Genomic DNA, 56284 nt, shown 5'->3' with positions numbered 1-56284 from the left:
GCGGGCATATCGAAATGCCAGCCAGCGCCAGTCGTGAAGAAGTTGAAGCCGCAGCCCGCGTCAATGAAAACGTACTGCGTTTTACCGAAGGCCTGACGATTCGCAAAGTGATCGTGGTACCGGGCAAATTGGTCAATATCGTCGCCAGCTAACTGGAACAGGCGCCTGCGTTTTGCGCAGGCGCCCAACAAGACCTTCAGGGCCGCGTGGTCGGCCCATCTGGTTTCAAGGGGAGCAACACATGATCAAACGCAATTTGCTGGTGATGGGGCTCGCGGTTCTGTTGAGCGCCTGCGGCTTTCAACTGCGCGGTACCGGCACCAACCAGCTGACGATCACCGAACTCGATGTCAGCGCGCGCAACGCCTATGGCGACACAGTACGTCAGCTGCGTCAGGTGCTGGAAAACAGCGGCGTGAAAATCACCGCCAACGCGCCATATAAACTGGTTCTGACCGACGAGAAGGATACCCAGCGCTCTGCCAGCTACACCGGCAACACGAGTACTGCCGAGTATCAGTTGAACAGCGTGGTGAAGTACGAAATTCAGGGCCCGAACCATCTGACGCTATTGAGTGACAAGGTTGAGGCCTACAAGGTCTATCTGCAGGACGGCAGCAACGTGGCCGGCAGCACCCAGGAAGGCGTCATGGTTCGCAAGGAATTGCGCCGCGACCTGATCCAGCAACTGGTTCTGCGCCTGGAACAACTGACCCCGGCCCAGCTGGAAATACTGCAACAGCAAGCCGAAGCGAAGGCCAAGGCTGAAGCCGATGCCATCGAAGCTGCACGCAAGGCTCAAGAGGAAACTCCTCAACAGTCGCCTCTCGAACTGCAAAACCAGTAAGGCATACGGGGCGCTCAAGCGCCCCGCTATCGTTATGGCCCTATGAAACTCGCCCCTGCCCAACTCGCCAAGCATCTGCAAGGCACCCTCTCGCCGGTCTACATCATCAGCGGCGATGACCCGCTGCTGTGCCAGGAAGCCGCAGACGCCATTCGCAGCACCGCTCGCCAGCAAGGTTTCGATGAACGCCAGGTGTTCAGCGCCGACGCCAGCTTTGACTGGGGCTCGTTGCTGCAAGCCGGAGCCAGCATGTCGCTGTTTGCGCAAAAGCGTCTGCTGGAGCTGCGCCTGCCTTCGGGCAAGCCTGGTGACAAGGGCGCTGCGGCACTGATCGAATATTGCTCGCGCCCTGCCGAAGACACCCTGCTGCTGATCAGCCTGCCCAAGCTCGATGGCAGCGCTCAAAAGACCAAGTGGGGCAAGGCGCTGGTTGAAGGCGCTCATACCCAGTTCGTGCAGATCTGGCCAGTGGACGCCAACCAGTTGCCGCAATGGATTCGCCAGCGCTTGTCGCAGGCCGGGCTGTCCGCCACCCATGACGCAGTGGAGCTGATATCCGCGCGGGTTGAAGGCAATCTTCTGGCTGCCGCGCAAGAAATCGAAAAGCTCAAGTTGATGGCTGAAGACGGGCAAATCACTGTCGAAACCGTGCAAGGCGCAGTGGCTGACAGTGCGCGTTTTGATGTGTTTGGCCTGGTGGATGCGGTACTTAACGGCGAGGCTGCCCATGCCCTGCGCATGCTCGAAGGCTTGCGTGGTGAAGGCGTGGAGCCTCCTGTGATCCTGTGGGCCCTGGCCCGCGAGCTGCGGGTACTGGCCAATATTGCCCTGCAATACAGCCAGGGCACGCCATTGGACAAGGCGTTCAGTCAGGCGCGACCACCGGTGTGGGACAAGCGCAAACCGCTGATGAGCAAAGCTTTGCAGCGTTATTCAGCGCAGCGCTGGGCACAATTGTTACTGGACGCGCAGCGTATTGATGCCCAGATCAAAGGCCAGGCAGCAGGCTCGGCCTGGAGCAGCCTGAGTCGACTCACTTTATTGATGTGTGGGCAACGGCTGAATTTGCCGGCGGAGTGATCCGCCAAGGCTAGGGCTTTACCGCTCAGCCCCGCCCACTGGACAACGCAAAAAATCTGGCCGATGATTTGCGCTTGTTCAACTCAAGCGAGAGCAAATGCCATGAGCAAGCGCCCGAACAAGGCCAAATCCATCGTTGCCCAACCCCTGTTCCGCAGCCGCCAGGAACGCCCCGCCAAAGGCAAAGGCAGCTACCGCCGCGAAGCCTTCCAGTCGAGAGACCGGGAGGCTTTTTACTTTCTGGCTGCCTGACGGCGGGGATGATAAGGTCTGCTTCTGTTTTGCATTACCTGGACCTGCGCATGCTCTCACGTCATACACGCCGTTGGCCGATGCGCCAACTGATCGCTGCTTCCAGCGTCATCCTTTTGGTCGCCTGCGCTGAGAAACCGACCGCAGCCGATGCTCAAACCTTGCCTGTGATACCTCCGGCACCTGCGGTAATCACCAGCGCGCCTGTACCAGGCAGCGACACCCCCCTTGTTCAGCCCGCGCAAAGCTTCAGCGAGTGGCAAGCCGGTTTCCGCGCCCAAGCACTCAAGGCCGGAATCAACCCGCAGGTATTCGATAACGCCTTTGCCGGCATTACACCGGACATGAGCGTGATCAAGGCTGATCGCAGCCAGCCGGAATTCAGCCGCCCGGTCTGGGAATACCTGGACGGCGCCCTATCGCCTTTGCGCGTGCGTAACGGTCAGCGTTTGCTGGAGCAAAACGCCGAGCTGCTGAGCCGCATCGAACAGCGTTATGGGGTAGATCGCCAGGCACTGGTTTCAGTCTGGGGCATGGAAAGCAATTTTGGCTCGTTCCAGGGCAACAAGTCAGTCATTCGCTCCCTGGCGACCCTGGCCTATGAAGGGCGCCGCCCGGAGTTTGCCCAAAGCCAATTGATCGCTGCACTGAAGATCATTCAGGAAGGCGATATAAGCCCCGACAAAATGCTCGGCTCGTGGGCGGGCGCAATGGGCCAGACCCAGTTTATCCCCACCACCTATGAAACCCACGCCGTGGATTTCGATGGTGATGGCCGTCGCGATATCTGGAACAGCTCCGCCGACGCCCTGGCCTCGACTGCGCACTATTTGCAAAGCTCGGGCTGGAAACAAGGCCAGCCGTGGGGCTATGAGGTTACATTGCCTGCCGGGTTCGATTACGCACTGGCAGATGGCGCCGTCAAAAAGAGTGTTGCCGAATGGCAGCAGTTGGGGGTCAAGGCACCCGCCAGCGCAGCCGGTTCAGAGCAGTTGAGTGCCACCCTGCTGCTGCCTGCGGGCTACCGTGGGCCGGCGTTCCTGGTGCTGGATAACTTCCGCGCCATCCTGCGTTACAACAACTCGTCGTCCTATGCACTGGCGGTGGGCTTGTTGTCTCAGCGCTTCGGCGGTGGCGGGACCATTTTGGCTGATTGGCCAAAGGATGACCGACCGCTGAGCCGCTCCGAGCGGGTCGAACTGCAAATGCTGCTGAGCCAGCGCAATTACGATGCGGGTAACGCAGACGGTATTATTGGCGCCAATACCCGCAAGGCTATTCGCAGCGCCCAGCAGGCCATGGGCTGGCCAGCAGATGGCTATCCGAGTCATAAGTTGCTGGAGAGTTTGCGTAGCCGGTGAGATCTCTACCGTCTGAAAGGCTGGAGCTGAATCCTGCATCAATCCGATCAGTCCCCTCTCCCTACGGGAGAGGGTTAGGGTGAGGGGCTTTTGACCTTGACTACATCCTGCTCAAGCACCAACAACTGCTGATCCGCATCCAGCCTGACCTGTGCCCCCATCGGCAATGTCAGGTTCGGGTCGCAATGCCCGCTGCGCCAACCGGCAAGTACCGGAATACCCAGCCCGCCCAGTTCCTGGGTGAGCAATTGCTCCAGCGCCGCACGCTCAACGCCGGCCACATCCCCCACCAGCACTGCGCGCAACCTGTCGAGCTTGCCCGCCAGACGCAAATGCGTGAGCAGGCGGTCGACCCGATACAGTGGCTCGTTGACGTCTTCGATAAACAGGATGATCTCTTCGCCATCCAGTTCAAACGCCGTGCCCATCACCGCGCAAATCATCGACAGGTTGCCACCCAGCAAACGGCCACTGGCACAGCCAGAAGCAATGGTCGTCAATGGATAAGCCAGCGGATGCTCCAGCGTTGGCGGCTGTTGCCCGCTAAGCATGTGCAGCAGCGAGGACTCGGTGGGTGCTTGCTTGTTGCCCAGGAGATCGGCGTTCAGCATCGGCCCGTGAAAGGTCACAAAGCCCGCGTAACGAGTGATCGCCAAATGCAACGCGGTAATATCGCTATAGCCGACAAACGGCTTGGGATGACCGCGTAGAAGCTCAAAATCGATACCATCAAGCAAACGCGGGCAGCCATAACCCCCACGCAGGCAGAAAATGGCATCGACGCTGTCATCGGCAAAAGCATCATGCAGGTCGCGCAAGCGCTCTGCATCCGAGCCGGCAAGATAACCCTCCCTTTGCCACACCCCCGGATATACACGCAGCTGGTAGCCGCGTGCATGCATCCATTGGGTCGCGAGGTTCAGATCAAGTTCGCCAGGGCCTGCCGGGGCGATCAGGGCGATCACCCCGCCAGCGGGCAACGCGGGCACCGCGCTGTGGGCCTTGAAGGACACTGGCGCGGTGAGCCGGTTAGTCATGGGGTCAGGCACTCACCAGCATGGATTTGACCAGCTTGGCTTGTTCATCAGCGTGGTACGAAGAACGTACCAGAGGACCGGATGCCACGTTTTTGAAGCCCATCTTGTAGCCTTCTTCGGCGAACCAGGCAAAAACGTCCGGGTGCACGAAACGCTGTACCGGCAAATGGTTGCGCGATGGCTGCAAGTACTGGCCCAAGGTCAGCATGTCGATGTCATGTTCGCGCATGCGCTTCATCACTTCGATCACTTCGTCGTCCGTTTCGCCAAGGCCCAGCATCAAGCCGGATTTGGTTGGAATGTGCGGCATCATCTGCTTGAAGCGTTGCAGCAGAGTCAGCGACCACTGGTAATCGGAGCCCGGACGCGCAGCCTTGTACAGACGCGGAACGGTTTCGAGGTTGTGGTTGAACACGTCAGGCGGCTCGGCTGCGGTGATTTCCAGCGCTACGTCCATGCGGCCACGGTAGTCCGGAACCAGGGTCTCGAGCAGTACGCCCGGCGATAGCTTGCGGATCTCGCGGATGCAGTCGGCAAAGTGCTGGGCACCGCCGTCACGCAGGTCATCGCGGTCTACCGAGGTGATCACCACATACTTCAAACGCAGGTCAGCAATGGCAATCGCCAGACTTTGCGGCTCATTGGTGTCCAGTGGCTTCGGTCGGCCGTGGCCCACGTCACAGAACGGGCAACGACGGGTGCAGATGTCGCCCATGATCATGAAGGTCGCGGTACCGCCCGAGAAGCACTCGCCAAGGTTCGGGCACGAAGCTTCTTCGCACACACTGTGCAGTTTGTGCTTGCGCAGCAGGGACTTGATGCGGTCGACCTCCGGAGATACCGGAATACGCACGCGAATCCAGTCAGGCTTCTTCGGCAGTTCGGTGGTCGGAATGATCTTTACCGGGATACGCGCAACCTTCTCGGCACCGCGCAACTTGACGCCGGTCTCAACCTTGGAACGGGCCTCGCTGGCGCGGGCTGCACGTTCTGAGATATCCAGCGTTGGGATCAGGGTTTGAACAGCGTCTTGCGCAGTAGTCATATCAATCGATTCCGCCCGTCAGGGTCGTCTGCTCAGCATAGTCGAGGTGTTTGACGAGCTGCGAGCGCAGCCGGGCACCTACCTCGGCAAATTCAATCGGCCCTGCATGGTCACGCAGCTGGGTCATCGCCAGCCCCGCATAGCCACAGGGGTTAATCCGTCGAAACGGTTCCAGGTCCATGTCCACATTCAGGGCCAGACCGTGGAAGGAGCAGCCATTGCGGATCCGCAGGCCCAATGAGGCGATTTTCGCGCCATCGACATACACCCCCGGCGCATCGGCCTTGGCTGCAGCGCTTACGCCATAGCTGGCGAGCAGGTCGATCAGGCACTGTTCCATCCGCGTGACCAGCTCACGCACGCCATAGCCCAGCCGGCGCACGTCGAGCATCAGGTAGGCAACCAATTGGCCTGGGCCGTGATAGGTCACCTGACCACCGCGATCCGACTTGACCACCGGGATATCCCCAGGCAGCAGCAGATGCTCGGCCTTGCCTGCCTGACCTTGGGTAAACACCGGCGGATGCTGCACCAGCCAGACTTCGTCTTGCGTGTCCGGAACCAGCTTGCGCTCATCGGTGAATCGCTGCATCGCCAACCAGGTGCGCTCGTAATCAAGCACACCCAGCTCACGAATACCCAAGACCTGTGACATCACAACACCATATGTACGAAGCCGGTGGCTCGCAATTCGCTGTTGATGTTGTAGAGCTGATCCTGATCGGTTGCCACGATATGCAGCTGGATCGTCGTGTACTTGCCGTTGGTGCTCTGGCGCTCGTCGACACGATCATCGTTGACCGTCGCGTGTTTCTTGACGATGTCGATGATCTTGTCCTTGTTGCCCACACCCGTGTCGCTGATCACCTTAACCGGGTAATCCACGTTGGGGAATTCGATCTTTGGCGCCTTTACTTCGGTATCGGTCATGGCGTATTGGCCTCGTAAGCCTTGAGCTACAGAGATAACCCCACGCCGTGTAAGCGCGGGGCCATGCAGGTGGGTGCTATTAGTTGAACAGACCGTAGAAGAATAGACGGATGCTGTCCCAAACGCGTCGGAAAATACCACCTTCCTCAACGGGCTCAAGGGCGATCAAGTCAGCACTGTGCACAACCTTGTCGTCGAGTTTGACCTCAACCTTGCCGATCACATCGCCTTTGGCGATAGGAGCCATCAGTTGCGGGTTCATGGTCATGCTTGCAGCCAGCTTTTTCAGTTGGCCTTTAGGCAGGGTCATGGTCAGGTCATCAGCCAGGCCAGCCTTGACCTGGTTGGTGGTGCCTTTCCAGACCGGGGCCTGAGCCAGCTCGGTGCCCTTCTGATAGAAGGTCTGAGTTTCGAAGAAACGGAAACCGTAGGTCAGCAGCTTCTGGGTCTCGGCAGCACGGGCCGCTTCGCTGTTGGTGCCGAACACTACGGCGATCAGGCGCATGCCATCACGTACAGCCGAAGACACCATGCAGTAGCCGGCTTCGTCGGTGTGACCCGTTTTCAGACCGTCAACGGTCTTGTCACGCCACAGCAACAGGTTGCGGTTAGGCTGCTTGATACCGTTCCAGAAGAACTCTTTCTGCGAGTAGATCGCGTAGTGAGTCGGGTCTTCGTGGATGATGGCGCGAGCCAGCAACGACATGTCGTGAGCCGAGGAGTAATGCTCTGGGTTCGGCAGACCGGTCGGGTTCATGAAGTGGCTGTTGGACATGCCCAGGTCGCCGGCAGTCTTGTTCATCATGTCGGCAAAAGCGTCTTCGCTGCCGGCAATGTGCTCGGACAGGGCGACGCTGGCGTCGTTACCCGACTGAATGATGATGCCGTGCAACAGGTCGCTGACCGACACCTGGGTGCCGACCTTGATGAACATCCGCGAACCACCGGTGCGCCATGCGTTTTCGCTGACGGTTACCGGATCGTTTTCGCCGATCTGGCCACGACGGATTTCCAGAGTCGCGATGTAAGCGGTCATCAGCTTGGTCAGGCTGGCTGGCGGCAGACGCTGGTCGCCGTTGTTCTCGACCAGCACGTTACCGCTGCTGGCATCCATCAGAACATAGGACTTGGCTGCAAGTTGTGGTGGCGACGGCATCATCTCGACTGCCCAGGCGGCAGGAGTGACGATCAGCGGTACTAGCAGGCACAGGCGTTTGGCAAAGGTGGTGATGTTCATCCGTCTCTCGAAGTTGTTAATGGAAACTTACCCTCGCGGGCAAAACTGTACAGGCAGTCTTTTGACTGACTGCCGCGTATTCAGTTGCAGTCCCGGCCCCTGGAAGGGCTTTTATTCTTGACCTCTGCAACTGCGTTTGGGCCCCGGTTCCCCGGGGACCAACGCTTTGATCGGTGTTACTGATCCGACGTCACAACGCTCGGCTGGCCCAGATTGGCCAGGCGCACGCTGTTTTGCGTTTGTGCCACCTCACCCGCCGAGGCTATTGGCCCCATGCGCACACGGTGCAAGGTTTGCTGATTGCGCACAATCGAGCTGATAAACACTGGGGTGCTGACCATGCCACTGAGTTTGGAGCGAAGCAACTCGGCAGCGTCCGGATTGGCAAATGCACCCACCTGAAGATAGGTGCCCTGGCCCTTGGCCATCGGGGTGACCGGGACCACATCGGCAGCATGCTGCTGCGCGGGCGGTGTCCATTGCTCAACCTTGCCGGTGGACACGGTCGGTGCAGTGTTCTGGGCCATTTTCGGCTCGTTGAGCATCAGCGGCGCAGGGCGACCACGCTGCGCCCACCAGGCTTGCGGGTCAATACCCTCAACCTTGACCCGGGCCGTACCGGTTTCGGCATAGCCGAGCTTTTTGGCAGCGGCGTAGGACAAGTCGATGATGCGGTCCGAATAAAAAGGACCACGGTCGTTGACGCGCAGGATCACGGCCTTGCCGTTATCGAGGTTGGTCACCTTGACGTAGCTGGGCAAAGGCAGGGTCTTGTGGGCCGCACTCATGCCGTACAGGTCATACACTTCGCCGTTGGCGGTGTTTTGACCATGAAACTTGGTGCCGTACCAGGACGCCGTGCCCGACGCCACATAGGTCTTGGACTCTTGCAGCGGGAAGTAGGTCTTGCCCAGCACCGAGTACGGCGCGGCCTTGTACGCGCCGGTGTGCAGGGTCGGCGTGGCATCAGGGATGCGCGACACGTCGACGTCCCACCACGGCGCGCCGTCCTTGTGCGCGCGGTTGATGTCCAGGCCCGGCTTGGAGGTGACGCCCGCCGACGTTTGTGGCGGCGTGCGGCTGCTCGAACAGCTCACCACCAGCAGCGCAATAGCGGCGCAGGCAGCGAGTTTCAAAGGTGTGCGGATCGCTAGAAACGGCATTACTTGTTGCCCCGTGCTTGAACCAGCAGGTCGGACAGTTGGTGCACTGCCATGGCGTACATCACGCTGCGGTTATAGCGTGTGATCGCATAAAAATTCTTCAGGCCCATCCAGTATTCAGGGCCGTCGGCGCCTTCAAGACGGAACGCCGTGACCGGCATATCGTCGCGCAGCGCATCATGACTCGACCAGCCCAGCGCTCGCAACTCCCCGACGGTCTTGACCGGCTCAATGCCCTGGGTCAGGCCTTCATCGGCGCGATCGCCGGTCACGTCGGCGCGAATCACCACCGGCTCACCGGCTACCCAGCCGTGACGTTTGAAGTAGCTGGCAACGCTGCCGATGGCATCGTCCGGATTGCTCCAGATATTGATATGGCCATCACCGTCAAAGTCCACGGCATAGGCGCGAAAGCTGCTGGGCATGAACTGCGGCAGCCCCATCGCCCCGGCATAGGAGCCCTTGAGGGTCAGCGGGTCGACCTGCTCTTCGCGGGTCAGCAACAGGAACTCACGCAGTTCCTTACGGAAAAACTCGGCGCGCGGCGGGTAATCGAACCCCAGAGTCGACAGCGCATCGATCACCCGATAATTGCCGGTGTTACGGCCATAAAAGGTCTCGACGCCGATAATCGACACAATGACCTGAGCCGGAACGCCATATTCCTGCTCGGCGCGGGCCAGTACGGCTTCGTGCTCACGCCAAAAATCGACACCGCGGGCGACGCGGGCGTCGGTCAAGAACATCGGACCGTATTCTTTCCACTGCTTGACCCGTTCGGCGGGGCGCGAAATGGCGTCGAGGATGCTCTGCTTGCGCTCGGCTTCGCGGAACACCCCCATCAGCTGCTCGCCGGCAAATCCGTAATCACGGGTCATTTCGCCTACGAACTCAGCCACCTGGGGCGAGCCTTCGTAGTCACCGGCCAGCGCACCCTGTGCGCTCCCGAACAGACCCAGCAGGCCCACCCACGACGCGTATCGAGCGGCCCAGCCACGCATTGCTTGCATTGAATAATTCACCTTAATCAAACTTGTGCGATCCACTTGCGATGTGTGTGAATCGACATCAAAACCCCAAACGCTGATAACAGCGTCACGAGCGAAGTGCCGCCGTAACTGATAAATGGCAATGGCACGCCCACCACCGGCAGAAGGCCACTGACCATACCGATGTTGACGAAAACATAAACAAAAAACGTCATGGTCAGGCTGCCTGCCAGCAATTTGCCGAACAGGGTCTGGGCCTGGGCAGTGATCACCAGGCCACGACCAATCAACAGCAGATAAATCAGCAGCAGCGCGCAAATGCCGACCAGGCCGAACTCTTCGCCCATCACCGCGATAATGAAGTCGGTATGGCTTTCAGGCAGGAAGTCCAGGTGCGACTGGGTGCCCAGCAGCCAGCCCTTGCCGAACACCCCGCCCGAGCCGATGGCGGCCTTGGACTGGATGATGTTCCAGCCAGTGCCCAGCGGGTCGCTTTCAGGGTCAAGGAAGGTCAGCACGCGCTGCTTCTGATAGTCATGCATCACGAAGATCCACATGGCCACCGCCACAGGCACCGTCGCTGCCAGCACGCTGAGGATCCAGCGCCAGCGCAGCCCGCCCATGAACAATACAAACGCACCACCCGCCAGTACCAGCAGGGCCGTGCCCAGGTCAGGCTGGCGCACAATCAGGGCAAAAGGCACCCCGATGAGCATCAGACTGACCGCCACATGCTTGAGTTGCGGCGGCAAGGTGCGCTTGGACAGGTACCAGGCGATGGTCGCCGGCATCAGGATTTTCATGAACTCGGAGGGCTGAAAGCGGATCACCCCCGGAATATTGATCCAGCGTGTGGCACCCATGGCGTTGTGACCCATGACATCCACCACCACCAGCAACATCACCCCGATCAGATAGCCGACCGGTACCCAGCGCGCCATAAATCGCGGCTCCAGCTGAGCGATGACAAACATTGATACCAGCCCGATGCCGAACGACGTTGCCTGTTTGCTCAGCAAGTCCCAGCTTTTGCCGCTGGCCGAATACAGCACGAACAGGCTGCCGGCGGCCAGGGTGAGCAACAGGATCAGTAGCGGGCCATCGATATGCAGACGCTGCAGCAGCGTGGCACGTCGACGCATCACGTCCTCACTGGAGAGGATGCGGTCAAAATTACTCATCATTGGCCGTAACCTCTGCCTTTACGGGGCCGCCGTACTCGGGTTTGAGTTTGCCGTCTTCACCCAGCAACCAGGCGTCCATGACCTTGCGCACCACTGGCGAGGCTACGCGGCTACCGGCTTCGCCGTTTTCAATCATCACCGAGACCGTAATCTGCGGGTTGTTGGCCGGGGCAAAACCGACAAACAGGGCGTGGTCGCGGTGGCGTTCCTGAACCTTGGAGCGGTCGTATTTCTCACCCTGCTTGATCGCAACCACCTGCGCCGTACCGCTTTTGCCGGCAATCAGGTATTGCGCGCCAACGCCCGCCACCCGCGCCGTGCCGCGGGCGCCATGCACCACTTGCTGCATGCCGTGGTTGACCTTGGCCCAGTTGGACGGATCACGCAGGACGATATCCGGCACCGGGTCCGGGTCCACCGGCGGCACGCCCTCGATGGTCTTGGCCAGGTGCGGACGGATCCACTTGCCTTTGCTGGCAATCAACGCGGTGGCCTGGGCCAGTTGCAGGGGTGTGGACTGCATATAACCCTGGCCGATACCCAGGATCAGTGTTTCGCCCGGGAACCAGGCCTGGCGCCGGGTGGCGCGTTTCCACTCGCGGGACGGCATCAGCCCGGCGGACTCTTCGAACATGTCCAGCGAGACCTTGCGGCCGATACCGAACTGGTTCATGTAGCTCGACAGGCGGTCAATGCCCAGCTTGTGGGCCAGGTCATAAAAATAGGTGTCGTTGGAACGCATAATTGCGGTATCCAGATCGACGTAGCCATCACCGGTGCGGTTCCAGTTACGGTATTTGTGATCGTAATTGGGCAACTGGTAATAGCCGGGGTCGTAAACCCGCGACGAGCCGGTGATCACGCCGCTGTCCAGGCCAGCAATCGCCACCGCGGGCTTGATCGTCGAACCCGGTGGATAAAGGCCGCGCAGGATGCGGTTGAACAATGGCCGATCAATCGAATCACGCAGTTCGGCATAGGCCTTGAAGCTGATACCGGTCACGAACAGGTTGGGGTCAAAGCTCGGCTGGCTGACCATGGCCAGCACTTCCCCCGTCATCGGGTTGAGTGCGACCACCGCGCCACGACGGCCTGCCAGGGCCTCTTCGGCCGCCTCTTGCAGTTTGATATCGAGGCTCAGGACGATGTCTTTGCCAGGAATCGGATCGGTACGCTTGAGCACTCGCAACACGCGGCCACGGGCATTGGTTTCGACTTCTTCGTAACCCACCTGACCGTGCAGCTCGGCTTCGTAGAAACGCTCGATGCCGGTCTTGCCGATGTGATGGGTGCCGCTGTAGTTGACCGGATCGAGGGTTTTAAGCTCTTTCTCGTTGATCCGCCCCATGTAACCCACCGAGTGGGCAAAATGCGCACCCTGCGGGTAATGGCGTACCAACTGCGCAACCACTTCAACGCCGGGCAGGCGGAACTGGTTCACGGCAATCCGGGCGATCTGTTCTTCGTTGAGCTCAAACAGAATGGGCACCGGCTCAAATGGCCGCCGCCCCTGCTTCATGCGCTTTTCGAACAGGGCGCGATCTTCAGGCGTGAGTTGCAGTACTTCAACAATAACGTCGAGCACTTGCTGCCAGTCGCCGGAGCGCTCGCGGGTCATGCTCAGGCTGAAGCTTGGACGGTTGTCCGCGATAACCACGCCATTACGGTCAAAAATCAGACCGCGGGTAGGCGGGATCGGCTGCACATGCACCCGGTTGTTTTCTGACAGGGTGGAGTGATAGTCGTACTGCACCACCTGCAGGTAATAAAGCCGCGCGAGCAGTACACAAATCAGGGCCACAACGACAATCGCACCGACCACGACTCGTCCGCGCACAAGGCGTGCGTCTTTCTCGTGGTCTTTAAGGCGGATCGGCTGAGTCATTCAGAGCGCTGACTATTTGTGATACGGGTGCCCGGACAGCACTGTCCAGGCGCGATACAACTGCTCACCGATCAGAATCCTCACCAACGGGTGCGGCAGCGTCAATGGCGACAGCGACCAGCGCTGGTCAGCGCGGGCGCAAACTTCCGGCGCCAGCCCTTCCGGGCCACCGACCATAAAGTTCACCGTGCGCGAATCCAGGCGCCAGCGGTCAAGCTCAACCGCCAGCTGCTCTGTACTCCACGGTTTGCCGTGCACTTCGAGGGTGACGATGCGCTCGCCCGGGCCGACCTTGGCCAGCATGGCTTCGCCTTCCTGACGGATAAAGCGGGCCACGTCAGCATTCTTGCCACGGGTGTTGAGCGGTATTTCCACCAGTTCGAGCGCCAGCTCGGATGGCAGACGCTTGGCATATTCATGCCAGCCTTCTTCCACCCACTTGGGCATACGCGAACCGACAGCGATCAAACGCAGGCGCACAGCGAACCCTTACTCTTGGTCTTTGTTGAGCTTCAGGAAGTGCTCATGGGTGTTTTCCGGGCTGTGGTGAGCAGCGCTGCCTGCACGGCTTTGTTCAGCACCGGCCCACAGACGCTCCAGGTCGTAGAACTGACGGGCACTGGCAGTCATCATGTGAACGATCACGTCGTCCATGTCCAGCAGGACCCAGTCGCTGTCGCCCTTGCCTTCTTCGCCCAGCGGCTTGACGCCCAGAGCCTTGACCGCTTCACGGATCTTGTCGAGCATCGCGCCGATCTGACGGTTCGAAGTACCGGTAGCGATGATCATGAAGTCAGTGATGCTGTGCTTGTCACGCACGTCGATGACCTGGATATCCTGGGCCTTGACGTCTTCAAGGGCTGCAACCGCAACCTTGACCAGCTCTTCACCTTTCAAAGGCTCGGCGCTGAAGGTTTTTTCTGGCAACGGGGCGCTTTTGAAGGTGCCTTTGCGCTTTACTTTGCTTACATCTTTGTCAGTCATATAAAACTCGTTTTGCTCGTATGTTCGGGTGTTTCAATACACGTCAATTGGCGCCTTGAAACACACCCTTTTTCAGTTCGACGCACGGTAAAGCCCGTGCGCATCGATGTAGGCCAGGACCGCGTCGGGCACCAGGTAACGTACCGACTTACCGCTGGCCAGCAGTTGACGGATCTGGGTGGCGGATACCGCGAGCGGCGTCTGCCAAACGAATGCAATCTGCCCGCTTGCCCCCTTCAGGGCCAGCGGGTCGCTTACCGAGCGCGCTGCCAGCAGGTTGCGCAAGGCATCCGGCGGTTCGCTGTCGGCATCCGGGCGCTGTAGCACCAGGATATGGCAATGCTGGAGCAACTCTTCCCAGCGATGCCATGTGGGCAGGCCGCAAAACGCGTCCCAACCCAACAGTAAAAACAACTGGTCATGCGCGGCCATCTCGGCCCGCATCAATTCCAGCGTATCGATCGTGTAGGACGGCTTGTCCCTTTGCAGCTCCCGGGCGTCCACTACCAGCGTAGCCACTCCTGCGACAGCGCACTCGACCATCGCCAGACGGTCGTGGGCTGACACCTGGGGGGTGTCACGGTGGGGCGGCCTGGCGTTGGGGGTCAGACGCAGCTCGTCGAGCCCCATCATTTCCGCCACTTCCAGCCCGCCACGCAGATGACCGATATGCACCGGATCGAAGGTTCCACCCAGTACGCCTATGCGCTGGGGTAACACGTCGATCACAGGGGCCGGCGCTGACGCTTTCAGCTTGACCAAGTCAAACCGGCTCCTGACCGCGCAACTGGCCATCACCGACCACAATGTACTTCTCGCAGGTCAGACCTTCGAGACCCACCGGGCCGCGGGCGTGCAGCTTATCAGTAGAAATGCCAATCTCCGCACCCAATCCGTATTCAAATCCATCGGCAAAGCAGGTGGGTGTGTTGAGCATCACGGAACTTGAGTCTACTTCGGCCATAAAACGCCGGGCATCGCCCTGGTGTTCGGTGACGATCGAGTCGGTGTGATGGGAGCCATAGTGATTGATATGCTCAATCGCCTGGTCCAGCCCGTCAACGATGCGAATCGACAAAATCGCGTCCAGATACTCGGTGTTCCAGTCTTCTTCGGTGGCGGCAACTACGTCGATCAACGCTTGGGTGCGTTCGCAACCGCGCAGTTCGACGCCTTTGGCGCGAAATTGTTCAGCCATTGCCGGCAAAAATGCTGCCGCCACTGCCTGATCCACCAGCAGGGTTTCCATCGCGCCGCAAATGCCATAACGGTAGGTCTTGGCGTTGAACGCAATGCGCTGCGCCTTGGCCAGATCGGCATGGGCACTGACATAGACATGGCAAATACCGTCCAGGTGCTTGATCACCGGCACCTTGGCGTCACGGCTGACCCGTTCGATCAGGCCCTTGCCGCCGCGAGGCACGATCACATCCACGTACTCGGGCATGGTGATCAGCGCGCCGACAGCGGCACGATCGGTCACTTCAACCACTTGCACCACGGCAGCCGGCAAACCGGCCTCGGCCAGGCCGCGCTGGATGCACACGGCAATGGCACGGTTGGAGTGAATCGCCTCGGAACCACCGCGCAGGATGGTTGCGTTGCCCGACTTCAGGCACAGGCTGGCAGCATCAATGGTCACGTTCGGACGCGACTCATAGATGATTCCGACTACACCCAGCGGCACACGCATCTTGCCTACCTGAATACCCGAGGGGCGGTAGCTCATGTCGCGAATCGCGCCGATGGGGTCTGGCAGGCTTGCCACCTGACGCAAACCGACAATCATGCTGTCGATGCGTGCAGGGGTCAGCCCCAGGCGCTCCAGCATGGCCGGCTCAAGGCCGTTGGCCCGGCCGGCGGCCAGGTCCAGTTCGTTGGCGGCAACCAGCTCCAGACGAGCGGCATCCAGTGCAGCGGCAGCACCGTGCAGGGCACGGTTTTTCTGCGCCGTACTGGCACGGCCGATCACGCGGGAGGCTTCGCGAGCAGCGCGACCCAGGCGGGTCATGTAGTCAAGAACGGACTCAGTCATGGTCTCAAGGGTCTTGGCAGGGAGGAAAGCGGCCGATTATAGCGGTCCAGCCGCCTTACGCACAGCGGTGGCAGGCGGATGGTCGAAATGGACTACAAATACACTGCGTTCAGCCCCGATTAAGCATGACTTGCTATGATTTGTCCCTTTTCAGCTATCCACTGACTGCCCTGCACATGCCCATGATGCTGCCTGATGCCTTTTTCGATCGTGATGCCCAGCTTGTTGCCTGCCAACTGCTGGGCAAAGTCATTCGCCATCGGGTCAACGGGCTGTGGCTGAGCGCGCGGATTATCGAGACTGAAGCCTACTACCTCACCGACAAGGGCAGCCACGCCTCGCTGGGCTACACCGACAAACGCAAGGCGCTGTTTCTTGATGGCGGACACATCTACATGTATTACGCCCGCGGCGGTGATTCGCTGAATTTCAGTGCCCACGGCCCCGGCAATGCAGTGCTGATCAAGTCGGCCTACCCCTGGCAGGACGAGTTGGCGGGCCCAGACAGCCTCGCGCAAATGCAACTCAACAACCCCGATACCCAGGGCAACCCCCGCCCGCAACACAAACTGTGCGCGGGGCAGACCCTGCTGTGCAAGGCGCTGGGCCTGAAAGTCCGTGAATGGGATGCAAAATGTTTCGATCCCGAACGCTTGCGGGTCGATGACGTCAGAGAACAGCCTTCGCGGATTATCCAGACCACCCGTCTGGGCATCCCCCACGGGCGCGACGAGCATTTGATGTATCGCTTTGTCGATGCTGACTACGCTAAATACAGTACCCGTAATCCACTGCGCCGCGGGCAGGTCGAGGGGCGCGATTATTTGATTGTGCAATGAAAGCACCCTCACCCCAGCCCTCTCCCGGAGGGAGAGGGAGCTTGATTTGTATTGCTGTACAACACTGCTTTTACCTTTAGCTCCTCCGGGCGGCGGAGCTTGAGGGGTGATGCTGCACAATACTGCTTTTGCCTTTTAGCCCCCTCTCCCTCCGGGAGAGGGTTGGGGTGAGGGGCTTTTGATTTTTACCGAACAAGGAAATTCAAACATGGGCCCGTGGCTCGATAGCATAACTGGCTGGCTCACAGCCAACCCGCAGTGGCTGGGCCTCGCGGTATTTATTGTGGCGTGTGTCGAATGCCTGGCAATTGCCGGGATCATCGTCCCCGGCACGGTGTTGCTGTTCGCCATTGCCGTCATGGCTGGCAGCGGCGCGCTGTCCCTGGGCCAAACACTACTGCTGGGGTTTCTTGGCGGGTTGCTCGGCGACATGGTGTCGTACGCCCTTGGCAGACGCTTCCACCAGAACATCCGCCGCTTGCCCTTCTTGCGCACCCACCCCGAATGGATGAACGGTGCCGAGAGCTATTTCCATCGTTACGGCATCGTTAGCCTGCTGGTCGGGCGCTTTATCGGCCCGTTGCGGCCCATGCTGCCTATGGTAGCCGGGATGTGCGACATGCCGATCCCGCGCTTTATCGGTGTCAGCCTGCTGGCCGGTGCTGGCTGGTCGGTGGCCTACCTGCTGCCGGGCTGGGCCACCGGCGCCGCTATTCGCCTGCCACTGCCCGAAGGCTTCTGGCTACAGGCCGGCATTGTCGCCGCAGGCCTCGCAGCCCTGCTGGGCTTGAGTATCAATGCCAGTATCCGTCGCCAACCCCGGGCCACGCTGCTGATCGGCACACTTAGCCTCGCCCTGCTGCTGGCCATTTTTATCGGTTATCCGCATATGAGCGCCTTCGACCAGGGCATCACCGCCCTGGTACAAGAGCATCGCGGCAGCGCCATGGACACCGCCGCCGTGCTGGTGACGCAAATCGGCAACTTCCGCACGCAGTTTTTGGCGGCGGCGCTGGTGTGCGTCATTCTGCTGTTTACCCGGCAATGGCGGGCCATGTGGTTCTTTGGCGGGGTTACGCTGGTCACTGCTCTGGCCAATACCGCAACCAAACACTTCTTTGCCCGGGTTCGCCCCGAAGTGCTGGTGGACCCGCTGACCAGCTACAGCATGCCCAGCGGCCACAGCTCGGGAGCATTTGCGTTCTTTGTCGCCCTGGCGATCCTCGCCGGGCGCAATCAGCCACAGCGCATGCGCATAACCTGGGTATTGCTGGGCTGCCTGCTGGCGATCACCGTGGCAATGTCGCGGGTGTACCTGGGCGCTCACTGGCCTACCGACATCACCGCAGGTGCCCTGCTCGCCATCACCGTCAACGCCTTCGCCCTGGCGTTGAGCCAGCGATTCATGCCCCTTGAGCCGGTCCCGCAGAAAATATGGTGGCTGATCTTGCCGTCAGTCACTGCGCTCTACGGGTTTTTCATGCTCGGGCACTTGTCCAGGGAACTGCTGCGCTACGCCTACTGATATCAGCTGAGGGCTTCGCCCTGGATCTCATCGAGCAGCGCTTGTATTCCGTCCAGACGCTGCTGCGGGTCATTGACCTGCAGCAGTTCGATCTTGTCTGCTTCGGCAAAGGGCAACAGGTACGCCAGTTGATTGGACAGTGACTGCTGCCCCGCCACCTCGGTACTCATGTTCAGGGCCGCCACCATCGGGTGCTCAGCCAGCACCTTGAGCAAGGCCAGCAGGTCCTGGTCTTCTTCCTGCAAGGGCTGTTCGGGGACATCATCCAGCCACTCAACTTGCGCCAGCAGTAGCTGATCACGCTGCAACTCAGTGCTCAGCACTTCAAAACGCCGCCCGCCTTCGACGCGAATGCCCAGCAGGCCGTTGTCCTGCTGCCGAAAATCGCGAATCAAGGCTTCACAGCCTACCCCGGCGATATCCTGCGGTGCGCTGCCGACCTCACGGCCATCGAGGATGCACACCACACCAAAGCCTGTGCCCTGTTTCATGCAACGGGCAATCATGTCCAGGTAGCGCGCCTCGAATATCTGCAAATCCAGCACGCACCCCGGAAACAGCACGGTATTCAGAGGAAATAGCGGCAACGTCATAGCTTCACCTTTACACCACGAGGGTCACGGCCAACGGCAAAAACACCGCCGTAGCCACACCCATCAGACTCATCGCCAACGCCGCAAAGGCGCCACACTCTTCACTTTCCTGCAGGGCCACCGAAGTGCCAACCGCGTGCGCCGTCATGCCCAGCGCCATACCCCGGGCCTCAGGGCTGTGAACCCCGAGCAGGCGCAACAGGCCCGGCCCGCAAATCGCACCAATCACCCCGGTGATCAGCACAAACACCGCTGCCAGCGCTGCCACACCACCGATCTGCTCGGCCACCAGCATGGCGATCGGCGAGGTGACGGATTTGGGCGCCAGGGTCATCAGCATCATGTGCTCGGCGCCGAACCACCAGGCCAGGCCCACCACCAGCGCGGTGGCAAACACCCCCCCAATCACCAGCGTAGTAAAAATGGGCCAGAACAACTGCCGGATACGCCGCAGGTTCAGGTACAGAGGCACCGCCAGCGCCACGGTCGCGGGGCCCAGCAAAATACTCAGGATATCGGTGCTTTTGCGGTATTCCGCGTAGCTCAAGCCGCAACTGAGCAACACACCGATCACCAGCATCATCGAAGCCAGTACCGGCTGCAGGAAAATCCAGCGGGTTTTTTCGTACGCAGCGAGCACCAGTTGATAGGCGCCAAGAGTGATACCGATGCCAAACAGCGGGTGGTGGATAACGGACTCCCAGGCGCCCTGCCATTGCATATTCATGGCCGCTCCTCGGTATGGCTGTGGTTCTTGAGCAGTCGCTGCATCAACACACCGATAACTGCCATCGAGATCAATAGCGACAGTACCAACGCCCCGACGATGGCCCAGAAGTCGGCGGCAATGTCGGCGGCATACACCATCACGCCCACCGCAGGCGGCACCAGCAACAACGGCAAATAGCGCAACAGCCCGCTGGCAGCCTGACTCAATGGCTCGCTGACTTGACCGCGCACCACCAAAAAGCCCAACAGCAGCAGCAGTCCGATAATGGGCCCGGGCAACACGGGGACGAACAAGTGATTGAGGGCTGTGCCGAGCAATTGAAACAGCACCAGCCAAGTCAAGCCGCGTAACAACATTTCACCTCTCCAGCGAATATTTTTGTGCCGCATTATAAGCACGTCCCGCCGACCAACGGCCCTGGCTTACACCTTGGCATGAATAACTGTTGATGTTTCATCCGAGCCTATAGACAGCCTGTATTGCTGCGGCATACTCGGTGGCTTAATTAACCGGATCCCGTTATGCGCCCACTTGCCCCCCTTGTTTTGACCCTGCTGCTGACGGCCTGTGGTGACGGTGAATCACTGTCACCGCCCGACGCACGCCTGCCCGATGGCGGGCGCTACCGCGGCGAAGTGGTTGACGGGTTGCTGCAGGGCCAGGGGCGTATCGACTACCCGAACGGTAATTGGTACGCAGGGGATTTCAAAAATGGCCAGTGGCACGGCCAGGGCGAGTGGCACGCCAGCAATGGCGATAGCTATCGTGGCGATTTCGCCCAAGGCCTGTACAGCGGCCATGGCCGCCTGATTACCCACGACAGCACCTACGAGGGCGGGTTCAAGCTGGGCAACCGCGAGGGCGAAGGCACGCTCAAGCAAGGTACCCTGAGCTATCGCGGCGACTTCAAGGATGACCAGTTCTCGGGCGAAGGCCATCTGGAGCTGGAAGACGGCAGCCAGTACCAGGGCCAGTTTGCCCACGGCAAACCCCAGGGGACCGGCAGGCGCAGCGACGCCAGCGGCAATGAGTTTGTCGGCGAATTCGTCAATGGCGAGCTGGAAGGCAACGGCGTGTTCAACAGCGCCGACGGCGACCAGTATGAGGGCGCGTTCAAGCACAACCAGCTCAACGGCAAGGGCCGCTATGAAAATGCCGACGGCGATGTGTGGATCGGCGACTTCAAGGACGGCGCATTGACCGGCAAGGGCGAGCTGATCGGTATCGACGGCAGCCACTATCGCGGCATGTTCAACGAATGGCGCTTCAACGGCCCTGGCCATTTGAGCATGCCTGACGGCAGCAACTTTGACGGCGAATTCGCCGCAGACACCTATCAGGGCCAGGGCACCCTGACCCTGAGCGACGGTACCGTCCAAAGCGGCTACTGGCTCAACGGCCAACGGGTGCGTGACGCCAAGGGCACACTCTTGCCCGACCCGCTGGAACTGGGCCTGCTCAACCAGGGCACGCTACTCAACAAGGCGCTGGCCAGCGTGCCCCCTTCCACCCCGGCCATCGAGCTGTACAGCCTGGTACTGGCAGGCGACGGCAAGCAAAGCGTCTTCAAGCGCGAAGCCGATTACGTCAGCAACATGCTCGCCAGCCGCTTTGGCAGTCACGGCCAGATCACCCTGGTGAACCACCGTGACCATCTGCTCGACCGGCCCATGGCAACTCGCGAAAACCTGCACCGCGCAGCCACCACCCTGGCCAAACGTACCGGCCCCGAAGACCTGGTTTTCATTTACCTGACCAGCCACGGCACCCAGGAGCACGAACTGGTACTCGACCAGCCACGCATGGAACTGGCCGACCTGCCCGCCGACGAACTGGCGGCAGCCCTGGCCCCGCTAAAAAATCGTGACAAGATCATCGTGATTTCATCCTGCTATTCAGGCGGTTTCATTCCTGCACTCAAGGACGAAAAAACCCTGATCATGACGGCATCCCAGGCTGATCGCGTGTCATTCGGCTGCTCTGAAGAGGCCGACTTCACTTACTTCGGCAATGCCTTGTTTGCCCAGGCGCTGAACCAGACCGACGACCTGCAAAAAGCCTTCAAACTGGCCAAACAGTATGTCGCCGAGCGCGAACAGGCTGATGGCTACGAGCCTTCCGAACCGCAAATATGGGCGCCAAAAGGCGTTCTGACCCACTGGCAACGCTTACGTCAGCAACAGGCAAAACAGGCTTTGCAGTAAGCAAATACCCCTGCAATGACTAAGCTGTTTGTATCAAGGGAGAAACACTATGCACTTGACGCCTTCACATATCCTGCTCGCCGGGGCCACTGGCCTTACGGGCGAACTGCTGCTCGACCGCCTGCTCAATGAGCCCACCATCACCCGCGTGCTTGCCCCTTCGCGCAAACCCCTGGCAGCGCATCCGCGCCTGGAAAACCCGGTAGGTGACCCGGTGGTGTTCCTGCCCCAGCTCAGTGGCCGGGTTGATGTGGCCTTTTGCTGCCTGGGCACCACGATCAAACAGGCCGGCTCCGAAGCCGCCTTCCGCGCCGTCGACCATGACATGGTGGTGGCTTTCGCCAAGCGCGCCCGGGAAATGGGCGCACGCCATCTGGTGGTGGTCAGCGCGATTGGCGCCGACCCCAAATCCTCGGTGTTTTATAACCGGGTCAAAGGCGAGATGGAGCAATCTTTACGCGCACAGAGCTGGCCGCAACTGACCATCGCACGCCCTTCGCTGCTGCTGGGTGATCGCGTCGAGCCCCGCCTGGCCGAACAGATCGCCGGGCCATTGTCCAAACTGATTCCGGGCAAGTACCACGGCATTGAAGCCTGCCAACTGGCCCGTGCGCTGTGGCGACTGGCGCTGGAAGAACAGGACGGGGTGCGGGTGATCGAGTCGGATGAACTGCGCAAGCTGGGTAAATAGTCACCCTGGCGGTGGATTACAGGCCGCCACTGGCCTGAAACCCTACGCCCAGCACCGTCAGCACTGACAGCGGCAACAGTACTGTGTCGAGCAATGCGCTGGCGGGCAGGTCAAGGCCCGGGTAACGCGGTGCATCGGCGCCAAAGCGATCCTTGGCACAGCACCCGCCCTCCAACGCATACAGGTCCAGGCGGGTACCCGAATAGACCACGGGCGCGCCGGGCTTGGCGGCATCCAGCGTGCGAACGCTGGCGCATCCACACACCAGAGCCGCTACTAGCAGTGCCAACAGCGCCTTACTCATCACCGCCAACATGATGCTCACCCCAGCGCGGCAGCATGTCCTGGGGGATGTTGAGCAGATTGAGAATGCGCGCTACCACAAAATCCACCAGATCATCGATGGTCTGCGGCTGGTGATAAAAGCCCGGCGATGCTGGCACGATCACCGCGCCCATATTGGACAGTTTGAGCATGTTTTCCAGGTGAATACTGGAATACGGTGCTTCACGCGGCACCAGAATCAACTGGCGGCGCTCCTTGAGCGTCACGTCGGCCGCCCGCTCAATCAGGTTGTTGCAAGCTCCGGTGGCAATCGCCGACAAGGTGCCGGTAGAACACGGCACCACTACCATTGCCGCAGGCGCTCCCGACCCTGAAGCGACTGGCGACATCCAGTCTTCCTTGCCGTACACGCGAATCTGCCCGGCAGCAGCGCCTGTGTATTCAGTCAGAAACGTCTGCATTGCCTGTGGCTTTGGCGGCAGGTTGACGTCCGTTTCGGTCGCCATGACCAATTGCGCCGCCTTGGAGATCAGGAAGTGCACTTCACGGTCTTCCCGCACCAGGCAATCGAGCAGACGCAGGGCGTAGGGCATGCCGGAAGCCCCGGTGACCGCCAGGGTTATGCGTTCAGGCCCACTCATTGCAGCGCTTCCGCCAGTTTGCCATGCAGGCCGCCAAAGCCGCCGTTGCTCATGATCACCACATGAGTACCGGGTTTCACCCGGGTTTTGACCTCGGCAATAATCGCATCCAGCGAATCGCATACGTTGGTCGGCACCGGGCTCGATGCAACTGTTGCAGCCAGGTCCCAGCCAAGATTGGCCGGTGCGTACCAGACCACATGATCGGCCTGCACCACGCTTTGCGGCAGGCCATCGCGGTGGGCACCGAGTTTCATGGAGTTGGAGCGCGGCTCAATCACCGCGATCAACGGCGCGTCACCGATATGCTTGCGCAGGCCATCGAGGGTGGTCGCGATCGCCGTCGGGTGGTGGGCAAAGTCGTCGTAGATGGTAATACCATGAACTTCGGCAACCTTTTCCATGCGCCGTTTCACGCTTTTGAACGCGCTCAGCCCGTCAATGGCCATGCTCGGCACTACGCCTACATGGCGGGCAGCCGCCAGGGTCGCCAGGGCATTGGCGACGTTGTGCTGGCCGGTCATATCCCACTCGACGGTGCCTTGCAGCACGCCTTCAAACAGCACTTCAAAACGCGAACCGTCGTCGCTGAGCAGCCTGGCTTGCCATTGGCCATCAACCCCCGTGGTCTGTACCGGCGTCCAGCAACCCATCTCGATCACACGCTGCAATGCAGGCTCGGTGGTCGGGTGGATCACCAGCCCTTCACTCGGGATGGTACGCACCAAGTGGTGGAATTGCCGCTCGATTGCAGGTAAATCCGGGAAGATGTCCGCATGATCGAACTCAAGATTATTGAGGATCGCCGTGCGCGGACGGTAGTGGACAAACTTGGAGCGTTTGTCGAAGAAGGCGCTGTCATATTCATCGGCTTCAACCACAAAGAACGGCGTGTCGCCCAAACGGGCCGACACGGCAAAATTTTGCGGGACGCCGCCAATCAGGAACCCCGGAGCCATGCCTGCGTGCTCCAGCACCCAGGCCAGCATGCTGCTGGTCGTGGTTTTGCCGTGGGTCCCGGCCACAGCCAGTACCCAGCGACCTTGCAGAACATGGTCGGCCAGCCATTGCGGGCCGGACACGTAAGGCAGGCCCTTGTTCAGGACATACTCCACCGCCGGGTTGCCACGCGACAGCGCATTGCCGATCACCACCAGATCGGGGGCCGGATCGAGCTGAGCCGGGTCATAGCCCTGAGTCAATTCAATACCTTGAGCTTGCAGCTGGGTGCTCATTGGCGGATAGACGTTGGCGTCGGAACCCGTAACGTGATGGCCCAGTTCTTTGGCCAGAACCGCCAGCGAACCCATGAAAGTGCCGCAAATACCAAGAATATGAATGTGCATAGTCGACCTCGTAAATCATCGGCGAAGGGTAGCGTAGGAGGGGGTTTTTCGCACCTGATGATTCTGCTCGCCTGCTAGAAGCCCTCACCCCAACCCTCTCCCTGAGGGAGAGGGAGCCGATCGGGGGATATTTCAGAATCCCGTCAGTCTGATAGGGCTAAATTGAATCCAGCATCAACTCGGTCAGCCCCCTCTCCCTCCGGGAGAGGGTTGGGGTGAGGGGCTTTTAAGCATTACCGCTCAATCCCGTGCTTGCGCAGCTTTCTATACAGGGTATTGCGGCTCACCCCCAGTTGCAGTGCCGTATGGGTCATATGCCAGCGGTGCAGTTCGAGCGCCAGCAACAAGGCCTGTTTTTCGGCATCCTCAAGCGGGTGTTCACAAGGTTCAGGGGCCTTGCACGGAGCCAGGCGAACAGTGGCCGGCAGATCGTCGAACTGGATCACGTCGTTTTCACAGAGTGCCGCCAGGGTGCGCAACACGTTGCGCAATTGGCGCACGTTGCCCGGCCACGGAAAATTCAGCAACGCCTCTCGCGCCCCGTGGCTGATCTGCAGTTGTTGTTCACCCGCCTCTTCAGCCAGCAGAAAGTCCAGCAACTGGGATTTGTCCGTACGCTCGCGCAGCGCCGGCAAAGCCACTTCCAGCCCGTTAAGGCGATAATACAAGTCCTCGCGAAAACTGCCATCGACCACCCGCTCCTGCAGATTGCGGTGGGTAGCACTAATAATGCGCACGTTCACTGCCATCGGCTCGCCACCAATGGGCACCACCAGACGATCCTCCAGCACCCTCAACAGACGGGTTTGCAGCGCCAGCGGCATATCGCCGATTTCATCCAGAAACAAGGTGCCACCGTCGGCCTGCTGCAACTTGCCCTGCATGCCCTCCTTGCGCGCTCCAGTAAAACTGCCGCCGCGATAACCGAACAACTCGCTCTCGATCAGGCTTTCTGGAATCGACGCGCAATTGAGCGCCACAAAGGGTTTGCTGCTGCGCAAGCTGGCCTGGTGCACGGCTTTGGCAAAGGCCTCTTTGCCCGAACCGGTCTCACCATTGATCAGCAGCGGTACATCACGTTCAAACACCCGCAACGCGCGGCGAAAATCAACCTGCAAGGCTTCATCGCCCAGACAAATGCCGCTCTGGCGCGGGCGCTGCGGCTCAACTTTTACAGTGATCGGTGCCGGCGAGTGTCGCGGCTGGCCGCGCAGGGCTGCAAACAGCCGACGCCCGTCGCGGGTATGCAGCGGCCAACTGGCAGTGGCCTGGGGGGTGGCCCGAGCGAACAGCTCATCAGGCGAACAATCGAAAACACTGTCGATCAATTGCCCAAGCAAACTGCCGCGCACATGGCCCAGCAGGTTCAAGGCGCTTTGATTGACGGCGCAAATCACTCCATCACCGTCAAACGCCAGCATGCCTTCACTGAACAACCCCACAGACTCTGCCTGCAGATGAAAACGCAGCAGCCACTGATTTTCGAAATGCCCGAGGAAGTAGCTATTTTCGATGATTTTGGCTGACAGATTGACCAGCGCCATCGTGTGAAACTGGCTCTGGCGCGAAGCTTCATGACGCGCCGAAGAGACATCGAGCACCGCCAGCAATTCGCCCTGCGGATCGAACACCGGGCTGGCCGAGCAGGTCAGCCCGGTGTGCCGACCGCGAAAGTGTTCATCCTGATGGATGGTCAATGCCTGGCGCTCGACCAGGCACGTGCCGATCCCGTTGGTGCCCTCCCGCGCTTCGCTCCAGTCTGCCCCCAGCCACAGCCCGGCCTGCTCGAACACCTTGCGTTCGGAGGGGGCAGTGACACAGTTGAGAATCACGCCGCGGGCATCGGTCAGCAGTACCGCGTGCCCGGCACCGGAGAGCTGCTGATGCAGGCTGTTCATTTCGTGACCGGCAATTTTCAGCACCTGCTGCAACCGCTCGCGGCCTTCGAGAATACGGCCCTGCTCTAGCACGGTAGGGGCGATGGTTTGCGCAGGATCGAGGTGATAGTCCTCCAGGCAGCGCTGCCAGGAACGGACGATAGACGGGTCGCACCCCTGAGGGCGGCCCTGGGTGACATCAATGACTTGCCGTGCGTGACGGCGTAGATCGGTACTGTGCATTTCTTATTGTTCTCCGCTCTGTCTCGGCGGTCCCGTGCTCGGCAGAGGCAAACGTCCCTCAGCGGCAACAAGGATCCAGTCCAAACCGAACACCCAGCATCCTCTTGCTCACCGACCATTGCAATCGCGAACTGACCCGCCGGTCATCGCTTGTACCAGCGATGGTACAAATTGTCACAGCCACTGTGTCACAGCGGTGACATCCGCCCTGTCCCAACGCCCCCCTTAAACCCGCAAAGCCACGGCCTGCAAGGCTTTCGCAAATCTGGCCCAGCCCTTGCTCCTGCTTGTAGCAGCGCCACTGCGCGTCCTCCCATAAGCACAATAAAGCCAGGAGACACCCACCATGCGTTACGCACAACCCGGTACTGAAGGCTCGATCGTCTCGTTCAAGAGCCGCTACGGTAACTACATCGGCGGCGAATTCGTGGCGCCCGTCAAAGGCCAGTACTTCACCAACACCTCGCCTGTAAACGGCAAAGCCATCGCCGAATTCCCGCGTTCGACCGCCGAAGACATCGACAAAGCCCTCGACGCCGCCCATGCCGCTGCCGATGCCTGGGGCGCCACCAGCGTGCAGGCTCGCTCGCTGGTACTGCTGAAAATCGCTGACCGTATCGAGCAGAACCTCGAACTGCTGGCCGTCTCCGAAACCTGGGACAACGGCAAAGCCGTGCGCGAAACCCTGAATGCCGACGTGCCCCTGGCCGCCGACCACTTCCGTTACTACGCCGGTTGCATCCGCGCCCAGGAAGGCAGTGCAGCTGAAATTGACGGCAATACCGTGGCCTATCATATCCACGAGCCGCTGGGCGTGGTCGGGCAGATCATCCCGTGGAACTTCCCGCTGCTGATGGCCGCCTGGAAACTTGCCCCGGCGCTGGCGGCCGGTAACTGCATCGTGCTCAAACCTGCCGAGCAAACTCCGCTGAGCATCACTGTGCTGATGGAACTGATCGGCGACCTTCTGCCACCGGGCGTCCTCAACGTGGTGCAAGGTTTCGGCAAGGAAGCAGGCGAGGCGCTGGCCACCAGCAAGCGCATTGCCAAAATCGCGTTCACCGGCTCCACGCCTGTGGGCTCGCACATCATGAAATGTGCAGCGGAAAACATCATCCCGTCCACCGTTGAACTGGGTGGCAAGTCGCCGAACATTTTCTTCGAAGACATCATGCAGGCTGAGCCGACCTTTATTGAAAAGGCCGCTGAAGGCCTCGTGCTGGCGTTCTTCAACCAGGGCGAAGTCTGTACCTGCCCAAGCCGTGCACTGATTCAAGAGTCGATCTACGACGAATTCATGAAAGTGGTTATGAGAAAGGTCGAATCGATCAAGCGCGGCGACCCGCTGGACACCGACACCATGGTCGGCGCCCAGGCCTCCGAACAGCAATTCGACAAGATCCTGTCCTACCTTGAAATTGCCAAGGCTGAGGGCGCCGAACTGCTGACCGGCGGTGCCGTGGCCAAGCTTGAAGGTGATCTGGCAACCGGCTACTACATCCAGCCGACCCTGCTCAAGGGCACCAACAAAATGCGCGTGTTCCAGGAAGAAATCTTTGGCCCGGTGGTCAGCATCACTACCTTCAAGGACGAAGCCGAAGCACTGGCGATTGCCAACGACACCGAGTTTGGTCTGGGTGCCGGGCTGTGGACGCGCGACATCAACCGTGCCTACCGCATGGGCCGGGCGATCAAGGCCGGTCGCGTCTGGACCAACTGCTATCACCTGTACCCGGCTCACGCCGCGTTCGGAGGTTACAAAAAATCCGGTGTTGGCCGTGAAACCCACAAGATGATGCTCGACCACTACCAGCAGACCAAAAACCTGTTGGTGAGCTACGACATCAACCCTCTGGGCTTCTTCTAAGCCGGCAACCCTGTGGGAGCGAGCCTGCTCGCGAAAGAATCGCGAGCAAGCCCGCTCCCACAAATAGGCATCAATAGCTCTACACCGGGCCCTGTGGCCCAGCTCTTGCTTTGCTCCCTGTCATATTTTCTCAAACTATAAAAGAACAGGTGAATTCCCATGCCTAGCGAACCTACTGCCGCTGCGGCGGCGTCCTCTGTCGACTTTGAAAAAGTCGGCTCCGAATATTTCCAACAACGCGAACTGAAAAAAGGCGCTGCCGGCTGGGTCCTGCTGGTAGGGCTGGGCGTGGCCTATGTGATCTCGGGTGACTACGCCGGCTGGAATTTCGGCCTGGCCCAGGGCGGCTGGGGCGGGATGTTTATCGCCACACTACTGATGGCCACCATGTACTTGTGCATGTGCTTTTCCCTGGCCGAACTGTCATCGATGATCCCCACTGCCGGCGGCGGCTACGGCTTTGCCCGCAGCGCTTTCGGGCCCTGGGGCGGATTCCTCACCGGCACCGCGATCCTGATCGAATACGCCATCGCACCCGCGGCTATTGCCTGTTTTATCGGCGCCTATTGCGAGTCGCTGTTCGGTATTGGCGGCTGGATGATCTACCTGGCGTTCTACATCATCTTTATCGGCATCCACATTTTCGGGGTCGGTGAAGCGCTCAAGCTGATGTTTATCATCACCGCAGTAGCAGCTATTGCACTGGGGGTATTTCTGGTCGCGATGGTGCCGCACTTCAGCGTCGCCAACCTGCTGGATATCCCGGTCACCGAAGCCAAGGGCGCCAGCACCTTCCTGCCCTTCGGTTATGTCGGCGTATGGGCCGCTATCCCTTACGCGATCTGGTTTTTCCTCGCCGTGGAGGGCGTGCCACTGGCCGCCGAAGAAACCAAGAACCCCAAGCGCGACCTGCCTCGCGGCCTGATCGGCGCCATGCTGGTACTGGCTACCTTTGCGCTGCTGATTCTGGTGATCGGCCCGGGCGGCGCCGGTGCGCACCACCTGATGGCATCGGGCAACCCGCTGGTTGAAGCGCTGAGCAAGGCTTATGGCGGCTCGACCTGGATGGGCGGTTTCGTGAACCTGGTGGGCTTGGCCGGCCTGATTGCCAGCTTCTTCTCGATCATTTACGCCTACTCGCGTCAGATCTTTGCCTTGTCCCGTGCGGGTTACCTGCCGCGCAAATTGTCCGAAACCAACAAGAGCAAGGCGCCGGTACTGGCCTTGATCATTCCTGGCATCATCGGTTTTGGCCTGTCACTGACCGGGCAAGGCGACTTGCTGATTCTGGTGGCGGTGTTTGGTGCGACGATTTCTTATGTGCTGATGATGGCCGCGCATATCACCCTGCGTATTCGTCGCCCTAAAATGGAGCGTCCGTATCGCACTCCGGGCGGGATTTTCACCTCGGGCACTGCTTTGGTGCTTGCCTGTGTTGCGGTGGTGGCCGGTTTCCTGGTTGACCCACGCGTGGTGATTGGCGCGGCGGTGATCTATGGAGTATTAATTGCCTACTTCGCTTTCTACAGTCGCCACCATTTGGTGGCCGGTACGCCGGAAGAGGAATTTGCGGCTATTCAACAGGCCGAAAAGGCCTTGCACTAACCGCTGAGAATCCGCCAGACGCCCTGCGTCTGGCGTCATGGAGCACGCAAATGGCAACTTTCTCTCATGCGGTTGGCACCCAGACCTACCGTTTCGATAGCCTTAAAGACGTGATGGCCAAGGCCAGCCCGGCGCGATCCGGGGATTTCCTGGCCGGTGTGGCGGCGCAAAACGACGGTGAACGGGTCGCTGCGCAAATGGCCCTGGCTGACATTCCGCTCGCTTATTTCCTGCAAGAAGTACTGATCCCTTACGAGACCGATGAAGTCACCCGGCTGATCATCGACAGCCATGACCTGCAAGCCTTCGCCACGGTCAGCCACCTGACCGTTGGCGGGTTTCGCGACTGGTTGCTCAGCGACGCCGCCGACGAGCACAGCCTGCGCGCCCTGGCGCCGGGCCTGACCCCGGAAATGGCTGCGGCCGTGTCGAAAATCATGCGCGTACAAGACCTGATTCTGGTTGCGCAAAAGATCCGTGTCGTCACCCGGTTTCGCGGCACCATGGGCCTGCGCGGCCGCCTGTCGACCCGGCTGCAACCCAACCACCCCACCGATGATCCAGCCGGGATTGCCGCCAGCATTCTCGACGGCCTGCTCTACGGTAACGGCGACGCCATGATCGGCATCAACCCGGCCACCGACAGCATTGCCTCGATCTGCGATTTGCTGAACATGCTCGACGCTATCATCCAGCGCTATGAAATCCCCACCCAATCCTGCGTGCTTACCCACGTCACTACCTCGATCGAGGCGATCAATCGCGGCGTTCCGCTGGATCTGGTATTTCAGTCCATAGCCGGTACCGAAGCGGCCAACGCCAGTTTCGGCATCAACCTGAATGTGCTGCAAGAAGGCTACGAAGCAGGTTTAAGCCTCAATCGCGGCACGTTGGGCAACAACTTGATGTATTTCGAGACAGGCCAGGGCAGCGCGCTATCAGCCAACGCCCATTTCGGCGTAGATCAACAAACCTGCGAGACGCGGGCCTACGCAGTTGCGCGACATTTCAAACCTTTCCTGGTCAATACCGTGGTCGGTTTTATCGGGCCCGAGTACCTGTACAACGGCAAGCAGATCATCCGCGCCGGTCTTGAAGACCACTTCTGCGGGAAACTGCTGGGCGTGCCCATGGGCTGTGACATCTGCTACACCAACCACGCCGAAGCCGATCAGGACGACATGGACACCCTGCTGACGCTGCTGGGCGTGGCCGGAATCAACTTCATCATGGGCATCCCGGGATCGGACGACATCATGCTCAACTACCAGACCACTTCCTTCCATGACGCGCTGTATGCACGCAAAACCCTGGGGCTCAAGCCTGCACCCGAGTTTGAACAGTGGTTGAGCAAGGTCGGCATTTTTACCCAGAACGATGGCCGCATCGAGTTCGGCCACCAGTTGCCTCCGGCATTTCGCCAGGCGCTGGCTCATCTGGGAGGACGCTAGCGATGGCCGACAACCTCAACCCGTGGCTGGACCTGCGCCGCCTGACCCCGGCACGTATTGCCCTGGGTCGCACCGGCACCAGCATGCCGACCCAGGCCCAGCTCGATTTTCAGTACGCCCATGCCCAGGCACGGGATGCGGTGCATTTGCCGTTTGATCATCCAGGCCTGAGCGCACAATTGACCGAGCGCGGCCGCGAAAGCCTGCTATTGCACAGTGCCGCGGCTGACCGCCACAGCTATCTGCAACGCCCGGACCTGGGGCGCAAGCTGAACGACGACTCCGCACAGCAGCTACGCGACTACGCCCTGGCCAATCCCGGTGGCATCGATGTTGCCGTGGTGGTCGCAGATGGCCTGTCGGCGCTGGCCGTTCATCGCCACACCCTGCCCTTTTTGGCGCGCATGGAAGAACACACCGCAACCGAAGGCTGGTCGCTGTCACCGGTGATTCTGGTGGAGCAAGGGCGAGTTGCCGTGGCCGACGAAATTGGCGAGCTGCTGGGCGCACGCATGGTAGTGATGCTGATCGGCGAACGTCCCGGGCTCAGCTCCCCCGACAGCCTGGGGTTGTACTTCACCTATGCGCCAAAAATCGGCCTGACTGATGCGTTTCGCAACTGCATCTCCAATGTGCGGCTTGAAGGCTTGAGCTACGGCATGGCCGCTCATCGGTTGGCGTACCTGATGCGCGAAGCCTGCCGTCGGCAATTATCGGGGGTGAATCTGAAGGATGAAGCCCAGGTGCAGACGCTGGATCTGGAGGCCCCCAGCGAAAACTTCCTGCTAAAGGGCGATTGAAACTCGCTCTGCCTAGCTGTGTTTGGCTGTGTAGTCGCTGCCGAGGCACGAAGGCTGCGAGCTGTTGAGGCCCTAGGCATTCAAGGCTCGCAGCCTTCGTGCCTCGGCAGCGACTACAGGGTTTTGACTACCAATACACGCTTCGCTACAAACTCAATCTGCAGAATTCGTCTCAATCCGTATAATCCGATTCTTCAAAAAAGTACGAAAAAACTACAATTGTTGTAGTTAACTACGCATCCCTACCCGCACAGACCTGCAGAGCCGGGTCATCAACACAGGTGCTTCAAATGGATTTCAACCCGATCGACATTATCCTGCACCTCGATGTGTACCTCGACATGCTGGTAAACAATTACGGGCCATGGATCTACGCCATCCTGTTTCTGGTGATTTTTTGCGAAACCGGTCTGGTAGTCATGCCGTTCTTGCCGGGTGATTCGCTGCTCTTTATCGCAGGCGCTGTAGCTGCCGGTGGCGGCATGGACCCGGTACTGTTGGCAGGCTTGCTGATGCTGGCTGCGATCATGGGCGACAGCACCAACTACGTGATCGGACGAACGGCAGGCGAACGCTTGTTCAGTAACCCGAACTCGAAAATTTTCCGCCGCGACTACCTGGAAAAAACCCACGATTTCTACGAGCGTCATGGCGGCAAGACCGTGACGATGGCGCGCTTCCTGCCGATCTTCCGCACCTTCGCCCCGTTTGTGGCCGGTGTGGCACGCATGTTCTACCCGCGCTTCTTCATGTTCAGCGTGTTTGGCACGATCTTGTGGGTTGGCGGCCTGGTAACCCTGGGCTACTTCTTCGGTAATGTGCCGTTTATCAAGTCCAATCTGTCGCTACTGGTCGTGGGCATCATCCTGCTATCGCTGGTGCCGATGATTATTGGCGTGATCCGCAGCCGCATGGGCCGCACCCCCGTCAAAGCCAAAGCCTGAACGGGGCGTACCACCATGTGGTCATTAAGTGAATGGCGGCGCCAGCGGATTCTGGCGCAACACCCGGTAGCGCACGACGTCTGGCACAACGTGCGCCAGCATCTGAGCATTCTCGACGGGCTGACTGACGAGCAGGACAAATGGTTGCGCGAGAGAAGCGTTTTGTTCCTGCAAGACAAGCACCTGACGCCCATGCCCGGGGTTGAACTCACTGAAGAGGGCCGGCTGTTGCTGGCCGCTCAGGCGCAACTGCCGCTGCTCAACCTGGGCGATCTGGACTGGTATCAGGGCTTTCACGAAATCGTGCTCTACCCCGACGATTTCATCAGCCCCCAGCGCCATCGCGACTCCAGCGGAGTCGAACACGAGTGGGAAGGACATCACAGCGGCGAAGCCTGGCAACACGGCCCCGTTGTACTGGCCTGGCCGGGGGTACTGAGCAGCGGTGGCTGGGAAGGCTACAACCTGGTGATCCACGAACTGGCGCACAAGCTCGACATGCTCAATGGCGCCGCCAATGGCATGCCGCCATTACACAGCGGCATGCATGTGAGTGACTGGACCCAGGCCATGCAGCAGGCGTACGACCACCTCAACCACTACCTTGATCACCACAACCCCGATCACGCGCCTATCGACCCCTATGCGGCCGAAAACCCAGCGGAGTTCTTTGCGGTGACCAGCGAGTACTTTTTCAGCGCGCCAGACCTGTTGAGCCATGCCTACCCGCTGGTCTATCAACAATTGAGCCTGTTTTACCGTCAGGACACGCTGGCACGCCTCAAGCAGCTGCAAACAGAACACCCCGAATACCGCGCACAGCACTGATCGCCCAAGGGTGACGTCCTTATAGGAATACGCCTATAATCGCCGCCACTTTTTGGCCAATTCGGCCAACCAAACTGGCCTACTAACGGGGGCACCGCCCAATGAGCTACAGCAAGATTCCGGCAGGCAAAGACCTGCCGAATGACATCTACGTCGCTATCGAGATTCCGGCTAACCACGCGCCGATCAAATATGAAATCGACAAAGACAGCGATTGCCTGTTCGTTGACCGCTTCATGGCCACCCCGATGTTCTACCCGGCCAACTACGGTTTTATCCCTAACACTCTGGCAGACGACGGTGATCCGCTGGACGTGCTGGTAGTTACCCCATACCCGGTAGCTCCAGGTTCGGTTATCCGTGCTCGCCCGGTTGGCATCCTGCACATGACTGACGACGGCGGCGGCGATGCCAAAGTGGTTGCAGTGCCTCACGACAAGCTGTCCCAGCTGTACGTTGACGTGAAAGAGTACACCGACCTGCCACCCCTGCTGATCCAGCAGATCCAGCACTTCTTCGAGAACTACAAAGATCTCGAAAAAGGCAAATGGGTGAAGATTGAAGGTTGGGGCGATGCTGAAGCCGCTCGCGCCGAAATCACCAAATCGGTTGCTGCCTACAAAGGCTAAGCAACCCGTTAAAAAAACCTCGGCTCGCCGGGGTTTTTTTATGCCTGCATAAACGCAATAAAACAGCCTGTTTACGGCGCGCAAAATGCCCAGTCAATGACAGTAGGAAATATCACTGCAAGCCTAGGAATTTTCTGGTTTTACAGTTTTTTTTTGAACGCTTAGTTTATTTAAACAGGCTTGGCTTGCCCGTAGACTCTGTGTTCATGAATACATCCGGTGATCGCCTGAAAGCCCTCCTGCGGGAGTGCCATTTAACTGCTTCGGACTTCGCAGCCAATCGCCGCGTTACGCCGCAGCACGTCAACAACTGGTTCAAACGAGGCATCCCGATGGCTCGCCTGGACGAAATCGCCGAACTGCTGTGTGTTAACAGCCGCTGGTTGCGCACCGGCGAAGGAGTCAAACACCCGGGCCTGACCAGCAGCAACGACGAAACCTCGCCTGCGCAGACGGGACAGCAAACACCGGCTAGCACCTGCGACATTGAGGCGCCCTTCTACAACGAAAGCTTGCACCCCGACGGGTCAGGCAAAACCCATGTGATGAAAATCCCTGACTGCACCGTGCGGCTCAGTTGCTCGACCTTGCAGGGCTTGGGCGTCAGCCCCGACCAGGTCATTTGCGCGCCCATGATCGGCAACAGCATGGCCCATAGAATTCAGGATGGCTCCACCGTCGCCATCGACCGCAGCCTGACCCAAATCGTCGATGGTGAAATCTACGCGCTCGAACAGGACGGCATGCTGCGTATCAAATACCTCTACCGCCTGCCCAATAACGGCCTGCGCATGCGCAGCCACAACTGCCAGGAGTATCCGGACGAAGTCTTTGACGCAGTAGAAATCCACGCGCAACAGATACGGATTTTGGGCTGGATATTCTGGTGGTCCACGCTTAGTCAGCGACGTCCGACAGTACCCTACCAACTGTACGAATAACCTTGGGTCTGGGAAAAGCACTCAAACCCCAGTATGATTCGCCGCACTTGTGCACTCCCCTCGCGGCAAGCGAGCCGGAATGCAGGGCCAGGCCGCAAAAAGCTGCTACGCCCCACACCCAGCCATAGCGCGCTGGTTGTCACGATTGAAGGCGAGTACGGCTTACCAAAAATAAGCCAGACCCGCCCCCGAGAAGCCGGCCACAAGCCGGCTTTTTAATGCCTGAAATAATCCTCGTTCACTCGACACTCCTCGATAGCGACGCCATCACCCGCCAGTTCGCGCTCGATCTGTTCGATGCTGGGCAAACTGGTCTGCAACTCTGCTGGCAGTGACTCTACCAGCTGGTACTCGGCCACGCCGATGCACTTGTTTGCCAACGAAGGCAAATCCTGCGCCCAGCTCCAGCAAGAAATCGGTGACATGCCTGACCAGAGCAATTTCTATCTCTCGTTCATGCGCATCAGCGCCGAGGCCAAGAAAGTCGAAACGGTAGGGGTCTTTCAACGATTCACGGGCCAGGTCGGACTGAGGTTTAGGCAAAAAGCTTTCAAAATTGCTCACGGCCTTGCCGCTGCGCTCCAGTAAACGACCCTCGATCTGCATGACCAGTGTATTTCGTGACCAGTTATGCTCGATGGCCTTGGCGGCATACCAGCGGCGGGTTTCGGGGCCGGGGAGTTTGTCCAGCAACGCCAATTGGTGATACCAGGGCAATTGTGCAAGCACCTCTTGCACAATTGCCGTGTCGGGCCATGCCTGGGCAAAGGCACGCATGTATTTGAGGTTGCGTGGCGAGAAACCTTTCATGTGCGGGAAGGCTGTACGCAGATCCAGGGCCAGACGTTCAATCACTTTCGTGCCCCAACCTTGCTGTGTCTGGCGGGTCAAAATATCGTGACCGATTTGCCAGTACAGCAGCACCAGCTCGCGGTTCACCGCCAGCGTGGCGCGCTGCTGGGCGCCATGAATACGGCCTTTAAGGTCGCTCAACCAGTCACTGTAGCCCTCGGGCTGCGCACTCAAACCAACAGGAATTTCACTCATGGCTTTTTCTCTCGTGACCACGCCATCGTGCTTGAAACATCTGCAGGGCACAGATGCAATCGCTGGCAGGGTGCACAACATAAGCCTTCAAACTCGGCGGTTTTGTACGAGGCTTCGCTTTCACTCCAGTGAAGCTTCCGAGAATATTTGATTCGGCCTGTAACGTGATCTGGCGTTGACACCAGGTGCAGGAGGGAGCGGGGCGGCGCCGATCAGGCCTGGCACTTAACTCATTGAAAAACACCTTTATGTGAATACATCGGCGCCCTGTCGATTTGCCCCAAAACCCGTCGTCTGCTAGTGTCAGCCGGTTTTAACGCCTACCGAGAATGCCGCCATGGCCCGCAAAAAAGCTTCCCTGGATTTCGAACAGTCACTCGCTGACCTGCAAACACTGGTCGAGCGTCTGGAAAATGGCGAGCTGTCGCTGGAAGACTCTCTGACTGCCTTTGAGCAAGGCATCCGCCTGACCCGTGATTGCCAGGGCGCACTGGCCCAGGCAGAACAAAAAGTGCAGATCCTGCTTGAGCGCGATGGTGAACTGGCACAAGAGCCTTTTGATGCGGAACAGTCAGAATGATTGATGCTTATCAGATCAGCAGCCAGGCCCGTGTCAACGCGGCGCTTGAACTTCTGTTTGTCGCTCCGGCACCCGAGCTGGCCCGTCTTTATGAGGCCATGCGCTACAGCGTCATGAATGGCGGCAAACGGGTTCGCCCGCTGCTGGCCTATGCCGCCTGCGAAGCCCTCGGCAGTAAACCTGAACAAGCCAATGGCGCCGCATGTGCCGTGGAACTGATCCACGCCTATTCGCTGGTGCATGACGACTTGCCGGCCATGGACGATGACGATCTGCGTCGCGGCCAGCCAACCACCCATAAAGCGTTCGACGAAGCTTGCGCCATCCTGGCGGGCGACGGCCTGCAAAGCCTGGCATTCAGCGCATTGCTCGACCCACGCCTGAGCAACCTGGATGCCGACACGCGCTTGCGCATGGTCACGGCCCTGGCCTTGGCCGCAGGCCCGGCGGGCATGGTTGGCGGGCAAGCGATCGACCTGGGTTCAGTGGGGCTCAAGCTCGACCAGGCGGCGCTGGAATTTATGCACCGGCACAAGACCGGGGCCCTGATCGAAGCCAGCGTGCAGTTGGGCGCCCTGGCCAGCGGTAACGCAACCGCTGAAAACCTGCAGGCATTGAATGTCTACGCACGGGCCATTGGCCTGGCATTTCAGGTGCAGGACGACATCCTCGATGTTGAAAGCGATACCGCGACCCTGGGCAAACGCCAGGGTGCCGACATTGCGCGAGACAAACCGACCTACCCGGCCCTGATGGGTCTGGAGCAGGCCAAAGGCTATGCACTGGAGCTGCGCGACCAGGCGCTCAACGCCCTGCGACATTTTGATGCAGCTGCCGAGCCGCTACGTGAACTGGCACGTTATATCGTGGAACGCCGCCACTAAACGCCCACTCGGTAATGTTTTCTGACAGCTCTAATGCCAAGGTCTTACTAACGAGTGCCAGACTGCGTGGGCAGCTTACGTTCCATAAGGTAAACTGCCGCCTCTTCTTATACCTATAACGATTCGCCTGATGCCAACGACGTTTCAAGAGATTCCCCGCAACCGTCCGACTACGCCCCTGCTTGACCGGGCGGGCACGCCTGCGGGTCTGCGCCGCCTGGCCGAAGCCGAGCTGGAAACCCTGGCCGATGAGTTGCGCCTGGAATTGCTCTATACCGTCGGCCAGACGGGCGGGCATTTTGGTGCCGGCCTGGGTGTCATTGAGCTGACCATCGCGTTGCACTACGTGTTCGACACCCCGGACGACCGGCTAGTGTGGGACGTGGGCCATCAGGCGTATCCGCACAAAATCCTCACCGGGCGCCGCGAGCAGATGGCATCGTTGCGCCAGAAAGACGGCATTGCCGCTTTCCCGCGTCGCTCCGAGAGCGAATACGACACCTTTGGCGTCGGCCACTCCAGCACCTCGATCAGCGCAGCGCTGGGCATGGCCATAGCCGCCCGCCTGCAAAAAAGCGAGCGCAAGGCGATTGCCGTTATCGGTGATGGAGCCCTGACTGCCGGCATGGCCTTCGAGGCGTTGAACCACGCGCCCGAAGTGGATGCCAACATGTTGGTCATCCTCAACGACAACGACATGTCGATCTCGCGCAATGTCGGGGGTTTGTCCAACTACCTGGCCAAGATCCTCTCTAGCCGTACTTACGCCAGCATGCGCGAAGGCAGCAAAAAGGTGCTCTCTCGTCTGCCTGGCGCGTGGGAAATTGCTCGTCGTACTGAAGAGTATGCCAAAGGCATGCTGGTCCCCGGCACCCTGTTTGAAGAGCTGGGCTGGAACTACATCGGCCCGATCGATGGCCATGATCTGCCGACCCTGATCGCGACGCTGCGCAACATGCGCGACCTCAAGGGGCCGCAGTTCCTGCATATCGTCACCAAAAAAGGCAAGGGCTTCGCCCCGGCCGAAGCGGACCCGATCGGCTATCACGCCATCACCAAGCTTGAGCCGCTGAATGCGCCGAAAGCTCCGCCAAAAGCACCGGGCGGGCCCAAGTACTCCGCCGTGTTTGGCGAGTGGCTGTGCGACATGGCCGCTGCCGATGAGCGCCTGGTGGGCATCACCCCGGCCATGAAAGAAGGCTCGGACCTGATTGCATTCAGCGAGCGTTATCCAAAGCGCTATTTTGACGTGGCAATTGCCGAGCAACATGCGGTGACCTTTGCTGCAGGCATGGCCTGCGAAGGCGCCAAACCTGTTGTGGCGATTTACTCGACATTCCTGCAGCGCGGTTACGACCAACTGGTGCATGACGTCGCGGTGCAGAACCTGGACGTGCTGTTTGCCATCGACCGTGCAGGCCTGGTGGGCGAAGACGGCCCGACCCATGCTGGCAGTTACGACCTGTCGTACCTGCGTTGCATTCCGGGCATGGTCATTATGACCCCGAGCGACGAGAACGAACTGCGCAAAATGCTCACCACCGGCCACCTCTACAACGGCCCGGCGGCAGTGCGTTACCCGCGTGGCACAGGGCCGAATGCGCCGATCGAGAAGAATCTCGAGCCGCTGGAAATCGGCAAAGGCGTGATTCGTCGTCAGGGCTCCAAAGTTGCTATGCTGGTGTTTGGCGTGCAACTGGCAGAAGCCCTGCAAGTGGCAGAAAAAATCGACGCTACCGTGGTCGACATGCGCTTCGTCAAGCCGATGGATGAAGAACTGGTTCGCGAAATGGCTGCCAGCCATGAACTGCTGGTGACCATCGAAGAAAACGCCATCATGGGCGGCGCAGGCGCAGGCGTCAGCGAGTTCCTGGCCCGTGAAAACGTGCTCAAGTCGGTGCTGCATCTGGGCTTGCCGGACGTATATGTCGAGCACGCCAAGCCAAGCCAGATGTTGGCCGAGTGCGGCCTGGATGCGGTAGGCATCGAAGCCTCGGTGCGTCAGCGCATGGCGTTGCTGGGGCTCTGAGCCACCCATCAGTTGTAGTCGCTGACGAAGCTGCGAAGGGGATCGGGGCGACCTTTGGATAACGGGTTGCCACGCAACCCTTCGCAGCCTTCGGCAGCGACTACAGGTTCAACTTGAGATCTCATGAAGTATCTGCAACTGGCCGTTGTCCTCGGCCTGATCCCCGCCAGCCCTGTACTCGCCGACTCGCCGCAGCGCGAAAACGCGCTCAAACTCCCGCAAACCCTGATCACCGGCAATCGCCAGGTCGAGGCACGCTCGGACAGCACAAGCGCCAACAGCGTGTTCACCCGTGACGATATTGACCGCCTGCAACCCACCAGCCTCAGCGACCTTCTAAGCCGGGTACCGGGTGTGCAAGTGGCCCGTAGTGGCGGGCGCGGTGGCCTGCCGGGGATCTATATCCGCGGCACCAAATCGGCGCAAAGTCTGGTACTGGTCGACGGCCAGCGTATGGCCAATGCCACCTCTGCCGACAGCAACCTGCAGTACCTTAATATCGATCAGATCGAACGCGTAGAAGTACTGCGCGGCTCGCGCTCGGTGATCTACGGCAGCGATGCGATTGGTGGCGTAATACAGATTTTCACCCGGCGCGGAGCCGATCAGGCTCCGCAGCTTCGTCTGCATAGTTCAGTGGGCAGTTATGGCAGCTCGCAAAACAGCCTGGGCATTTCCGGTGCTGACGGTCAAACACGCTACAACCTCAGTGGCAGCCTTGAGGAAACTGCCGGGATCAACCGTACCCACGAGTCCTTCCCCAGTGACAATGACCACGATGCCTATCGCAACAAGTCACTGAGCCTGAACCTGAGCCACTCTCTGAACGAGGCGTTCGAAGTTGGCCTGACGGCGATGAAAAACATCGGCAAAACCGAACTCGACAATTCGTTCGGACGCTGGGACCCGGACACCTTTACCGTCAGTGGCCAGCAGCTTTACAGCGATTTCGATATCAGCAGCGTCGCCAGCTTTATCGACGCACAGCTGAACGAGCACTGGAACTCGCGGCTGGAGTTTGGCCACAGTGAGAACCGTGAAAAAACCCGCGACAAGCTCAGCACTGACATCTACAGCTTCAACACCTATCGCGACTCGCTGAACTGGCAAAACAACCTGACACTGGACGATCAAAACAGCCTGATCCTCGGCGCTGATACCTATGAAGACCGTGTACGCAGCAGCACCGTTTTCGAGGAAGACAGCCGCTGGAATCGCGCCGCGTTTATCCAGCACCGATTCCACGGAGAGTACTTCTCGACCGAGCTGGGCCTGCGTCACGATCAGAATCAGCAATTCGGCAGCCACAACACCTGGAGCACCAGCCTGACTGTGCCGCTGAACGCCGACAACGACGTTTTGCTGTCTTACAGTGAAGGGTTTCGCGCACCGACGTTCAATGACTTGTACTACCCGCAGTTCGGCAACCCCGATCTCAAACCGGAATATTCAAAAAGCTACGAGCTGCAATGGCGCAGTCAGCTAAGTGAAACCAGTCGCCTCGAAACTTCGCTGTACCGCACCGATATTCGCGACGCAATTGTGGCCGATGCCGACTTTATCCAGCAGAACATCGGCGCAGCGCGGATCACCGGTTTCGAAAGCGCGTTGCAGCAAGAATGGTTCGGCTGGCAGAGCAGCCTGGGTATCGCGATTATCGACCCGCGCGATCGTGATACCGGCCATACCCTGAGCCGTCGCACACGCCGTACCTTGAGCCTGGATCTGGATCGGCAATTCGACCGGCTGGGTATCGGCGCCAGTTGGCAAGCGGTGAGCAGCAGTTTCAATGATGAAGACAACAAACAACCCATAGGCGGTTACGGCCTGCTGGGGCTGCGTGGCAACTGGCAGGCCAGCCCCGAAGTGCGCCTGGATGTGAAGGTCGACAACCTGCTGGACAAAAGTTTCACCCGCGCGCTGTACAGCTATGACGGCAACTACTATGGCTACCGCGAAGAGCGACGCTCGCTACAACTGGCTGTCACCTGGACCCCCGAGTTATAACACCTGTAGTCGCTGCCGCAGGCTGCGAGCCCTAGGGTTAACAGCTCGCAGCCTGCGGCAGCGACTACAGCGCCTTGATCAACTGCTCACACAATCTGGCGGTCGCTTCCAGCATCTGTCCGCTAGGGCGCTCCAGGCCCTTGTCGGCCAACAGCAGCAAACGTCCGTGCTTGACCGCATCCACCTGTGGCCAGGCTTTCCAGGCATCCAGCTGCGCCTGGGTACTGGCAATGATGACTTCGGGGTTGCGCTGCAACACGGACTCGATGCTGACTTGCGGCGCCGGCAGCTTGAGGTCGTCAAACACATTGCTTGCCCCGCACACTGCCAGTGCATCACTGATGATTTGCCCGCCGCCGATGGTGTACAGCGGCTGATCCCACACCTGATAAAACACCCGTACAGGCACGTCACGCCGGTACCGTTCGCGCAGTTGCGACAGACGCTGGCGCAGTTGCGTTGCCAGCTCCTTTCCGCGCTGCGGGCGCTCCAGGGCGACGGCCAGGGCTTCAACCTGATCGGCCAGCTGATCGAGGCTTGCCGGTTCGGCTGTGTAGGTGGGGATATTCAAACGGCGCAGTTGTTCACGCTGAGCAACGCCCACACTGGCGGGCCAAAGCAACAGCAGGTCGGGTTGCAGGCTGAGCAGGCGCTCCATGTCCAGTTGCCCGTAACGGCCCACTGAAGGCACGCCGGCAAGTTCAGGCAAGGGTTCGCCAGCATCCAGACGTCCCACCAGCAAATCGGCGGCACCCAGTTCAACAACCATTTCAGACAGGGATGGAGAAAGGCTCACCACCCGGCTGGCGGCCAGGCCTGGAAGGCTGACGCTCAGCAGCAGAGCCGCCAGCCAGAAGCGCATCAGCCGACCTGGCGGGGGATACGGTAGAGGTAGAACAGCACCAGCGTTGACAGCACCAGCAGTAATAGCGGCACGCCTTCAAGCCCGACAAACACCGCCAGAGTAGCGATCCAGGTGGGCAGGCCCGCGGCCAGTAAAGCCCGTTGACGCGCTCGTGCTAGCGCATCCCAGGCCGCTGGTTCTTGCGCGGTGTCCAGGGCCTTTTGCAGGTTGATCAGGCCATGTTTGTAAGGCCCGAACGTACGCAGGGTGACGAACATCGAGGCCACCCCCGCGATAAACAACGGCATCGCCAGTTCAGGCAGCAACGGCTCGGACTTGCCGAAAAGCCATATGACCAGCACCAGCGGCAGCAAGGTCAGCAGCAACTGCTGCCACCAGCTGAAACTCAGGCGCCGGCGGCGCTGGCCGCGGGTCACGCCGGGTCAGCCTCGTTTTGGTGCTGGTTGCCCATCATGTGCCCGAGCTTGTTGGCTTTGGTCGCCAGGTACAGTTTGTTGTGCGGGTTGTGCCCGGTGTGCAGCGGCACACGCTCGGCGACGGTGATGCCCATGTCGGTCAAGGCTTTGACCTTGCGCGGGTTGTTGGTCATCAGGCGCAGCGAATGCACACCCACATGCTCAAGCATCGGCAGGCAAATGGCGTAATCGCGCTGGTCTGCGGCAAAGCCCAGACGCTCGTTGGCTTCGACGGTATCGGCGCCGCCATCCTGCAGCTCGTAAGCGCGGATTTTGTTCAGCAAACCAATGCCACGGCCTTCCTGACGCAAATACAACAAGACGCCACGGCCTTCACGGGCAATGGCCTGCAAGGCGGCTTCAAGCTGTGAGCCGCAATCGCAACGCTGGCTGAACAGGGCATCGCCGGTCAGGCATTCGGAGTGCACCCGGCCCAGAACTGGCGCGCCATCCGCCACATCGCCCAAACTGAGCAAAACGTGTTCACGACCCGTGGCCTTCTCAAGGAAGCCATGCATGGTGAATTCGGCAAAGGGGGTGGGTAATTTGCAAGCGGCAACGAAAACGACGGGCACCGTGTGCTCCTGATCAGTTTGAGTACTGGAAATTCGCAGAGGCGACATTGTAACAGGAGGTTCCTACAGACGCTTAGGCTGAATTACCGAGGATAAATATCTAAAAGTTTGATACTTACTGCCATGGTGCCGCTCTGTGTAGTCGCTGCCGAAGGCTGCGATGAGGGCCGCAGGACCTCCTCTCGAGACAAAAAGCACGTCCCCTCCGGGCTCGATCGCAGCCTTCGGCAGCGACTACAAAGACCCGGCGAAATGCTGATAACCGCGAATTGCCGGGGTAATGTCCCGGCCTTCGTCATCCAGCAACGTTACGCCCTGCCCCTCAACCACGCGACCAATCACATGGATCGGCCAGCCATCAGCCAGCAATGTCGGCAGCTCAAGTGCAGGCAACGTGAACGCCAAAACATAGTCATCACCGCCGCTCAACGCAGCCTGTTGTGCACCCGCATCACCGAGGAACTCCTCCAGCGCCAGCGACACTGGCACACGGTCCAGCTCAATCACCAGCCCGGCCTGCGACGCCACCGCGATATGCCCGCAATCAGCCAGCAAGCCATCGGAGATATCCAATGCCGAGGTGGCCTTGCCACGCAAGGCCTGACCCAGTGCCAACTGCGGTTGCGGCGACCAGTAATGGGCCAGCAACGGTTCGCTGATCATGGGTTGCGCACTGCGTTGGCCCAATACCAGCGGTAACGCCCCGGCCGCATTGCCCAGCTCGCCGCCCACACACAGCAGGTCGCCGGGGCGCGCTCCGCTGCGGGTCAGGGCACGGCCCGTGGGCACTCGCCCAAATACAGTCAGGGTCAAGCACAATGGCCCGCGCGTGGTGTCACCACCAATCAGGCGCAGACCACAGCTCTGGGCCATCAGGTTCAAACCACGGGCATAGGCTTGCAGCCAGTCGGCATCGAATGTCGGCAGGGTCAAGGCAAGGGTAAATGCGAGAGGTGTTGCGCCCATGGCCGCCAGATCGCTGGCCGCCACCGCCAGCGAACGCTGACCGAGCAGGAAAGGGTCGCAAGGATCTGCGAAATGCACCCCGGCTACCAGGGTGTCGGTGGAAATCGCCAGCTGTTCCCCGAAGGGAACATCCAGCAGAGCGCAGTCGTCGCCAATACCCAGGGCAACACCCTCGCCGGCCTGCGCACAGGGCGCGGCAGCGAAGAAGTTGCGGATCAGCTCAAACTCGCCCATGGCCGACAGCGCGGTTTAGCGCTTGTAAGCCTTCACTTCAGCTTCGCGCAGACGCGGAGCCAGTTTATCGAGCACACCGTTGACGAACTTGTGGCCGTCGGTGGAACCGAAAACCTTGGCCAACTCGATACCTTCGTTGATCACCACGCGGTAAGGCACGTCGACACGCTTGATCAGCTCCCAGGTGGACAGGCGCAGAACAGACAGCTCAACCGGGTCGAGTTCTTCGATGGTGATGTCCAGGCACGGAACCAGGGCAGCATCGATCTCGCCTTTGTGCGCAGGTACGCCGTGCAGGATTTCACGGAAGTAGGCAGCGTCAACGTCGGTGAAGTCGTTATCGACGCGGAACTGCGCTTCGATTTCGTTCAGCGATTGCTTGGCCATGTGCCATTGGTACAGGGCCTGAGTCGCCAGTTGACGCGCTTCACGGCGCTTGGCGCTCTTGGATGGCTTGCCAGCGTCCGCAGGTTTTGGATCGCGCGGGTTGAAACGATCGCTTTCGTCGGAAATCACTTGGCCTCCAACTGTGCCAACAGGCTGACCATTTCAAGGGCGGACAGGGCAGCTTCAGCGCCTTTATTGCCGGCTTTGGTGCCGGAACGCTCGATGGCTTGCTCGATCGAATCAACAGTCAGTACACCGAAGGCAACCGGTACGCCGAACTGCATGGACACCTGGGCCAGGCCCTTGGTGCACTCGCCGGCAACGTATTCGAAGTGCGGAGTACCGCCACGAATCACAGCGCCCAGGGCGATGATGGCGGCGAATTCGTTGCGCTGGGCAACTTTTTGCGCAACCAGCGGGATTTCGAACGCGCCAGGGGCACGGATGATGGTGATGTCGCTTTCGTTCACACCGTGGCGAACCAGGGCATCAACGGCACCACTCACCAGGCTTTCGACGACAAAGCTGTTGAAACGGCCAACTACGAGTGCGTAGCGACCTTTGGGGGCGATGAAGGTACCTTCGATGGTCTTCAGGGTCATTCGGTATGTCTCGTATTAAAGAGCCAGAGCGCATTTGCATGCACTCTTTAGGATATTGGGCCACGAATTCGGACTGGACACGACCGGTCTTTATTCGGAGGGCACGTATTCTACAACTTCCAGATCGAAACCGGATATGGCATTGAACTTCATTGGTGAACTCATCAGGCGCATTTTACGCACGCCCAGGTCACGCAGGATCTGCGAACCGGCACCGACGATGCTGTAGGTGGTCGGTTTTTTCACCGGCGCGTGATCCGCAGTTTCGCGGATATTGGCCAGCAACACATCGCCGTCCAGCGGATGGCCCAACAGCAGTACCACACCGCTGCCCGCCTCTGCCACCGCGCTCATGGCGGCGCGCAGGCTCCAGCGGCCGGGCTGCTTGACCATCAGCAGATCGCGCAGCGGGTCCATGTTGTGCACTCGCACCAGGGTCGGTTCTTCGGCGCAGATTTTGCCCAGGGTCAGTGCCATATGCACATCGCCTTCGACTGAATCACGATAGGTCACCAAATTGAATTGGCCCAGTTCGCTGTCCAGTGGCTGCTCGGCAATCCGCTGAACGGTACGTTCGTGGATCATCCGGTAGTGGATCAGGTCGGCGATGGTGCCGATCTTGATGCCGTGCTCGGCGGCGAAGGTTTCCAGTTCAGGGCGACGGGCCATGGTGCCGTCATCGTTCATCACTTCGCAGATCACGCCGCTTGGCTCGAACCCGGCCATGCGCGCCAGGTCGCAGGCAGCTTCAGTGTGGCCGGCGCGGGCCAGGGTGCCGCCCGCCTGTGCCATCAACGGGAAGATATGGCCCGGGCTGACGATGTCTTCGGCCTTGGCATCCCTGGCAGCGGCCGCTTGCACGGTGCGGGCACGGTCGGCCGCAGAGATGCCGGTGGTGACGCCGGTGGCCGCTTCGATTGAAACGGTGAACTTGGTGCCAAAGCCGGAGCCATTGCGCGGCGCCATCAAGGGCAGCTTGAGCAGTTCACAGCGCTCGCGGCTCATCGGCATGCAGATCAGGCCACGGGCAAAACGCGCCATAAAGTTGATGTGCTCGGCCTTGCAGCACTCGGCGGCCATGATCAGGTCGCCTTCGTTCTCGCGGTCTTCGTCATCCATAAGGATGACCATCTTGCCTTGGCGGATGTCTTCAACCAGTTCTTCGATGCTGTTGAGCGCCACGCGGCACCCCCTTACGTCAGGATTTGAGAAAGCCGTTGGCGGCCAGAAAACTTTCGCTGATGCCACCCGAGGTCGGCTCGGCGGCTTTGTCGCCCAGCAGCAGACGTTCCAGGTAACGCGCCAGCAAATCGACTTCAAGGTTGACCCGGCGACCCGGACGATAGTCGCCCATGATGGTTTCGCTCAGGGTGTGCGGAATGATGGTCAGCGAGAACTCGGCGCCATTGACCGCGTTCACGGTCAGGCTGGTGCCATCGACGGTGATCGAGCCTTTATGGGCGATGTACTTGGCCAGCTCTTTGGGGGCACGGATGCGGAACTCGATGGCACGGGCGTTCTCTTCGCGGGAGATCACTTCACCCACGCCATCAACGTGACCGCTGACCAGATGACCACCCAGGCGCGTGGTCGGGGTCAGGGCCTTTTCCAGGTTGACCCGGCTGCCGCTCTTGAGGTCGTTGAACGCGGTGCAATCGAGGGTCTCGCGGCTGACGTCAGCGGCAAAGCCGTTGCCCGGCAGTTCTACGGCGGTCAGGCACACGCCATTGATCGCGATGCTGTCGCCGAGTTTGACGTCGCTCAGATCGAGCTTGCCGGTGTCGATGGAAACGCGCACATCACCGCCCTTGGGGGTCAATGCACGGATGCTGCCGATGGATTCAATGATGCCGGTAAACATGTCGTTCCCCTTGAGAACAAAGCCTGTTTGAAACGAAGGCTGAGAATTATACGCTCGCTGATGGCACAGGTATGGCTGTGACTCGCCAGTCATCGCCCACCGCGCGCATTTCCGTGATCTTGAGCAAAGGTGCCTCGCTCATGTGGGTCAACGGCAGCTCCAGCAGGGGCCGCGCCGTAGAGCCCAAAAACTTGGCGGCGACAAAAATCTGGTATTCGTCGACCAGGCCCTGCTCGGCAAAAGCCCCCGCCAGACGCGGCCCGGCTTCTACCAGTACTTCGTTGACGCCACGGGCGGCCAGCGCCTGCAGCAGCTTGCGCAGGTCGACCTGGCCGTTGGCGCCGTGGATCACCAGGCACTCAGGCCCGGTACGGTATTGCTCGGCAGGCGGCACACAGGTGGCAACCAGCGCTGGCCCGGCCTTGAAAAACGGTGCATCCAGCGGCACCCGCAGGCGCCCGTCGATCAGCACCCGCAATGGCGGGCGGCTGAGCGCCAGCGCGGTCAGCTCGGGGCTCAGCCCTAGCTCGGGGCCGCGTACGGTCAGGCGGGCGCCATCGGCCAGCACTGTATCCGCCCCCGTCAGTACGACGCTGGCTTGTGCCCGCAAGCGCTGCACTGCAGAGCGCGCTTCAGGCCCGGTGATCCACTGGCTTTCGCCGTTGGCCATCGCGGTGCGGCCATCAAGGCTCATGGCCATTTTGACCCGCACAAACGGCAGACCGTGCTCCATGCGCTTGAGAAAGCCCGGGTTCAACGCCCGGGCATCCGCCTCGAGCACACCGCTGCGTACTTCAATACCGGCATCGGCCAGACGTTTGAGGCCGCGCCCGGCGACTTCCGGGTTGGGGTCCTGCATGGCCGCAACCACCCGCGCCACACCCGCAGTGATCAGCCCTTCGGCGCACGGCGGGGTATGCCCGTGATGGCTGCACGGCTCAAGGGTGACGTAGGCCGTGGCGCCGCGCGCCAGCTCGCCCGCCGCCCGCAGGGCGTGGACTTCGGCATGGGGCTCGCCAGTGCGCACATGCCAGCCTTCGCCGACGATCTGGCCGTCACGCACAATCACGCAACCGACCCGCGGGTTGGGGTGGGTGGTGTACAAGCCGTTGCGCGCCAGCTCGATGGCGCGCGCCATGTAATGGATATCTAGAATCGATTGCTCAGTGGACTGGGTCATTCTTTGGAAGGCTCACGGGCAAGTCGGTCGATCTCTTCGCGGAACTCGTTCAGGTCCTGGAAGCGTCGATAGACCGAGGCAAAGCGGATATAGGCCACTTCGTCGAGCTTTTGCAGCTCGCCCATGACCAGTTCACCAACCACCAGCGATTTGACTTCGCGTTCGCCAGTGGCGCGCAGCTTGTGCTTGATCCGGGCCAGCGCGGCTTCAAGGCGCTCGACACTCACCGGGCGCTTTTCCAGCGCACGCTGCATGCCGGCGCGCAGTTTTTCTTCGTCAAAGGGCTGACGACTGCCGTCTTGCTTGATCAGGCGGGGTAGTACCAACTCGGCTGTTTCAAAGGTGGTGAAACGCTCACCACAGGCCAGGCATTCGCGCCGGCGACGCACCTGATCGCCCTCGGCGACCAGACGCGAGTCGATGACTTTAGTGTCGTTGGCACCGCAGAAGGGACAGTGCATGGTGGCAGCCAACAAAAATGGGGAGCGCCATGTTAGCGCATCCCACTGGCAAGACAAGCCATAGGCTTTACGGTATACAGACGGGCTACTATGTTTTACACAAACTGATACACCGACTGACCTGCCGCTGGAGCCGTGTATGCCGCTACGAACGCTTGTTTTGCTGTGCCTTGCCAGTTTGCTGGTGGCTTGTAGCAGTGAACCGCCAAAATCGGCACAGCCTCAAGTGCTGACGCAGCCAAAAACCGACGCCCCGGCCGACCTGGGCCCGCTGCCGTCTCATCAGCGCGAGTTGAGCGGCGTATTGTCTGGCGTACCGGCAGGCGCCGAGGTCGAGCTGGCCATGCTGATCGTCGACGATCGCGGGCGCCCCCAAGGGCTGATGGCCAGCAGCAAGATACTCGGCAACAACCAGTCGCTGCCTTTCAAGCTGCGCTTCAACCCGCAAGCCTTCCCGACCGGCATGCGCGTCGAGCTGCGCGGCCGTGCCAGCCAGTCCGGACAATTGATCCTGCATCTGCCTTCGCGGATCATCAACCAGCCCACCACACAGGCGCTGGGTACACTGGCCTTCGTCAAAGCACCATGAACACACCGTTCGGCCTGCAGCAGTCGTTGAGCGAGTTATTGGGTGATGCGCGGCTGATGGCGACCGATTTGCCCGGTACCGCGCTCAAGCTCTGGTTGATCGATGCCCACAACATGGATCGTGCCTTCACCCCCGACGAAACCCGGCGCATTCTCTACGAGCCGCCCTACTGGGCGTTTTGCTGGGCCAGCGGGCTGGCGTTGGCGCGCTTTCTGGCCGAGCAGCCGCACTGGGTCAAGGGCAAGCGCGTGCTGGACTTTGGTGCAGGCTCCGGCGTTGCCGCGATTGCCGCCGCCAAAGCCGGGGCACTGGAAGTCGTGGCTTGCGACCTTGACCCGCTGGCCCTGGCAGCCTGCCGGGCCAATGCGCAGCTAAACGATGTGCAGTTGGGCTACTCCAGCGATTTCTTTAGCGAAGCCGACCGGTTTGATCTGATCCTGGTGGCCGATGTGCTGTACGACCGCGAAAACCTGCCGCTGCTTGATGTGTTTCCAACCCGCGGCCAGCAGACACTGGTGGCTGACTCACGCGTGCGCGACTTCAAACACCCGCAGTATCGGCAACTGGCCATGCTCAAGGCCCTGACCCTGCCCGACCTGGCCGAGCCCCACGAATTTCGCAACGTCAGCCTGTATCACGCGCGGCGCGAGCCAACCGCTTTCAGCCGTCCGGCACAGCCTTTATAGTTGCCCTCATTTACCTGCTTCGAGACACATAATGAATCAGCCTACGCCCTCTTTCAGCTTCGACGTAACCTCCGCTGACTTCGACAAACTGGTTGTCCAGGCGTCTTTCGATCAACCTGTACTGGTGGATTTCTGGGCCGAGTGGTGCGCACCGTGCAAGGTGATGCTGCCGATCCTGGAGCAAATTGCCGAGGACTATCAGGGCGAACTGCTGCTGGCCAAGGTCAACTGCGACGTTGAGCAGGACATTGTTGGCCGCATCGGCATCCAGACCTTGCCGACCGTGGTGCTGTTCAAAGACGGCAAAGTTGTCGACGGTTTCCAGGAAGCCCAGCCTGAGTCGGCCATTCGCGCCATGCTTGCGCCTCACGTAGTCATGCCCGAAGCAGCGGTTGAAGACCCACTGGTACAAGCCCAGGCGCTGTTTGCCGAGAGCCGCTTTGCCGATGCCGAAGCTCTGCTCAAGAACATCCTGACCGAAGACAACAGCAACGCCAAAGCGCTGATCCTGTATGGCCGCTGCCTGGCTGAACGCGGTGAGCTGGCTGAAGCGCAAGCGGTACTCGATGCGGTCAAAAGCGACGAGCACAAAGCCGAACTGGCAGGGGCCAAGGCGCAACTGACGTTCTTGCGTCAGGCAGCTGACCTGCCGGATGTAGCCGACTTGAAAACCCGCGTGGCGCAAAATCCGCAGGACGATGAAGCCGCCTATCAGCTAGCCATTCAACAGTTGGCGCGCCAGCAATATGAAGGAGCGCTGGACGGGCTGCTGAAGCTGTTCACCCGTAACCGCAGCTACAACGAAGGCATCACCCACAAGACCCTGCTGCAAGTGTTCGACCTGCTGGGCAATGATCACCCGCTGGTCACCACCTACCGCCGCAAGCTGTTTGCTGCGTTGTACTAAACACCGATACATATCTGTAGCAGCTGCAACTGTGGGAGCGAGCCTGCTCGCGAAGGTCGTTCGCGAGCAGGCTCGCTCCCACAATAAGGCTTGACCTGCAACAGAGTATCTACAAGGTTTTTGTTACACCCCATCAACCCAGCTGTAAATCGGCGAATCAGCCCCGCTGACCACCTTGACCTCGGCACAATGACGCAGGCGCACCAACAGGCGCTTGCCCGCGCCTGTGCTACCGGTCAGTGCCTCAAGCTGCCCGAGCAATTCAGGCCCGGTCATCTGCCCGGCCTTGCGTAGCAAGTCCTTGGTGGCTTCCCACACGGCATCATCCTGATTCGCGGGCTTGGCAGGCGGCTGGCTGATCGGCGCTTCACTGACCTGCAGTTGCGCACCCAACTTTATCCAGTCGCTCTCATCCAGCTCCACCGTCAAATCCACCGGCCAGTCGCCTATTGTTCCGCGAATGCGCACCATCGTTGTGCTCCTTAAATTTCATCTCGCCATGCTCCCATGCGTCTTGCGTAACGCCAAGCACACGGGCAAACTCTCGCAACTGTTGTTATAAGATCACATAACAATATTTTCACATTCCTGCTGGAGCTCTCCCATGCGCCGCTTGCTTCTTGCTTTGCCGTTTGCCTTGTTGCCGCTGGCGATGGCTCACGCCGCCGACGATCACGATCATGAACACGACAGCCTGCCACCCCACGAACATGGCGTTGGCAGCTTGAACGTCGCACTGGACGGTCAGACGCTGGAACTTGACCTCGATGGTCCGTCAATGAATCTGGTGGGTTTTGAACACGTGGCCACCACTGACGCCGACAAGGCAAAAGTCGATTCAGCCCGTCAGCAACTGGAAAACCCGCTGGTGCTGTTCAGCATTCCCAAGGCCGCCGGTTGCACAGCCGACGCGCAGGAACTGAAAAGCCCGCTGTTCGATCCGGCACCTGAAGAGGGCGCTACCAAGGGCGAGCACCACCATAGCGATATCGAAGCCCACTACGCGTTTACCTGCAGCAGCCCGCAAGCCTTGAAGGCACTGGACCTGACCCAGTTTTTCAAGACTTTCCCCGGCACACACAAATTCAAGGTACAACTGATCGGCCCAAGTGGTCAGCAGGCAGTAGACGTGACAGCCAAGGCACCGACGCTGAAGTTTTAAACACCTGCCTCCCCCTGTGGGAGCGGGCTGCCCGCGATGACATCACCTCGGTGTGCCTGACAGACCGCAGCGTCTGAATCGCGAGCAAGCCCGCTCCCACAGAAAGTCTTCCCCCACTCCCAGGCGATTTCTACCCCCCATGACCCAAGCACTTATCGAACTGAACGACCTGAGCTTCAGTTGGCCGGGCCATCCCGTGCTGCTGGATATTCCGGCGTTTCGCCTGGAGCCGGGTGAAACCCTGTTTCTCAAAGGCCCCAGTGGCAGTGGCAAAACTACTTTGCTGGGCCTGCTGGGCGGCGTGCAAAAAGCCAACAGCGGCACCATCCGCTTGCTGGGCCAGGAGCTGAGTGAGCTGGGTTCAGGCGCCCGCGACCGCTTTCGGGTTGACCACACGGGCTACATTTTTCAGCAGTTCAATTTGCTGCCGTTTCTGTCGGTACGCGAGAACGTCGAACTGCCTTGCCACTTCTCCAGGCTGCGTGCCAGCCGCGCCGTGCAACGGCATGGCAGTGTGGGTAACGCCGCACAAACCCTGCTCGCGCATCTGGGTCTTAAAGACCCGGGGCTGCTGGAGCGTCGCGCCGACTCACTGTCTATCGGCCAGCAGCAGCGTGTGGCGGCTGCTCGCGCCCTGATCGGCCAACCTGAGCTGGTAATCGCCGACGAACCCACCTCGGCCCTCGATGCCGATGCCCGCGAGGCCTTTATCCAGCTGCTGTTTGCCGAGTGCCGCGAGGCCGGCGCCAGCTTGCTGTTTGTCAGCCACGATCAAAGCCTGGCGCCCTTATTCGACCGCAACCTGTCGTTGTCTGAACTCAATCGCGCCGCCCTGTCGGTAGAGGTCTGAGATGTATCTGTTTCGTCTAGCGCTGGCCAGCCTGGCCAACCGCCGCTTCACCGCACTGCTGACCGCCTTCGCCATTGCCCTGTCGGTGTGCCTGCTGCTGGCCGTGGAGCGGGTGCGCACCGAAGCCCGCGCCAGCTTCGCCAGCACCATCAGCGGCACCGACCTGATCGTTGGCGCCCGTTCGGGCTCGGTCAATCTGCTGCTGTATTCGGTATTTCGCATCGGCAATGCCACCAACAATATTCGTTGGGACAGCTTTGAGCACTTCGCCAACAACCCCAAGGTGAAATGGGCCATCCCCATGTCCCTGGGCGACTCGCACCGCGGGTATCGGGTGATGGGCACCAGCGAGGCGTATTTCGAGCACTACCAGTACGGCCACAAGCAAAACCTCAAGCTGGCCAGCGGTCGCCCTTTTGCCACCGATCCGTTCGAGGTGGTGCTAGGCGCAGAAGTCGCCGATGCCCTGCATTACAAACTGGGCGACAAACTGGTGCTGGCTCACGGCGTGGCAGCGATCAGCCTGGTCAAGCACGACGACAAGCCGTTTACCGTGGTCGGTATTCTCGCGCGCACCGGCACCCCGGTAGACCGCACGCTGCATATCAGCCTGGGCGGCATGGAAGCGATCCACATCGACTGGCATAACGGTGTGCCAGCCCACGGTGCCGGACGCATCAGCGCCGACCAGGCCCGTAATATGGACCTCACGCCCCAGGCCATTACTGCCTTTATGCTGGGCCTGAACAGCAAGATTTCGACCTTTGCCCTGCAACGGGAGATCAATGATTTCCGCGGCGAGCCGATGATGGCAATTTTGCCGGGCGTGGCCCTGCAGGAACTCTGGAGCCTGATGAGCACCGCCGAAAAAGCGTTGTTTGTGGTGTCACTGTTTGTGGTGCTGACCGGGTTGATCGGCATGCTCACTGCCATTTTGACCAGTCTCAATGAGCGTCGCCGGGAGATGGCGATCTTGCGCTCCGTGGGCGCCCGGCCCTGGCATATCGCCACCCTGCTGGTCTTCGAGGCGCTGGCCTTGGCCTTGGCGGGTGTCATCGCGGGCGTAGGGTTGCTGTATGTGTGCATTGCCGTTGCACAAGGCTATGTGCAATCCAATTACGGGCTGTATTTGCCACTGGCATGGCCAAGTGAATATGAATGGACGCTGCTCGGCGGTATTCTGGCAGCCGCCCTGCTGATGGGCTGCGTGCCAGCCTGGCGCGCCTACCGACAATCGCTGGCCGATGGTCTGTCCATTCGTTTATGAGCTTACGTTTATGAAAAGGTCTGCAATGTCCCGCGTGCTGCTGGCACTGTTGCTGCTGGTTACGACACCACTGTGGGCGGCTGAACCCAAAGAGCTGACCTGGTCGGAGATGATCCCTGCGGATGCACCGCCTGAGGCACCGGACATGACACCGCTGCATGACCTGTCGCAGATGGGCAGCATGGAAGCCGCCCCGGCGGCCAGGCAGGACTTGCCCAATGCGCCGGTGGTCCCCGCGCTAGATGGCCAGTTGATTCGCCTGCCGGGGTATATCGTGCCCCTTGAAGTCAGCGAAGACGGCCGCACCACCGACTTTTTGCTGGTGCCCTACTTCGGCGCCTGCATCCATGTGCCGCCACCGCCGTCGAATCAGATCGTGCACGTGACCAGTAAAGAGGGGGTCAAGCTCGACGAGCTGTATCAGCCGTACTGGATCGTCGGGGCACTGCAGGTCAAGCCAAGCACCAGCGAGCTGGCGGATGCGGGGTATCAGATGGATGCGCAGAAGATCGTGGTGTATGAATTGCCGGAGTAAACCCAAAGGCCCCTCACTGTAGAGACCGGTAGATCCTTTACACATCTGACCGGGTACATCGTTTACACATTTACAGGCTTGAGACGC

59 protein-coding genes and 1 pseudogene (1 of these 60 cut by a window edge) are annotated in these 56284 nt (G+C 60.0%); 28 read left to right on the top strand and 32 right to left on the bottom strand.

Annotated elements, in window-relative coordinates:
* The 5 genes from leuS to CJU81_RS18585 form a co-directional block, all read left to right on the top strand.
* Positions 1–152, top strand: the end of a protein-coding gene (gene leuS / locus CJU81_RS18605; RefSeq protein WP_095037795.1) for a leucine--tRNA ligase. Its footprint begins 2455 nt before the window's first position; 152 of the gene's 2607 nt are visible here — the last part of the coding sequence; its start codon lies off the left edge, out of view; the stop codon is at positions 150–152.
* An 89-nt stretch (positions 153–241) separates the two neighbouring features.
* On the top strand, positions 242–847 hold the full coding sequence (locus tag CJU81_RS18600) for an LPS-assembly lipoprotein LptE (protein ID WP_095037794.1): 606 nt from the start codon (positions 242–244) through the stop codon (positions 845–847).
* Between the two features lie 42 nt (positions 848–889).
* Positions 890–1927 carry a DNA polymerase III subunit delta gene (holA, locus tag CJU81_RS18595; RefSeq protein WP_095037793.1) on the top strand — a complete coding sequence of 346 codons (1038 nt, stop codon included), beginning with the start codon at positions 890–892 and terminating at the stop codon, positions 1925–1927.
* A 102-nt stretch (positions 1928–2029) separates the two neighbouring features.
* Positions 2030–2179 (top strand): alternative ribosome rescue factor ArfA, encoded by a 150-nt coding sequence (arfA, locus tag CJU81_RS18590; RefSeq protein ID WP_003444166.1) that lies wholly within the window; start codon positions 2030–2032, stop codon positions 2177–2179.
* 50 nt (positions 2180–2229) lie between these two features.
* Positions 2230–3540 carry a lytic murein transglycosylase gene (locus CJU81_RS18585; RefSeq protein ID WP_095037792.1) on the top strand — a complete coding sequence of 437 codons (1311 nt, stop codon included), beginning with the start codon at positions 2230–2232 and terminating at the stop codon, positions 3538–3540.
* A 74-nt stretch (positions 3541–3614) separates the two neighbouring features.
* Here the strand turns inward: CJU81_RS18585 and CJU81_RS18580 are convergent, their stop codons facing one another.
* The 13 genes from CJU81_RS18580 to CJU81_RS18520 form a co-directional block, all read right to left on the bottom strand.
* Positions 3615–4577 (bottom strand): S66 peptidase family protein, encoded by a 963-nt coding sequence (locus CJU81_RS18580; protein WP_095037791.1) that lies wholly within the window; start codon positions 4575–4577, stop codon positions 3615–3617.
* A 4-nt stretch (positions 4578–4581) separates the two neighbouring features.
* The gene (lipA, locus tag CJU81_RS18575) at positions 4582–5622 is read right to left on the bottom strand and encodes a lipoyl synthase (protein ID WP_095037790.1); all 1041 of its coding nucleotides are present in this window, start codon (positions 5620–5622) and stop codon (positions 4582–4584) included.
* A gap of 1 nt (position 5623) precedes the next feature.
* Positions 5624–6277: a lipoyl(octanoyl) transferase LipB gene (gene lipB, locus CJU81_RS18570; protein ID WP_088378888.1), complete on the bottom strand. Its 654-nt coding sequence runs from the start codon at positions 6275–6277 to the stop codon at positions 5624–5626.
* Positions 6277–6552, bottom strand: a complete 276-nt coding sequence (locus tag CJU81_RS18565; RefSeq protein WP_003444178.1) for a DUF493 domain-containing protein — start codon at positions 6550–6552, stop codon at positions 6277–6279. Before CJU81_RS18565 ends, lipB begins: the two co-directional genes overlap by 1 nt.
* Positions 6553–6631: 79 nt before the next feature.
* Complete coding sequence (locus tag CJU81_RS18560) at positions 6632–7789, bottom strand: D-alanyl-D-alanine carboxypeptidase family protein (RefSeq protein ID WP_095037789.1); 1158 nt, start codon at positions 7787–7789, stop codon at positions 6632–6634.
* Positions 7790–7965: 176 nt separating this feature from the next.
* Positions 7966–8952, bottom strand: coding sequence for a septal ring lytic transglycosylase RlpA family protein (locus CJU81_RS18555; RefSeq protein WP_095029983.1), 987 nt, complete (start codon positions 8950–8952; stop codon positions 7966–7968).
* Positions 8952–9962: a lytic murein transglycosylase B gene (gene mltB, locus CJU81_RS18550; protein ID WP_095037788.1), complete on the bottom strand. Its 1011-nt coding sequence runs from the start codon at positions 9960–9962 to the stop codon at positions 8952–8954. Before mltB ends, CJU81_RS18555 begins: the two co-directional genes overlap by 1 nt.
* A 17-nt stretch (positions 9963–9979) precedes the next feature.
* Complete coding sequence (gene rodA, locus CJU81_RS18545; protein WP_176464876.1) at positions 9980–11083, bottom strand: rod shape-determining protein RodA; 1104 nt, start codon at positions 11081–11083, stop codon at positions 9980–9982.
* A 31-nt stretch (positions 11084–11114) separates the two neighbouring features.
* Positions 11115–13010, bottom strand: coding sequence for a penicillin-binding protein 2 (gene mrdA / locus CJU81_RS18540; RefSeq protein ID WP_095037786.1), 1896 nt, complete (start codon positions 13008–13010; stop codon positions 11115–11117).
* Positions 13011–13022: 12 nt separating this feature from the next.
* A complete protein-coding gene (gene rlmH / locus CJU81_RS18535) occupies positions 13023–13490 on the bottom strand; it encodes a 23S rRNA (pseudouridine(1915)-N(3))-methyltransferase RlmH (RefSeq protein WP_003444191.1) in 468 nt (155 codons plus the stop codon).
* Between the two features lie 9 nt (positions 13491–13499).
* Positions 13500–13994, bottom strand: a complete 495-nt coding sequence (rsfS, locus tag CJU81_RS18530; protein ID WP_016779261.1) for a ribosome silencing factor — start codon at positions 13992–13994, stop codon at positions 13500–13502.
* A 72-nt stretch (positions 13995–14066) separates the two neighbouring features.
* The gene (gene nadD / locus CJU81_RS18525; protein WP_254924895.1) at positions 14067–14789 is read right to left on the bottom strand and encodes a nicotinate-nucleotide adenylyltransferase; all 723 of its coding nucleotides are present in this window, start codon (positions 14787–14789) and stop codon (positions 14067–14069) included.
* On the bottom strand, positions 14758–16029 hold the full coding sequence (locus CJU81_RS18520) for a glutamate-5-semialdehyde dehydrogenase (protein ID WP_095037785.1): 1272 nt from the start codon (positions 16027–16029) through the stop codon (positions 14758–14760). The genes nadD and CJU81_RS18520 overlap by 32 nt, the downstream gene beginning before the upstream one ends.
* Positions 16030–16205: 176 nt before the next feature.
* On the opposite strand from CJU81_RS18520, the gene CJU81_RS18515 reads away from it, so the two are divergent.
* Positions 16206–16868, top strand: a complete 663-nt coding sequence (locus CJU81_RS18515) for a DNA-3-methyladenine glycosylase (protein ID WP_095037807.1) — start codon at positions 16206–16208, stop codon at positions 16866–16868.
* Between the two features lie 208 nt (positions 16869–17076).
* A complete protein-coding gene (locus CJU81_RS18510; protein WP_095037784.1) occupies positions 17077–18393 on the top strand; it encodes a bifunctional DedA family/phosphatase PAP2 family protein in 1317 nt (438 codons plus the stop codon).
* A gap of 2 nt (positions 18394–18395) precedes the next feature.
* Here the strand turns inward: CJU81_RS18510 and CJU81_RS18505 are convergent, their stop codons facing one another.
* Genes CJU81_RS18505 through CJU81_RS18495 form a run of 3 tightly spaced genes read right to left on the bottom strand, consistent with a single transcriptional unit; the run spans position 18396 to position 20072 of the window.
* Entirely contained in the window at positions 18396–18986 is a 591-nt protein-coding gene (locus CJU81_RS18505) for an LON peptidase substrate-binding domain-containing protein (RefSeq protein WP_095037783.1), read from the bottom strand.
* Positions 18987–18996: 10 nt separating this feature from the next.
* Positions 18997–19707, bottom strand: coding sequence for an LrgB family protein (locus CJU81_RS18500; protein ID WP_412763090.1), 711 nt, complete (start codon positions 19705–19707; stop codon positions 18997–18999).
* Positions 19708–19709: 2 nt separating this feature from the next.
* Positions 19710–20072 carry a CidA/LrgA family protein gene (locus tag CJU81_RS18495; protein ID WP_095037781.1) on the bottom strand — a complete coding sequence of 121 codons (363 nt, stop codon included), beginning with the start codon at positions 20070–20072 and terminating at the stop codon, positions 19710–19712.
* A 165-nt stretch (positions 20073–20237) separates the two neighbouring features.
* Between CJU81_RS18495 and CJU81_RS18490 the strand changes: the two genes are divergently transcribed.
* Positions 20238–21920, top strand: coding sequence for a C13 family peptidase (locus CJU81_RS18490; protein WP_095037780.1), 1683 nt, complete (start codon positions 20238–20240; stop codon positions 21918–21920).
* Positions 21921–21969: 49 nt separating this feature from the next.
* Entirely contained in the window at positions 21970–22611 is a 642-nt protein-coding gene (locus CJU81_RS18485) for an oxidoreductase (protein WP_095029972.1), read from the top strand.
* Between the two features lie 16 nt (positions 22612–22627).
* On the opposite strand, the gene CJU81_RS18480 is transcribed toward CJU81_RS18485, so the two are convergent.
* From CJU81_RS18480 to CJU81_RS18465, 4 genes are all read right to left on the bottom strand, one after another.
* Positions 22628–22915, bottom strand: coding sequence for a YceK/YidQ family lipoprotein (locus tag CJU81_RS18480; protein WP_095037806.1), 288 nt, complete (start codon positions 22913–22915; stop codon positions 22628–22630).
* The gene (ubiX, locus tag CJU81_RS18475) at positions 22908–23537 is read right to left on the bottom strand and encodes a flavin prenyltransferase UbiX (RefSeq protein ID WP_016779250.1); all 630 of its coding nucleotides are present in this window, start codon (positions 23535–23537) and stop codon (positions 22908–22910) included. Before ubiX ends, CJU81_RS18480 begins: the two co-directional genes overlap by 8 nt.
* Positions 23534–24883 carry a UDP-N-acetylmuramate:L-alanyl-gamma-D-glutamyl-meso-diaminopimelate ligase gene (mpl, locus tag CJU81_RS18470; RefSeq protein ID WP_095037779.1) on the bottom strand — a complete coding sequence of 450 codons (1350 nt, stop codon included), beginning with the start codon at positions 24881–24883 and terminating at the stop codon, positions 23534–23536. The genes ubiX and mpl overlap by 4 nt, the downstream gene beginning before the upstream one ends.
* A gap of 233 nt (positions 24884–25116) precedes the next feature.
* Entirely contained in the window at positions 25117–27003 is a 1887-nt protein-coding gene (locus CJU81_RS18465) for a sigma-54-dependent Fis family transcriptional regulator (RefSeq protein WP_095037778.1), read from the bottom strand.
* A gap of 346 nt (positions 27004–27349) precedes the next feature.
* Here CJU81_RS18465 and exaC point away from each other — a divergent pair, with 346 nt between their 5' ends.
* From exaC to CJU81_RS18425, 8 genes are all read left to right on the top strand, one after another.
* Positions 27350–28870, top strand: coding sequence for an acetaldehyde dehydrogenase ExaC (gene exaC / locus CJU81_RS18460; protein ID WP_095037777.1), 1521 nt, complete (start codon positions 27350–27352; stop codon positions 28868–28870).
* A 159-nt stretch (positions 28871–29029) separates the two neighbouring features.
* Positions 29030–30475 carry an ethanolamine permease gene (eat, locus tag CJU81_RS18455; protein ID WP_016779246.1) on the top strand — a complete coding sequence of 482 codons (1446 nt, stop codon included), beginning with the start codon at positions 29030–29032 and terminating at the stop codon, positions 30473–30475.
* A gap of 50 nt (positions 30476–30525) precedes the next feature.
* Positions 30526–31926 (top strand): ethanolamine ammonia-lyase subunit EutB, encoded by a 1401-nt coding sequence (locus CJU81_RS18450; protein ID WP_095037776.1) that lies wholly within the window; start codon positions 30526–30528, stop codon positions 31924–31926.
* Positions 31927–31928: 2 nt separating this feature from the next.
* On the top strand, positions 31929–32726 hold the full coding sequence (gene eutC / locus CJU81_RS18445; RefSeq protein ID WP_095037775.1) for an ethanolamine ammonia-lyase subunit EutC: 798 nt from the start codon (positions 31929–31931) through the stop codon (positions 32724–32726).
* Positions 32727–33016: 290 nt separating this feature from the next.
* A complete protein-coding gene (locus tag CJU81_RS18440; protein ID WP_095029965.1) occupies positions 33017–33670 on the top strand; it encodes a DedA family protein in 654 nt (217 codons plus the stop codon).
* A gap of 15 nt (positions 33671–33685) precedes the next feature.
* Entirely contained in the window at positions 33686–34498 is an 813-nt protein-coding gene (locus CJU81_RS18435) for a zinc-dependent peptidase (RefSeq protein WP_095037774.1), read from the top strand.
* Positions 34499–34599: 101 nt separating this feature from the next.
* Positions 34600–35127: an inorganic diphosphatase gene (gene ppa, locus CJU81_RS18430; RefSeq protein WP_016779241.1), complete on the top strand. Its 528-nt coding sequence runs from the start codon at positions 34600–34602 to the stop codon at positions 35125–35127.
* A 206-nt stretch (positions 35128–35333) separates the two neighbouring features.
* Complete coding sequence (locus CJU81_RS18425; RefSeq protein ID WP_095037773.1) at positions 35334–36068, top strand: LexA family transcriptional regulator; 735 nt, start codon at positions 35334–35336, stop codon at positions 36066–36068.
* Positions 36069–36283: 215 nt separating this feature from the next.
* Here the strand turns inward: CJU81_RS18425 and CJU81_RS18420 are convergent.
* Positions 36284–37115: pseudogene (locus tag CJU81_RS18420) on the bottom strand (PDDEXK nuclease domain-containing protein).
* A gap of 337 nt (positions 37116–37452) precedes the next feature.
* On the opposite strand from CJU81_RS18420, the gene CJU81_RS18415 reads away from it, so the two are divergent.
* The 4 genes from CJU81_RS18415 to CJU81_RS18400 all read left to right on the top strand — a co-directional run bounded on the left by CJU81_RS18415 (position 37453) and on the right by CJU81_RS18400 (position 42615).
* Entirely contained in the window at positions 37453–37695 is a 243-nt protein-coding gene (locus tag CJU81_RS18415) for an exodeoxyribonuclease VII small subunit (protein ID WP_016779237.1), read from the top strand.
* Positions 37692–38579, top strand: coding sequence for a (2E,6E)-farnesyl diphosphate synthase (ispA, locus tag CJU81_RS18410; RefSeq protein WP_095037772.1), 888 nt, complete (start codon positions 37692–37694; stop codon positions 38577–38579). The genes CJU81_RS18415 and ispA overlap by 4 nt, the downstream gene beginning before the upstream one ends.
* A gap of 130 nt (positions 38580–38709) precedes the next feature.
* Complete coding sequence (gene dxs / locus CJU81_RS18405) at positions 38710–40608, top strand: 1-deoxy-D-xylulose-5-phosphate synthase (protein ID WP_095037771.1); 1899 nt, start codon at positions 38710–38712, stop codon at positions 40606–40608.
* A 123-nt stretch (positions 40609–40731) separates the two neighbouring features.
* Positions 40732–42615, top strand: coding sequence for a TonB-dependent receptor domain-containing protein (locus tag CJU81_RS18400; RefSeq protein WP_095037770.1), 1884 nt, complete (start codon positions 40732–40734; stop codon positions 42613–42615).
* 64 nt (positions 42616–42679) lie between these two features.
* On the opposite strand, the gene CJU81_RS18395 is transcribed toward CJU81_RS18400, so the two are convergent.
* The 10 genes from CJU81_RS18395 to nrdR form a co-directional block, all read right to left on the bottom strand.
* Positions 42680–43477 (bottom strand): cobalamin-binding protein, encoded by a 798-nt coding sequence (locus CJU81_RS18395; RefSeq protein WP_095037769.1) that lies wholly within the window; start codon positions 43475–43477, stop codon positions 42680–42682.
* On the bottom strand, positions 43477–43896 hold the full coding sequence (locus CJU81_RS18390; RefSeq protein ID WP_095037768.1) for an MFS transporter: 420 nt from the start codon (positions 43894–43896) through the stop codon (positions 43477–43479). The genes CJU81_RS18395 and CJU81_RS18390 overlap by 1 nt, the downstream gene beginning before the upstream one ends.
* Entirely contained in the window at positions 43893–44510 is a 618-nt protein-coding gene (gene ribA, locus CJU81_RS18385; RefSeq protein ID WP_176464874.1) for a GTP cyclohydrolase II, read from the bottom strand. Before ribA ends, CJU81_RS18390 begins: the two co-directional genes overlap by 4 nt.
* Positions 44511–44744: 234 nt before the next feature.
* Positions 44745–45710, bottom strand: coding sequence for a thiamine-phosphate kinase (gene thiL, locus CJU81_RS18380; protein WP_095037766.1), 966 nt, complete (start codon positions 45708–45710; stop codon positions 44745–44747).
* 15 nt (positions 45711–45725) lie between these two features.
* Positions 45726–46226 carry a transcription antitermination factor NusB gene (nusB, locus tag CJU81_RS18375; protein ID WP_016779229.1) on the bottom strand — a complete coding sequence of 167 codons (501 nt, stop codon included), beginning with the start codon at positions 46224–46226 and terminating at the stop codon, positions 45726–45728.
* Positions 46223–46699 carry a 6,7-dimethyl-8-ribityllumazine synthase gene (gene ribH / locus CJU81_RS18370; protein WP_048362336.1) on the bottom strand — a complete coding sequence of 159 codons (477 nt, stop codon included), beginning with the start codon at positions 46697–46699 and terminating at the stop codon, positions 46223–46225. The genes nusB and ribH overlap by 4 nt, the downstream gene beginning before the upstream one ends.
* 90 nt (positions 46700–46789) lie before the next feature.
* Positions 46790–47881, bottom strand: a complete 1092-nt coding sequence (gene ribBA, locus CJU81_RS18365) for a bifunctional 3,4-dihydroxy-2-butanone-4-phosphate synthase/GTP cyclohydrolase II (RefSeq protein ID WP_095037765.1) — start codon at positions 47879–47881, stop codon at positions 46790–46792.
* 16 nt (positions 47882–47897) lie between these two features.
* Positions 47898–48560: a riboflavin synthase gene (locus CJU81_RS18360; protein WP_016779226.1), complete on the bottom strand. Its 663-nt coding sequence runs from the start codon at positions 48558–48560 to the stop codon at positions 47898–47900.
* Between the two features lie 46 nt (positions 48561–48606).
* Positions 48607–49740 (bottom strand): bifunctional diaminohydroxyphosphoribosylaminopyrimidine deaminase/5-amino-6-(5-phosphoribosylamino)uracil reductase RibD, encoded by a 1134-nt coding sequence (ribD, locus tag CJU81_RS18355; RefSeq protein ID WP_176464873.1) that lies wholly within the window; start codon positions 49738–49740, stop codon positions 48607–48609.
* Positions 49737–50201, bottom strand: coding sequence for a transcriptional regulator NrdR (nrdR, locus tag CJU81_RS18350; protein ID WP_029611200.1), 465 nt, complete (start codon positions 50199–50201; stop codon positions 49737–49739). The genes ribD and nrdR overlap by 4 nt, the downstream gene beginning before the upstream one ends.
* Positions 50202–50340: 139 nt before the next feature.
* Here nrdR and CJU81_RS18345 point away from each other — a divergent pair, with 139 nt between their 5' ends.
* The 3 genes from CJU81_RS18345 to trxA are packed head-to-tail and all read left to right on the top strand — an operon-like array spanning position 50341 to position 52383.
* On the top strand, positions 50341–50790 hold the full coding sequence (locus CJU81_RS18345; protein ID WP_095037764.1) for a hypothetical protein: 450 nt from the start codon (positions 50341–50343) through the stop codon (positions 50788–50790).
* Positions 50787–51476, top strand: a complete 690-nt coding sequence (locus tag CJU81_RS18340; protein WP_095037763.1) for a class I SAM-dependent methyltransferase — start codon at positions 50787–50789, stop codon at positions 51474–51476. Before CJU81_RS18345 ends, CJU81_RS18340 begins: the two co-directional genes overlap by 4 nt.
* Positions 51477–51507: 31 nt before the next feature.
* On the top strand, positions 51508–52383 hold the full coding sequence (gene trxA, locus CJU81_RS18335) for a thioredoxin (protein WP_095037762.1): 876 nt from the start codon (positions 51508–51510) through the stop codon (positions 52381–52383).
* 123 nt (positions 52384–52506) lie between these two features.
* Here the strand turns inward: trxA and CJU81_RS18330 are convergent, their stop codons facing one another.
* Positions 52507–52854, bottom strand: coding sequence for a hypothetical protein (locus CJU81_RS18330; RefSeq protein WP_095037761.1), 348 nt, complete (start codon positions 52852–52854; stop codon positions 52507–52509).
* A gap of 133 nt (positions 52855–52987) precedes the next feature.
* Between CJU81_RS18330 and CJU81_RS18325 the strand changes: the two genes are divergently transcribed.
* The 4 genes from CJU81_RS18325 (at position 52988) to CJU81_RS18310 (ending at position 56197) form a co-directional block, all read left to right on the top strand.
* Positions 52988–53545 (top strand): DUF2796 domain-containing protein, encoded by a 558-nt coding sequence (locus tag CJU81_RS18325; RefSeq protein WP_095037760.1) that lies wholly within the window; start codon positions 52988–52990, stop codon positions 53543–53545.
* A gap of 139 nt (positions 53546–53684) precedes the next feature.
* Entirely contained in the window at positions 53685–54395 is a 711-nt protein-coding gene (locus CJU81_RS18320) for an ABC transporter ATP-binding protein (RefSeq protein WP_095037759.1), read from the top strand.
* Between the two features lies 1 nt (position 54396).
* Complete coding sequence (locus CJU81_RS18315; RefSeq protein ID WP_094999474.1) at positions 54397–55662, top strand: ABC transporter permease; 1266 nt, start codon at positions 54397–54399, stop codon at positions 55660–55662.
* Positions 55663–55687: 25 nt separating this feature from the next.
* Positions 55688–56197, top strand: a complete 510-nt coding sequence (locus CJU81_RS18310) for a DUF3299 domain-containing protein (protein WP_441007423.1) — start codon at positions 55688–55690, stop codon at positions 56195–56197.
* The last annotated feature ends 87 nt before the right edge of the window (positions 56198–56284 follow it).

It is taken from the genome of Pseudomonas fragi (genome assembly GCF_002269505.1).
In the GTDB taxonomy this organism is placed as follows: Bacteria; Pseudomonadota; Gammaproteobacteria; order Pseudomonadales; family Pseudomonadaceae; genus Aquipseudomonas; species Aquipseudomonas fragi_D.
Note: the sequence above shows the minus strand (reverse complement) of the source record. Positions and strands in the feature narration are given on the sequence as shown.

Coding starts and splice junctions, on each gene's coding strand:
- CJU81_RS18600 (WP_095037794.1), top strand. CDS start 242: ATGATCAAACGCAATTTGCTGGTGATGGGGCTCGCGGTTCTGTTGAGC.
- holA (WP_095037793.1), top strand. CDS start 890: ATGAAACTCGCCCCTGCCCAACTCGCCAAGCATCTGCAAGGCACCCTC.
- arfA (WP_003444166.1), top strand. CDS start 2,030: ATGAGCAAGCGCCCGAACAAGGCCAAATCCATCGTTGCCCAACCCCTG.
- CJU81_RS18585 (WP_095037792.1), top strand. CDS start 2,230: ATGCTCTCACGTCATACACGCCGTTGGCCGATGCGCCAACTGATCGCT.
- CJU81_RS18580 (WP_095037791.1), bottom strand. CDS start 4,577: ATGACTAACCGGCTCACCGCGCCAGTGTCCTTCAAGGCCCACAGCGCG.
- lipA (WP_095037790.1), bottom strand. CDS start 5,622: ATGACTACTGCGCAAGACGCTGTTCAAACCCTGATCCCAACGCTGGAT.
- lipB (WP_088378888.1), bottom strand. CDS start 6,277: ATGTCACAGGTCTTGGGTATTCGTGAGCTGGGTGTGCTTGATTACGAG.
- CJU81_RS18565 (WP_003444178.1), bottom strand. CDS start 6,552: ATGACCGATACCGAAGTAAAGGCGCCAAAGATCGAATTCCCCAACGTG.
- CJU81_RS18560 (WP_095037789.1), bottom strand. CDS start 7,789: ATGAACATCACCACCTTTGCCAAACGCCTGTGCCTGCTAGTACCGCTG.
- CJU81_RS18555 (WP_095029983.1), bottom strand. CDS start 8,952: ATGCCGTTTCTAGCGATCCGCACACCTTTGAAACTCGCTGCCTGCGCC.
- mltB (WP_095037788.1), bottom strand. CDS start 9,962: ATGCAAGCAATGCGTGGCTGGGCCGCTCGATACGCGTCGTGGGTGGGC.
- rodA (WP_176464876.1), bottom strand. CDS start 11,083: ATGCGTCGACGTGCCACGCTGCTGCAGCGTCTGCATATCGATGGCCCG.
- mrdA (WP_095037786.1), bottom strand. CDS start 13,010: ATGACTCAGCCGATCCGCCTTAAAGACCACGAGAAAGACGCACGCCTT.
- rsfS (WP_016779261.1), bottom strand. CDS start 13,994: ATGACTGACAAAGATGTAAGCAAAGTAAAGCGCAAAGGCACCTTCAAA.
- nadD (WP_254924895.1), bottom strand. CDS start 14,789: ATGGCCAGTTGCGCGGTCAGGAGCCGGTTTGACTTGGTCAAGCTGAAA.
- CJU81_RS18520 (WP_095037785.1), bottom strand. CDS start 16,029: ATGACTGAGTCCGTTCTTGACTACATGACCCGCCTGGGTCGCGCTGCT.
- CJU81_RS18515 (WP_095037807.1), top strand. CDS start 16,206: ATGCCCATGATGCTGCCTGATGCCTTTTTCGATCGTGATGCCCAGCTT.
- CJU81_RS18510 (WP_095037784.1), top strand. CDS start 17,077: ATGGGCCCGTGGCTCGATAGCATAACTGGCTGGCTCACAGCCAACCCG.
- CJU81_RS18505 (WP_095037783.1), bottom strand. CDS start 18,986: ATGACGTTGCCGCTATTTCCTCTGAATACCGTGCTGTTTCCGGGGTGC.
- CJU81_RS18500 (WP_412763090.1), bottom strand. CDS start 19,707: ATGCAATGGCAGGGCGCCTGGGAGTCCGTTATCCACCACCCGCTGTTT.
- CJU81_RS18495 (WP_095037781.1), bottom strand. CDS start 20,072: ATGTTGTTACGCGGCTTGACTTGGCTGGTGCTGTTTCAATTGCTCGGC.
- CJU81_RS18490 (WP_095037780.1), top strand. CDS start 20,238: ATGCGCCCACTTGCCCCCCTTGTTTTGACCCTGCTGCTGACGGCCTGT.
- CJU81_RS18485 (WP_095029972.1), top strand. CDS start 21,970: ATGCACTTGACGCCTTCACATATCCTGCTCGCCGGGGCCACTGGCCTT.
- CJU81_RS18480 (WP_095037806.1), bottom strand. CDS start 22,915: ATGAGTAAGGCGCTGTTGGCACTGCTAGTAGCGGCTCTGGTGTGTGGA.
- ubiX (WP_016779250.1), bottom strand. CDS start 23,537: ATGAGTGGGCCTGAACGCATAACCCTGGCGGTCACCGGGGCTTCCGGC.
- mpl (WP_095037779.1), bottom strand. CDS start 24,883: ATGCACATTCATATTCTTGGTATTTGCGGCACTTTCATGGGTTCGCTG.
- CJU81_RS18465 (WP_095037778.1), bottom strand. CDS start 27,003: ATGCACAGTACCGATCTACGCCGTCACGCACGGCAAGTCATTGATGTC.
- exaC (WP_095037777.1), top strand. CDS start 27,350: ATGCGTTACGCACAACCCGGTACTGAAGGCTCGATCGTCTCGTTCAAG.
- eat (WP_016779246.1), top strand. CDS start 29,030: ATGCCTAGCGAACCTACTGCCGCTGCGGCGGCGTCCTCTGTCGACTTT.
- CJU81_RS18450 (WP_095037776.1), top strand. CDS start 30,526: ATGGCAACTTTCTCTCATGCGGTTGGCACCCAGACCTACCGTTTCGAT.
- eutC (WP_095037775.1), top strand. CDS start 31,929: ATGGCCGACAACCTCAACCCGTGGCTGGACCTGCGCCGCCTGACCCCG.
- CJU81_RS18440 (WP_095029965.1), top strand. CDS start 33,017: ATGGATTTCAACCCGATCGACATTATCCTGCACCTCGATGTGTACCTC.
- CJU81_RS18435 (WP_095037774.1), top strand. CDS start 33,686: ATGTGGTCATTAAGTGAATGGCGGCGCCAGCGGATTCTGGCGCAACAC.
- ppa (WP_016779241.1), top strand. CDS start 34,600: ATGAGCTACAGCAAGATTCCGGCAGGCAAAGACCTGCCGAATGACATC.
- CJU81_RS18425 (WP_095037773.1), top strand. CDS start 35,334: ATGAATACATCCGGTGATCGCCTGAAAGCCCTCCTGCGGGAGTGCCAT.
- CJU81_RS18415 (WP_016779237.1), top strand. CDS start 37,453: ATGGCCCGCAAAAAAGCTTCCCTGGATTTCGAACAGTCACTCGCTGAC.
- ispA (WP_095037772.1), top strand. CDS start 37,692: ATGATTGATGCTTATCAGATCAGCAGCCAGGCCCGTGTCAACGCGGCG.
- dxs (WP_095037771.1), top strand. CDS start 38,710: ATGCCAACGACGTTTCAAGAGATTCCCCGCAACCGTCCGACTACGCCC.
- CJU81_RS18400 (WP_095037770.1), top strand. CDS start 40,732: ATGAAGTATCTGCAACTGGCCGTTGTCCTCGGCCTGATCCCCGCCAGC.
- CJU81_RS18395 (WP_095037769.1), bottom strand. CDS start 43,477: ATGCGCTTCTGGCTGGCGGCTCTGCTGCTGAGCGTCAGCCTTCCAGGC.
- thiL (WP_095037766.1), bottom strand. CDS start 45,710: ATGGGCGAGTTTGAGCTGATCCGCAACTTCTTCGCTGCCGCGCCCTGT.
- ribH (WP_048362336.1), bottom strand. CDS start 46,699: ATGACCCTGAAGACCATCGAAGGTACCTTCATCGCCCCCAAAGGTCGC.
- CJU81_RS18360 (WP_016779226.1), bottom strand. CDS start 48,560: ATGTTTACCGGCATCATTGAATCCATCGGCAGCATCCGTGCATTGACC.
- ribD (WP_176464873.1), bottom strand. CDS start 49,740: ATGACCCAGTCCACTGAGCAATCGATTCTAGATATCCATTACATGGCG.
- nrdR (WP_029611200.1), bottom strand. CDS start 50,201: ATGCACTGTCCCTTCTGCGGTGCCAACGACACTAAAGTCATCGACTCG.
- CJU81_RS18345 (WP_095037764.1), top strand. CDS start 50,341: ATGCCGCTACGAACGCTTGTTTTGCTGTGCCTTGCCAGTTTGCTGGTG.
- CJU81_RS18340 (WP_095037763.1), top strand. CDS start 50,787: ATGAACACACCGTTCGGCCTGCAGCAGTCGTTGAGCGAGTTATTGGGT.
- trxA (WP_095037762.1), top strand. CDS start 51,508: ATGAATCAGCCTACGCCCTCTTTCAGCTTCGACGTAACCTCCGCTGAC.
- CJU81_RS18330 (WP_095037761.1), bottom strand. CDS start 52,854: ATGGTGCGCATTCGCGGAACAATAGGCGACTGGCCGGTGGATTTGACG.
- CJU81_RS18325 (WP_095037760.1), top strand. CDS start 52,988: ATGCGCCGCTTGCTTCTTGCTTTGCCGTTTGCCTTGTTGCCGCTGGCG.
- CJU81_RS18320 (WP_095037759.1), top strand. CDS start 53,685: ATGACCCAAGCACTTATCGAACTGAACGACCTGAGCTTCAGTTGGCCG.
- CJU81_RS18315 (WP_094999474.1), top strand. CDS start 54,397: ATGTATCTGTTTCGTCTAGCGCTGGCCAGCCTGGCCAACCGCCGCTTC.
- CJU81_RS18310 (WP_441007423.1), top strand. CDS start 55,688: ATGTCCCGCGTGCTGCTGGCACTGTTGCTGCTGGTTACGACACCACTG.